56 protein-coding genes and 1 pseudogene (2 of these 57 only partly in view) are annotated in these 56,065 nt (G+C 56.0%); 32 read left to right on the top strand and 25 right to left on the bottom strand.

The window, feature by feature from the left end; translation table 11 throughout:
* From V1572_RS05475 to V1572_RS05485, 3 genes are all read left to right on the top strand, one after another.
* Window positions 1-47: the end of an AAA family ATPase gene (locus V1572_RS05475; protein WP_213845423.1), read on the top strand. 1,996 nt of this gene lie to the left of the window's left edge; the window shows 47 of its 2,043 coding nt (coding positions 1,997-2,043); the start codon falls outside the window, past its left edge; it ends in the stop codon at window positions 45-47.
* Window positions 47-499: a hypothetical protein gene (locus V1572_RS05480; RefSeq protein WP_063152430.1), complete on the top strand. Its 453-nt coding sequence runs from the start codon at window positions 47-49 to the stop codon at window positions 497-499. The genes V1572_RS05475 and V1572_RS05480 overlap by 1 nt, the downstream gene beginning before the upstream one ends.
* Window positions 500-726: 227 nt before the next feature.
* A complete protein-coding gene (locus tag V1572_RS05485) occupies window positions 727-2,448 on the top strand; it encodes a DUF262 domain-containing protein (protein WP_126545560.1) in 1,722 nt (573 codons plus the stop codon).
* Between the two features lie 34 nt (window positions 2,449-2,482).
* Here the strand turns inward: V1572_RS05485 and dndE are convergent, their stop codons facing one another.
* From dndE to dndB, 4 genes are read right to left on the bottom strand one after another with little or no spacing between them, the layout of a single operon-like run.
* Window positions 2,483-2,836 carry a DNA sulfur modification protein DndE gene (gene dndE, locus V1572_RS05490; protein ID WP_126545558.1) on the bottom strand — a complete coding sequence of 118 codons (354 nt, stop codon included), beginning with the start codon at window positions 2,834-2,836 and terminating at the stop codon, window positions 2,483-2,485.
* Window positions 2,836-4,836, bottom strand: coding sequence for a DNA sulfur modification protein DndD (gene dndD, locus V1572_RS05495; protein WP_395299763.1), 2,001 nt, complete (start codon window positions 4,834-4,836; stop codon window positions 2,836-2,838). The genes dndE and dndD overlap by 1 nt, the downstream gene beginning before the upstream one ends.
* Complete coding sequence (dndC, locus tag V1572_RS05500; RefSeq protein WP_126545556.1) at window positions 4,826-6,460, bottom strand: DNA phosphorothioation system sulfurtransferase DndC; 1,635 nt, start codon at window positions 6,458-6,460, stop codon at window positions 4,826-4,828. Before dndC ends, dndD begins: the two co-directional genes overlap by 11 nt.
* Window positions 6,457-7,542: a DNA sulfur modification protein DndB gene (gene dndB, locus V1572_RS05505; protein WP_126545555.1), complete on the bottom strand. Its 1,086-nt coding sequence runs from the start codon at window positions 7,540-7,542 to the stop codon at window positions 6,457-6,459. The genes dndC and dndB overlap by 4 nt, the downstream gene beginning before the upstream one ends.
* Window positions 7,543-8,093: 551 nt before the next feature.
* Here dndB and V1572_RS05510 point away from each other — a divergent pair.
* A complete protein-coding gene (locus tag V1572_RS05510) occupies window positions 8,094-8,402 on the top strand; it encodes a helix-turn-helix domain-containing protein (RefSeq protein ID WP_095441787.1) in 309 nt (102 codons plus the stop codon).
* A 132-nt stretch (window positions 8,403-8,534) separates the two neighbouring features.
* Here the strand turns inward: V1572_RS05510 and V1572_RS05515 are convergent.
* Window positions 8,535-9,088 (bottom strand): annotated as a pseudogene (locus tag V1572_RS05515) (transposase); the annotation flags it as partial.
* Window positions 9,089-9,390: 302 nt separating this feature from the next.
* Here V1572_RS05515 and V1572_RS05520 point away from each other — a divergent pair.
* From V1572_RS05520 to V1572_RS05535, 4 genes are all read left to right on the top strand, one after another.
* On the top strand, window positions 9,391-9,906 hold the full coding sequence (locus tag V1572_RS05520) for a DUF2778 domain-containing protein (protein WP_071788967.1): 516 nt from the start codon (window positions 9,391-9,393) through the stop codon (window positions 9,904-9,906).
* The gene (locus V1572_RS05525; RefSeq protein WP_179366891.1) at window positions 9,887-10,405 is read left to right on the top strand and encodes a hypothetical protein; all 519 of its coding nucleotides are present in this window, start codon (window positions 9,887-9,889) and stop codon (window positions 10,403-10,405) included. Before V1572_RS05520 ends, V1572_RS05525 begins: the two co-directional genes overlap by 20 nt.
* Window position 10,406: 1 nt before the next feature.
* The gene (locus V1572_RS05530; protein WP_395299764.1) at window positions 10,407-10,892 is read left to right on the top strand and encodes an Hcp family type VI secretion system effector; all 486 of its coding nucleotides are present in this window, start codon (window positions 10,407-10,409) and stop codon (window positions 10,890-10,892) included.
* A 442-nt stretch (window positions 10,893-11,334) separates the two neighbouring features.
* Complete coding sequence (locus V1572_RS05535; protein WP_395299765.1) at window positions 11,335-11,790, top strand: SymE family type I addiction module toxin; 456 nt, start codon at window positions 11,335-11,337, stop codon at window positions 11,788-11,790.
* A 43-nt stretch (window positions 11,791-11,833) separates the two neighbouring features.
* Here the strand turns inward: V1572_RS05535 and trpS are convergent, their stop codons facing one another.
* Complete coding sequence (gene trpS / locus V1572_RS05540; protein WP_196347068.1) at window positions 11,834-12,835, bottom strand: tryptophan--tRNA ligase; 1,002 nt, start codon at window positions 12,833-12,835, stop codon at window positions 11,834-11,836.
* A gap of 199 nt (window positions 12,836-13,034) precedes the next feature.
* Between trpS and fosA the strand changes: the two genes are divergently transcribed.
* The gene (fosA, locus tag V1572_RS05545) at window positions 13,035-13,460 is read left to right on the top strand and encodes a FosA/FosA2 family fosfomycin resistance glutathione transferase (protein ID WP_196347066.1); all 426 of its coding nucleotides are present in this window, start codon (window positions 13,035-13,037) and stop codon (window positions 13,458-13,460) included.
* On the opposite strand, the gene V1572_RS05550 is transcribed toward fosA, so the two are convergent.
* A complete protein-coding gene (locus V1572_RS05550; protein ID WP_196347064.1) occupies window positions 13,446-14,453 on the bottom strand; it encodes a LacI family DNA-binding transcriptional regulator in 1,008 nt (335 codons plus the stop codon). The two genes, fosA and V1572_RS05550, sit on opposite strands and share 15 nt — an antisense overlap.
* A gap of 185 nt (window positions 14,454-14,638) precedes the next feature.
* Between V1572_RS05550 and V1572_RS05555 the strand changes: the two genes are divergently transcribed.
* Entirely contained in the window at window positions 14,639-15,727 is a 1,089-nt protein-coding gene (locus V1572_RS05555; protein ID WP_196347062.1) for a cellulase family glycosylhydrolase, read from the top strand.
* A 50-nt stretch (window positions 15,728-15,777) separates the two neighbouring features.
* Window positions 15,778-17,199 (top strand): MFS transporter, encoded by a 1,422-nt coding sequence (locus V1572_RS05560; RefSeq protein WP_395299766.1) that lies wholly within the window; start codon window positions 15,778-15,780, stop codon window positions 17,197-17,199.
* Here V1572_RS05560 and V1572_RS05565 read toward each other — a convergent pair.
* The 4 genes from V1572_RS05565 to V1572_RS05580 are packed head-to-tail and all read right to left on the bottom strand — an operon-like array spanning window position 17,162 to window position 21,908.
* Window positions 17,162-17,983: an alpha/beta fold hydrolase gene (locus tag V1572_RS05565; protein ID WP_032675870.1), complete on the bottom strand. Its 822-nt coding sequence runs from the start codon at window positions 17,981-17,983 to the stop codon at window positions 17,162-17,164. The genes V1572_RS05560 and V1572_RS05565 overlap by 38 nt on opposite strands.
* Before the next feature lie 30 nt (window positions 17,984-18,013).
* A complete protein-coding gene (locus V1572_RS05570) occupies window positions 18,014-19,633 on the bottom strand; it encodes an MFS transporter (protein ID WP_248272797.1) in 1,620 nt (539 codons plus the stop codon).
* On the bottom strand, window positions 19,630-20,037 hold the full coding sequence (locus V1572_RS05575) for a DoxX family protein (RefSeq protein ID WP_229226427.1): 408 nt from the start codon (window positions 20,035-20,037) through the stop codon (window positions 19,630-19,632). Before V1572_RS05575 ends, V1572_RS05570 begins: the two co-directional genes overlap by 4 nt.
* The gene (locus tag V1572_RS05580; RefSeq protein WP_395299767.1) at window positions 20,037-21,908 is read right to left on the bottom strand and encodes an amidohydrolase; all 1,872 of its coding nucleotides are present in this window, start codon (window positions 21,906-21,908) and stop codon (window positions 20,037-20,039) included. The genes V1572_RS05575 and V1572_RS05580 overlap by 1 nt, the downstream gene beginning before the upstream one ends.
* Window positions 21,909-22,126: 218 nt before the next feature.
* On the opposite strand from V1572_RS05580, the gene V1572_RS05585 reads away from it, so the two are divergent.
* From V1572_RS05585 to V1572_RS05605, 5 genes are all read left to right on the top strand, one after another.
* Window positions 22,127-22,813 carry a hydrolase gene (locus V1572_RS05585; RefSeq protein WP_008501349.1) on the top strand — a complete coding sequence of 229 codons (687 nt, stop codon included), beginning with the start codon at window positions 22,127-22,129 and terminating at the stop codon, window positions 22,811-22,813.
* Window positions 22,814-22,874: 61 nt separating this feature from the next.
* Window positions 22,875-23,096, top strand: coding sequence for a DUF1427 family protein (locus V1572_RS05590; protein ID WP_024909508.1), 222 nt, complete (start codon window positions 22,875-22,877; stop codon window positions 23,094-23,096).
* On the top strand, window positions 23,093-23,356 hold the full coding sequence (locus V1572_RS05595) for a XapX domain-containing protein (RefSeq protein ID WP_395299768.1): 264 nt from the start codon (window positions 23,093-23,095) through the stop codon (window positions 23,354-23,356). Before V1572_RS05590 ends, V1572_RS05595 begins: the two co-directional genes overlap by 4 nt.
* Window positions 23,357-23,376: 20 nt before the next feature.
* A complete protein-coding gene (locus V1572_RS05600) occupies window positions 23,377-23,757 on the top strand; it encodes a response regulator transcription factor (RefSeq protein ID WP_008501346.1) in 381 nt (126 codons plus the stop codon).
* A gap of 9 nt (window positions 23,758-23,766) precedes the next feature.
* Complete coding sequence (locus V1572_RS05605) at window positions 23,767-29,349, top strand: ATP-binding protein (protein ID WP_395299769.1); 5,583 nt, start codon at window positions 23,767-23,769, stop codon at window positions 29,347-29,349.
* Between the two features lie 3 nt (window positions 29,350-29,352).
* Here the strand turns inward: V1572_RS05605 and V1572_RS05610 are convergent, their stop codons facing one another.
* On the bottom strand, window positions 29,353-29,970 hold the full coding sequence (locus V1572_RS05610; RefSeq protein ID WP_048028672.1) for a response regulator transcription factor: 618 nt from the start codon (window positions 29,968-29,970) through the stop codon (window positions 29,353-29,355).
* A 283-nt stretch (window positions 29,971-30,253) separates the two neighbouring features.
* Here V1572_RS05610 and V1572_RS05615 point away from each other — a divergent pair, with 283 nt between their 5' ends.
* Both V1572_RS05615 and V1572_RS05620 read left to right on the top strand, forming a co-directional pair.
* Window positions 30,254-30,856, top strand: coding sequence for an ATP-dependent Clp protease proteolytic subunit (locus V1572_RS05615; RefSeq protein ID WP_024909504.1), 603 nt, complete (start codon window positions 30,254-30,256; stop codon window positions 30,854-30,856).
* Between the two features lie 135 nt (window positions 30,857-30,991).
* Complete coding sequence (locus V1572_RS05620; RefSeq protein WP_395299770.1) at window positions 30,992-32,113, top strand: JmjC domain-containing protein; 1,122 nt, start codon at window positions 30,992-30,994, stop codon at window positions 32,111-32,113.
* Between the two features lie 91 nt (window positions 32,114-32,204).
* Here the strand turns inward: V1572_RS05620 and V1572_RS05625 are convergent, their stop codons facing one another.
* Complete coding sequence (locus V1572_RS05625) at window positions 32,205-33,620, bottom strand: PLP-dependent aminotransferase family protein (protein ID WP_111967172.1); 1,416 nt, start codon at window positions 33,618-33,620, stop codon at window positions 32,205-32,207.
* Between the two features lie 176 nt (window positions 33,621-33,796).
* On the opposite strand from V1572_RS05625, the gene V1572_RS05630 reads away from it, so the two are divergent.
* Window positions 33,797-33,958, top strand: a complete 162-nt coding sequence (locus V1572_RS05630; protein WP_022650337.1) for a DUF1127 domain-containing protein — start codon at window positions 33,797-33,799, stop codon at window positions 33,956-33,958.
* Between the two features lie 86 nt (window positions 33,959-34,044).
* Here the strand turns inward: V1572_RS05630 and V1572_RS05635 are convergent, their stop codons facing one another.
* Window positions 34,045-35,433, bottom strand: a complete 1,389-nt coding sequence (locus V1572_RS05635; RefSeq protein ID WP_252077618.1) for a PLP-dependent aminotransferase family protein — start codon at window positions 35,431-35,433, stop codon at window positions 34,045-34,047.
* Window positions 35,434-35,534: 101 nt separating this feature from the next.
* On the opposite strand from V1572_RS05635, the gene V1572_RS05640 reads away from it, so the two are divergent.
* Window positions 35,535-36,014: a carboxymuconolactone decarboxylase family protein gene (locus V1572_RS05640; protein WP_014882392.1), complete on the top strand. Its 480-nt coding sequence runs from the start codon at window positions 35,535-35,537 to the stop codon at window positions 36,012-36,014.
* Here the strand turns inward: V1572_RS05640 and V1572_RS05645 are convergent.
* The gene (locus V1572_RS05645; protein ID WP_223539968.1) at window positions 36,001-36,903 is read right to left on the bottom strand and encodes a LysR family transcriptional regulator; all 903 of its coding nucleotides are present in this window, start codon (window positions 36,901-36,903) and stop codon (window positions 36,001-36,003) included. The two genes, V1572_RS05640 and V1572_RS05645, sit on opposite strands and share 14 nt — an antisense overlap.
* A gap of 100 nt (window positions 36,904-37,003) precedes the next feature.
* On the opposite strand from V1572_RS05645, the gene V1572_RS05650 reads away from it, so the two are divergent.
* The 7 genes from V1572_RS05650 to V1572_RS05680 all read left to right on the top strand — a co-directional run bounded on the left by V1572_RS05650 (window position 37,004) and on the right by V1572_RS05680 (window position 42,700).
* Window positions 37,004-38,419, top strand: coding sequence for an aldehyde dehydrogenase family protein (locus tag V1572_RS05650; RefSeq protein ID WP_395299771.1), 1,416 nt, complete (start codon window positions 37,004-37,006; stop codon window positions 38,417-38,419).
* Between the two features lie 152 nt (window positions 38,420-38,571).
* Window positions 38,572-38,895: an antibiotic biosynthesis monooxygenase family protein gene (locus V1572_RS05655; RefSeq protein ID WP_126534234.1), complete on the top strand. Its 324-nt coding sequence runs from the start codon at window positions 38,572-38,574 to the stop codon at window positions 38,893-38,895.
* Window positions 38,888-39,265 carry an amino acid-binding protein gene (locus tag V1572_RS05660; protein ID WP_196347042.1) on the top strand — a complete coding sequence of 126 codons (378 nt, stop codon included), beginning with the start codon at window positions 38,888-38,890 and terminating at the stop codon, window positions 39,263-39,265. The genes V1572_RS05655 and V1572_RS05660 overlap by 8 nt, the downstream gene beginning before the upstream one ends.
* Window positions 39,258-39,953: a helix-turn-helix transcriptional regulator gene (locus V1572_RS05665; protein WP_126534236.1), complete on the top strand. Its 696-nt coding sequence runs from the start codon at window positions 39,258-39,260 to the stop codon at window positions 39,951-39,953. The genes V1572_RS05660 and V1572_RS05665 overlap by 8 nt, the downstream gene beginning before the upstream one ends.
* Window positions 39,954-40,099: 146 nt before the next feature.
* Entirely contained in the window at window positions 40,100-40,570 is a 471-nt protein-coding gene (locus tag V1572_RS05670) for a MarR family winged helix-turn-helix transcriptional regulator (protein WP_024908312.1), read from the top strand.
* The gene (locus V1572_RS05675) at window positions 40,567-41,634 is read left to right on the top strand and encodes an HlyD family secretion protein (RefSeq protein ID WP_090393039.1); all 1,068 of its coding nucleotides are present in this window, start codon (window positions 40,567-40,569) and stop codon (window positions 41,632-41,634) included. Before V1572_RS05670 ends, V1572_RS05675 begins: the two co-directional genes overlap by 4 nt.
* Window positions 41,624-42,700, top strand: a complete 1,077-nt coding sequence (locus tag V1572_RS05680; protein ID WP_395299772.1) for a DUF2955 domain-containing protein — start codon at window positions 41,624-41,626, stop codon at window positions 42,698-42,700. Before V1572_RS05675 ends, V1572_RS05680 begins: the two co-directional genes overlap by 11 nt.
* Here V1572_RS05680 and V1572_RS05685 read toward each other — a convergent pair.
* Window positions 42,697-43,968 carry a DUF445 domain-containing protein gene (locus V1572_RS05685; protein WP_063622629.1) on the bottom strand — a complete coding sequence of 424 codons (1,272 nt, stop codon included), beginning with the start codon at window positions 43,966-43,968 and terminating at the stop codon, window positions 42,697-42,699. The genes V1572_RS05680 and V1572_RS05685 overlap by 4 nt on opposite strands.
* Window positions 43,969-44,210: 242 nt before the next feature.
* On the opposite strand from V1572_RS05685, the gene V1572_RS05690 reads away from it, so the two are divergent.
* Genes V1572_RS05690 through tssD form a run of 3 tightly spaced genes read left to right on the top strand, consistent with a single transcriptional unit; the run spans window position 44,211 to window position 45,577 of the window.
* Window positions 44,211-44,573 carry a tlde1 domain-containing protein gene (locus V1572_RS05690; RefSeq protein ID WP_395299773.1) on the top strand — a complete coding sequence of 121 codons (363 nt, stop codon included), beginning with the start codon at window positions 44,211-44,213 and terminating at the stop codon, window positions 44,571-44,573.
* Window positions 44,573-45,085: a hypothetical protein gene (locus V1572_RS05695; protein WP_196352446.1), complete on the top strand. Its 513-nt coding sequence runs from the start codon at window positions 44,573-44,575 to the stop codon at window positions 45,083-45,085. The genes V1572_RS05690 and V1572_RS05695 overlap by 1 nt, the downstream gene beginning before the upstream one ends.
* Window positions 45,086-45,577, top strand: a complete 492-nt coding sequence (gene tssD, locus V1572_RS05700; protein WP_047072552.1) for a type VI secretion system tube protein TssD — start codon at window positions 45,086-45,088, stop codon at window positions 45,575-45,577. It abuts the gene before it with no gap.
* Window positions 45,578-45,598: 21 nt separating this feature from the next.
* On the opposite strand, the gene V1572_RS05705 is transcribed toward tssD, so the two are convergent.
* Together V1572_RS05705 and V1572_RS05710 are read right to left on the bottom strand one after the other, a co-directional pair.
* Complete coding sequence (locus V1572_RS05705; RefSeq protein WP_395299774.1) at window positions 45,599-46,225, bottom strand: LysE family translocator; 627 nt, start codon at window positions 46,223-46,225, stop codon at window positions 45,599-45,601.
* Window positions 46,226-46,272: 47 nt separating this feature from the next.
* Window positions 46,273-47,016: an AraC family transcriptional regulator gene (locus V1572_RS05710; RefSeq protein WP_395299775.1), complete on the bottom strand. Its 744-nt coding sequence runs from the start codon at window positions 47,014-47,016 to the stop codon at window positions 46,273-46,275.
* A 151-nt stretch (window positions 47,017-47,167) separates the two neighbouring features.
* On the opposite strand from V1572_RS05710, the gene V1572_RS05715 reads away from it, so the two are divergent.
* Complete coding sequence (locus V1572_RS05715; RefSeq protein WP_126287586.1) at window positions 47,168-48,538, top strand: NAD-dependent succinate-semialdehyde dehydrogenase; 1,371 nt, start codon at window positions 47,168-47,170, stop codon at window positions 48,536-48,538.
* A gap of 45 nt (window positions 48,539-48,583) precedes the next feature.
* Here the strand turns inward: V1572_RS05715 and V1572_RS05720 are convergent, their stop codons facing one another.
* Window positions 48,584-48,904 carry a hypothetical protein gene (locus V1572_RS05720; protein ID WP_008501314.1) on the bottom strand — a complete coding sequence of 107 codons (321 nt, stop codon included), beginning with the start codon at window positions 48,902-48,904 and terminating at the stop codon, window positions 48,584-48,586.
* Entirely contained in the window at window positions 48,904-49,449 is a 546-nt protein-coding gene (locus V1572_RS05725) for a YfaZ family outer membrane protein (protein ID WP_047746519.1), read from the bottom strand. Before V1572_RS05725 ends, V1572_RS05720 begins: the two co-directional genes overlap by 1 nt.
* Before the next feature lie 411 nt (window positions 49,450-49,860).
* Between V1572_RS05725 and V1572_RS05730 the strand changes: the two genes are divergently transcribed.
* Window positions 49,861-51,219: an esterase-like activity of phytase family protein gene (locus tag V1572_RS05730; protein WP_325819197.1), complete on the top strand. Its 1,359-nt coding sequence runs from the start codon at window positions 49,861-49,863 to the stop codon at window positions 51,217-51,219.
* 68 nt (window positions 51,220-51,287) lie between these two features.
* On the opposite strand, the gene yjiA is transcribed toward V1572_RS05730, so the two are convergent.
* From yjiA to V1572_RS05755, 5 genes are all read right to left on the bottom strand, one after another.
* A complete protein-coding gene (yjiA, locus tag V1572_RS05735; RefSeq protein WP_063622614.1) occupies window positions 51,288-52,241 on the bottom strand; it encodes a GTPase in 954 nt (317 codons plus the stop codon).
* 10 nt (window positions 52,242-52,251) lie between these two features.
* The gene (locus V1572_RS05740) at window positions 52,252-52,455 is read right to left on the bottom strand and encodes a YbdD/YjiX family protein (RefSeq protein ID WP_003856610.1); all 204 of its coding nucleotides are present in this window, start codon (window positions 52,453-52,455) and stop codon (window positions 52,252-52,254) included.
* Window positions 52,456-52,551: 96 nt separating this feature from the next.
* Entirely contained in the window at window positions 52,552-54,705 is a 2,154-nt protein-coding gene (locus tag V1572_RS05745; protein WP_223539976.1) for a carbon starvation CstA family protein, read from the bottom strand.
* A gap of 191 nt (window positions 54,706-54,896) precedes the next feature.
* Complete coding sequence (locus V1572_RS05750) at window positions 54,897-55,814, bottom strand: helix-turn-helix transcriptional regulator (RefSeq protein WP_395299776.1); 918 nt, start codon at window positions 55,812-55,814, stop codon at window positions 54,897-54,899.
* 177 nt (window positions 55,815-55,991) lie between these two features.
* A protein-coding gene (locus tag V1572_RS05755; protein ID WP_045907710.1) for a 4-hydroxyphenylacetate 3-monooxygenase reductase subunit crosses the window boundary here: on the bottom strand, window positions 55,992-56,065 show its end. Its footprint extends 436 nt past the window's final position; 74 of the gene's 510 nt are visible here — the last part of the coding sequence; the start codon falls outside the window, past its right edge; it ends in the stop codon at window positions 55,992-55,994.

Here is a 56,065-nt window from a genome sequence, read left to right on the forward strand (position 1 = left end):
CAATTTATGAGTCGGATTTTGAAGGTTCATTGATTAAGGAAATTTAATGGAAATTTATTTCGATGCCCAATTTGATGATCTTCTTACCGAAGTAGTGGATGAAGACAAGATCTTTCCAACATATATGCATTTCGCATGTTTTGCAGCATCAATTGGCTGGCGTTTAGATAATGTACAAATCAAAACAAGAGGAAAATCAGCCAGAGATACTGTATTTACTAATAATCAAATGGAAGGTTTAATATATTTGATTGGTATAAACAAAACTAATGGTATGGAGTGCCTTAGAGAAGAGAACATAAATCAGTGCTGGGACCATTTTCAAAGTGCTGTCAATGCTGGTATGAATGTTATCAATGATTGGTTACATGAATTCCCATTGAAAGATAAGTCTGAAGTAATTCTTCTTCATATGCTTAGTGCTGCGACTGAGATATCAAATGAGCAGAGTAGTAACAATGCTGTTGATATCAATAATATTGAAGATCTTTTGTCTTAATATTGATATTTGTGTATGGTTTCGAATGTAACTCTTAAGCACCTTGATATTATTAAGGTGCTTTTGATACAAGTAATATATTTTAACTCACGAAGTATTCACCGTTATGATGACTACCTGAGGTTTCTACTAGTATGATATATATATCAATTATTATTCATATGCATATTTAATAGTGTGGTATAATTCATTCGTGTATTTATTGTTAGAGTAATCTTGGAGTAACCGTGAACATTAAAGCAGATGGCAAAAACTTAGAGCAGATATTTTATGGTTTAGATACTCGATATTTTATTCCCCGATATCAACGTGATTACTCATGGACTGCCAGCAATGAGCTTAGCGAACTATGGACTGATATTATTACCTCTTATAATGAAGGTAAAGAATATTTTATGGGGACGTTACTATTAGCAAGTCGAGGTAAGAACGGAACTCAGTATGATATTGTTGATGGACAACAAAGAACGATTAGCTTCATGTTATTGCTGTCTGTAATCCAGGATTATTCTAAGCTTGTTGTTGATGGCGTAATTAGTTCTGATGATCTTGATTCAACGACTGAGAAAAGAGAAGATGCTGCTGACTCTTTATTTTCAAGCGTCAACAGACACATTAAACAAGATGACTATTATTTGCGAGCAAATAACAAAGATTCAAAATATTTTGAAGATGCTTTAGATATATCAAAACGAGAAGTTCTTACTAATGTAGTAAATAAATCAAACAGAATAACAAAAGCAAAGCGTTTTTTCCAAGAGAAAGTAAGAAAAGAATTTTTTGGCCGTAGTAATTCTTTAACTGAACTCAAAAAATTTTTCCGCTTCGTTATTACGAAACTGAAGTTCGTAACTATCACAGTTGAAGATGATTTCGACGCTTACATAATATTTGAATCTCTTAACTCAAAGGGGATGGACCTCTCTGTTGCTGACCTGCTAAAAAATAAGATCTTAAGCAATATTTCGAGTAATTATCAAGATGCAGCGCTTTGCGAATGGGATGACTTGGTAAAAAAAATTCAGGCTGTTCCTGCAAGTTTCGTAGATTATATTAAGGTTTACTGGAACTCTTACGAATCAACGGATGTTACAAAAGCAACGCTTTATCAAACAATCAGAAAAAAAATTGGTAATGACGAAATCAATACTAGGAATTTTCTAAGTGAGCTTATTCAAAATTCTGAACCATTTAGTAAGCTAAAAAACAAGTCAAATCTTAATTGGCCTAAGATAAATACCAACGATAAATGGGCAGAAAAAGTAGCCGAAATGAATTTATTGGGCTATACAATCCATTTGCCTTGTTTCCTTTACGCACTAAAAAATAAAGAAAGTATTCTTGAAAAGTTGGCTGAATTATCATTGAATTTATTGTTTAGGTGGGTAACAGTTTGTGATTATGGTATTGGTGAAATAGATTCTCTCTTTAAGAAAATTCTTGCTGATCTTAAAGCTGGTAAATCTGATGCTGATGTTTTGAAAAACTTCATTCCGCTGATAGAAAAAGTTCAAGGCTCTTTCATTGAAAGTTTTAGCCTATTTGAAACTGAAAGTTCGACAATATTGAAATATATTTCATGTAAAGTAGATTTACATCTGGGTGCGACTAAAGCCTTAATTCCTGACTTCTTAGAGGTAGACCTAGAGCATATATTCCCTAAAAACCATGAAGTATGGGGCAGTAATTTGGATTATTTCAGTAAACCTTACAGTCGTTGGGTTAATTCTGTTGGGAATGTGATCTTGCTTGAGAAAGGAAAAAATAGAAAAATCAAGAACTCTGTCTTTGATGAAAAGAAAAGCGTATTTTCTTCTTCCGAATTCAATAGCGCAAAACAAATATCTACACTACCAAATTGGTCTGAGGAATCAATTTTTAATCGTTGTAGCTATCTTGCTGATCTGGCAATTAAAATTTGGCCACTGAACTCAGATATGTGTAATTAAAAAATTAACCAGCCCTATAATAGGGCTGGTTTCATTACAAAGCTTGAGTAAAATCTCTTAAATTTTTATAATTTCTTAGAGGTGCAATCCCATCTTGTACATGAGAAGCCCATATTTTATGCATTTCCTTTTCATTATAGGTCGGGTATAACATTTTCAGCGTTAGTTCTGTTAGCAATAGCGTCTCACCAAGCCAAGTTATTTTGTCTAAAACTAAACTTCCATCAAGTTTGTCTCTGTTATTTTTTTCATCGTATCTAAACCCGCTTTCAACAGAAAAAAAGAAAGCAAGTCTTGCAGAAATATTGGGGGTCAACCCTGTGTAAGTTTTCAAACGCTTCAGTTGCTCTTCCGTTTGATGATTTAATTGCATTCTATTAGGAAGCATTAAATTTCCTCCTTCGTTAAATTCCAGAAGTATCCAGGCTTGAGAACTGACGATTTAGTTCGAGAATTAAAAATAATCTCGTATGCATGAGAGATATCATCACGCAATTGATCAACAAAATACCGTTCATCAACTTCAGTATCTGTAGATAACAACACGACCTGGTGACTTGCATAAGGGAAGTAATGATTGATTAACTTATCTCGATGCTGAGAATCTAAGCGCCCTAGCGGAGTATCAATGATTACCGGCAGGTCTCTACCCGATGTTTTAGCCAATGCTTCAAGAATCGCTATCGCATAAATTTGCTTCTCTCCAGCGGAAAGTAATTTACGGTTGATAACTTTGTCGTTCTCATCCACCAGTTCAACATCAAACGTTTCTGGATTGATATGCGCATTAAGCTGCAAATCTTCTTTTCTGGCTAACTTACGGTAAGCAACTTCGAAGTTAGCAGAAAGGGTTTTTACTCGTGCCTGAGTTAACAGTTCACTGTACCGATCAAGCAAGCTGATTGTCTCTTGCGCATTGTTGAATGCACTATTAAAGCTATGCTGGTTGCGCGCTGCGTCATGAGCTTTTTGAATCTGGCGAGCGCAATCAAGTTGCTGTTGTTTGGTATTTTTTGCTTCTTCCAGCAATGAGCGATACTCCTGCCGCTTAGCTTCACGTTGGCGATCCAGCTCACGGAGTCTTTCAAAAATATCCATCAGCTGATCATCTTCCGGCGCCCGGGCGATGTTTGCTGCGGCTTGCTCTAATTGTTCTTCTACCTCTGCCAGCTGGTTACGATAAAGGTCAAAACGTTGCCAGGCTTTTTTACTATCTTGTTCGATAGACTGCTGGATCATTCCAGCTTCACGTTCAGATATGTCAAACAGCAACTCACCTTTTGGCTTATCAGCAAGATATGTTTTAAGGTTATCTTCTATAGCCTCAGCAGCAATTTTGCCTGTGCTTCCTGAACGGAAGGAAATGTCGCTTTTGAGTTGCGTAAGGAATTGATTCAATTCCTTCTCGAAGCTATTTGCCTGTTTTATTTGCGTCTCCGCACTAATCTGTTCTAGCAAACGACCCAGAGTTTTTGGAGCTAAAGCATACGGTAGTGAGCTATCACACTCATGCCGAAGCGCTTTTTCCAGACGTTCTTTTTCTTTTAAAAGCGTCTCGACCTTCTGTTTCTCCTGGGTTTTTGTTTGAGCAAAAGCACCCCCTTGTGCATTTAGTAGAGTCTCGTTCTGCACAATTTCCTTGGAGATAAGGTCAATACGTAATTTAGCGAAATCAGCCTTTTCAAGAATTTGCTCGGTCTTAAAGGCCAATTCTTTAATCTGTTTCTCAAGTTCTAGAAGTTTCTGTTGTTGAGATTCAGCCAGTTGACCTGATTGCTGGCGTTTAATGAAAATCGTTAAATCGTTCCGAAGCTTCTCGATTAGATCCAGACCCAGCAGACGACGCACGGCCGTGCGGAGAATGTTTCCCGATTCATCCTCAGCTAGCTCCGCAATTTTTTCACCATCGAAGAAAAACAGATCGGCTATGCCGTGGGGGATTAATTCATTTAAAAAGCCCTGGCACTGATCATAGCCAAGTCCTTCAATGAGTTTACCATCCTGCTGTAATGACAGTTTGTCTCGCTTACCTTTTTGCCAGGTGCGGGTAACGGTAAATTCAGCCTCCTGACCACCTTTGTTGTAGGTAAAAATAAGCTCGACAGAAGCCTCATCGGGTTGTTCACCCAAAGTTGAGCCGTTGTGCACCAGAGCACTAAGCTCTTCCACATACTCTTGCTGCTGAGTTGTTGAACCAAATGCAAGCCTACCGTAAAGGGCCAGGCGGATAGCGGATAGTATTGATGTCTTACCTGCGCCGTTTAACCCACCGAACAAAACGATAGGACGCGGGTTATCATCGTTCTGTCGTTTTTTAGGAGCCAGATCGATAACATGGGTTCCATTGAAAACCCGATAATTACGCAGTACCAGCTGTTTAATTAACACGTTCTTTTTCCTCACTGGTAAGCAGGCTTGGTTCGCTGACTTCGGCAATTCTCCGCTGCAACATCTGCAGTTCAGCTTCTATGCTTGCTACTTCTTCCTGATGAACATCACGCTCATTTCGTTTCTGCAAAGCTTCCTGCTGTTGTTTTATCTCTTCAAGACTTCCCCAGTCTTGCTTGAGGATCGTCCCTAACTTGTCGAAGATCCCCTGTCGGCGGCTAAGGCCTTCCATTGAAACTTCAAGCTCGATTAATTTCATAACCATTTCAGGGACAACATCAAATCCTTGGGCAATTTGTTCGAGAAGTTCTGCATCGCTGGCGTCAAAACGTGATTGATCGTCTATAACCCAGTCCAGATCCTTGCCATAAACCTCGCGATAAATGCCTGGTAATGTGTCGTACCAATCAGGCTCGTTGGGATCCTTTAGCCATTGCTGGCGTATGGCATGAAGCTCTGGTTCAGTGATTAATGTAATTGTATGTCCCTGAGCGTTCATATCACGCTCAATCGTCAGCAATTCCTTCAACCATTCCTGGCGATACTTAAGCCAGTAAGGACCTGGCACATGTTTACGCTCAGCCGTAAGTTCCTCGCCATCCTTCGCATACTGATAACTCACTTTACCTGTGCGTCGTTTATAGTTGCGGTAGGTATCTTTGTTTACTGGATCGGTTGTGAAAGCCAGCAGGTCGCGGTATTTCAAAAGTGGTGACATCCACTCTTCACCGTTCTGGATTAAGCTTTCCATCGCTTTATCTTTTGTGACGACAGTACATGTCCAGCAACCAAAGCGGGAGTTACCACAGGAAGGCGTACTGTCATCGATGACTAGCGGGCATTCACCCTGAGCTGAGGAATCCATGTAAAGAGTCCACAGAGGGCGGTTATTACCCCCCCAAGGGCTTTCCCATTCATCAATGTCATCAGGCGCATATCTGAATGCACCACGAAGTAATTTCCATACATCTTCTACATCCCAAGTATCAATTGGGGTGTAAATAAATGCATTAGACAGGGTGGTATGGCGCGCAAGACGCGAGCCGTCAATCTTGTGTTTTGCAATGACCTGAGCGCGAGATGCACTTTCGCTGCTGCGCGATCCAAGAACGACGATAACTTCATCAAACTGGCTGACTTTATCTTTGATAAAGTCACTTACCGGGTTGATTTTCATGCGTTCTGTACACCAGCGGAAACTACGGGTAGGCGCTGGATAGCCTTTACCAAGCAGATTTACCCAGAATGTCTCGTTGGTTTTTGGGGTTACAGCATGTTGTGTGATCGGTAAGCCGTCGCGCTTAGCGCCAGCTTCAATCTGGAGCATCGTTTTTTTAATGAGGTCAACTACAACCGGCGTCTCTACGAGAGTGTCAGAGGAAACGACAAACACATCCTTCGTACGCATTTCCGGCGGAAGACCCATCAACGCCAGATAAACAAGAGTAATGACTGCTGACGAGTCTTTACCGCCACTATAGCCAATCACCCAAGGGCGTTTATCTGCGCAGTAGACACGCTGAACTTCAGAGACAAAATCAGCGAGAGTACGTCCAGCAAATTGCTCTTCGTTTATGAAATCTTCATAGTCGGCCAGATCATAGGCCTGAGTTAATGTACTCATGATACAACCATCTGAGCTTCAAGCTCTTTTTCTTCAGGAGAAAGGGGGAGAGACAGCGCAATTTTTAAAGCGTTGCAAGTTAGCTGAATGGCGGTGCCGGTTTTGCTCAATTTGCCATGCTGCATTGCGCGCTTAATCATCTCAGGATTGCTTTTACGCCAGTCAAAGGATTTTAACTTCGTAAGTTTTTCCTGCCAGTGCTCAGGTTCTTCAGCCAGTAGTGAACGGCCCAGAAGGCCCAAAGCCTGCAAACCGATACCATGAGCATGTACATAATCCTGGCGAAGCTGCGCCGGAGACACTTCTTTACGTGCAGCAAGCTGCCAATCTGGCATAACTTTGAAAATAGCCTGCCAGTATAGCGTAGCTATATGCGTATTGTCCTCAATGCTGCCTACTTTGGGGTCTTTACCAAGCAGGGCACGTGTTGCCTGTTTAATGCTGCTTAGCGTGAACAGTTTATTCGAAAGCAAACTGATACTGGATTTCTCAAGTTCAGTAAGACCAATAAAGGGCTCGATAGACATCGCAAGATAGCGAGCAAGGTTCGAGCTTACGTCGCGATGATCGTAAAGCGCGGAGAGTGATGGGCTTGGACGGATGGCGTATTTATTCAGATCAGCAAACATCTGCTGACTACGCCGTAAACCTTCATCAACAAAGAACAATACGGGGATGTTGTCCTGTCCTAATTCAGGACGCTCCGAAAGGGCATCTTCAATAGCCTTACGGCGATGTTGACCATCATTGATAAGAATTTGCGCATCCATTGGTACGCGAAGCGTTCCAAGATTGTTGGAGTTTTCGAACTCGTCAAACTGTACATCGACCGCAATGGATGCAGTTAACGCAGAGAACACGTAATCTTTAGGATTTTCAAGTAAATAACGCACCATTTCTGGGATGCGTGATTTATTTAAGATGCGCTGAGCGCGCAGCTCAGGGGGCACGTCTGTTTCATCGAAGCTGAAGATCTTCGGAATGATGCGCATGGGGCAAGTGGCGATATAGAATGGCCGTCCAGCCTGGACGCCCCTAACTGCGGGGAAAGAGTAGCAATAATCTGCATCAAAGTTAGCCATGATCTAGTCCCTGTTTGTAGACTGAATTACGTTACATTTTACGTAAAAATTTCTTAGAACGAAATTTTTATGATGATAAAACACAAAATGTTAAAGATTTACGTGTGATTTGACGTAACTGTTTGCTGTGTTTGATTCTTCTTGAATGTAAACCTCGAGCCAAAGATTTGAAGTCACAATTAGGCCTTATGAGCTCTGGATTGATATGATTGGTCTGGCATAGAAGAAGTTTACTTTATGCCACGGTCTCCCAAGAGCGTTAATCGTTGTGTAGGTGCTTACACCGAAAGTGGCGAGGAAAACCTCCTTACTTTTGATAGCCGCTAATACATATGCTTTGTACCAAACCATTTTTCATATGCCCTTGGGAAAAATTACTGAACCAGACACTACGTTATTCGTAGCTTCTTTGGAATCTATAAAGCTACGTTTTACGTAGTTTTGCGAGTGTGCTCGAGAATTTTTGAAAATCTTACGTAAAAATCACTCTAGCGGTTGCACTACGTAAAACGTAGTATCTTCTTTGGGCATTAACTACGATTATCGTAGTTATGAAAACTTCCAATTCCCACAATCAGCTCTTCAGTCGACGCCTCAAAGAGGTGCGCTTAGACATGGCGTTATCGCAAAAAAGTCTGGGTATTTTGGCTGGCATAGATGAGTTTGCAGCGAGCGCTCGTATCAATCGCTACGAGAAAGGGGTTCACCAGGCAAGCATCGAAGTCGTCCGGCATCTCGCTAAAGTTCTTGAAGTGCCTGTAGCATACTTCTACACAGAAGATGATGAACTTGCCTCTTTAGTCCGTCTTTGGCCAAAGTTGGACTCGGAGAAGAAAAAAAACATTCTTCAGCAGCTCTAAACAAAATAGAGTACTTCGATGTACTTTCTCCTCTCGAAAGGCTTTCCAGTGATTTAGAACCAAAACCCAGTATTTGTGTCTTGCTTTAATTCGTCTGATTTTATTTTCTGAATCCCCCTCGCAAATTCCAAATTTACCCCACACCAAACTGCTGTATTTATATTCAGTGTAAAGCAGATGAACGCGTTTATGGTTTTAGGTATTGCCTCGCCTGCGCAGCAGTTGAAACAACTTCTAAAACCGTAGCGCGGATAGCGCTCTACCAGCTCAATCAGTGCCTGGATCACCGCTCCATCATCTGGGCATCGAGCTGGTAAAAATAAATCTTCCTGCTCAGCGATAATGTCCTGCAGGCCTAGCGTAAACTCATGGCAAATTGCGCCGTCAGATAGCTGGCGAGTTCACGGATTATCGCTGTTTTTAAAGCTTTTATTTGGTAACGTCTTTCAGAGCCCGGCATTCAAGGCTGAAATAGGCAAACATCTGTTTGGGCGACGATTTTCATCCTCCGGATCTTTGGTTTTTTAAATATCATCTACTTCCATCCCGCCATATTTTGCTTTCCAATTTTAATAGCTGGCCTCAGAGATACAGGCTTCGCGGCAGACATCCTTAACGGCACGTCCGGCTTCGAAGGACTTCAGAACGGCAATGAACTGGTGGTCAGTGAATCGGGCTTTACGCAAGGCGAGCTCCTCAGGCGGACATAATCAGTATGCCGGAAGATCTCTAAAAGTGAATGGTTCGTTTTTGCCGGGATACTTACTCTGCCAGCGGTTCGGTCTCGCCCCTGAGGGTAAATGGTCAACTTGATAAACTTCGCTTCCTGACACACCTCTGATGTTATCGCCTAACAGCCTTACACGTTGTCTTACCACCAGCGGGCTATTGTCTGAAAATCAGAGGTCTCTCGGAAGAAAACCTTCTTATGTCCGATTGCGTAGGAGTACGATAAGCCAACAAATCATTATAGATAAAAGGGTTATCTATGGCTCTACATGGAAAGTTCGTAATTAATGATGCGTACTACTCCCCGTTATCGTTTCCTGGTATAGGCACGTTTTTAGCTTTCTCTGGTAATGGTGCTTACCGTAATCGTGGGGCATGTGGAATGATCCCCAAAGAGGGGCCAGTACCAGCGGGTAAGTACTGGATTGTTGACCGCCCTCAAGGTGGACTCAAGTCACAGCTAAACACAGTGGGAAGAGACATTTATAATCACTTCGCCAATGGCGCAACATTCAAACATTCTGAATGGTTCGCATTATGGCGTGATGATTGGGGGATCGACGATTACACATGGATTGAGAGCGTTAAGCGTGGCAATTTCCGTTTGCATCCAGGCGTACTATCAGAAGGTTGTATCACTCTCCCACATGATTCTGACTTTGCCATGTTGCGTAATGCTCTGTTGAGAAGCCAGAGAATAGATGTTCCTTGCATGAGGAAGCTACAGGCATACGGCACGATTGAGGTGATCTCCAATGGCAAAACATGCCCTTAGTTTATTCATCAAGATAGTGCTTTTCGCTGTTGTTATGCTGATCGTTGCTGAAATGGTTCCGTATGATGGATTAGTTAATTCTATTACGGAGCTTTTCGATTTCCAAAGCGCCGACAAGTTTACCCGCTTCATTTTAGGTGAACCTGATTCAGAAGTTTGGGAATCGTTAGACGGCTACTTTAGCATCTTAATCAATACATTAATCAGCGTACCTGTCATGAGCGCTATTACCACGGCGTACCGTGGCGCGACTCACAAAGTTAGTCCAGCTGGTATCCCCAGAGAGTGGTTCAGTTCCACATTGCGACGGTTAGCTAAAATCTTCGGGTTTACCTTCCTTTTTTGGGCGTTATTTCGCTTGCTGCCTTATCAGTCTTTATTCCCGGATCAAACGTATTCAAATTTCACAATGGCGGCGATTGTGGGCTTTCAGTTGCTCTTAACGATTGTTTGCTACTGGTTCATCACGAAGAAAATCACAACTAAAAGGAGTTTGTAAAATGCCTATTCCGGCTTACATGTGGCTTAAGGACGATGGCGGCGCAGACATTAAAGGAGCTGTAGACGTTCAGGATCGTGAGGGGAGTATAGAGATTGTTGGCTTTAGTCATGGTCTGAACATTCCAGTAGACAGTGCCAACGGGAAGATTACTGGCAAGCGTTCACATTCTCCGATGATGATTGAAAAGGAGTTTGATAGCTCCAGCCCGTACCTATACAAAGCCGTTGCCACCGGTCAAACGTTGAAAAGTGCGGAGATTCGCTGGTATCGCATTAACCATGCAGGACAAGAAGAGTGCTACTTCGTCATGACCATTGAGGGTGTGAAAGTGACGGGCATTAACCCAGGGATGCCAAACGCTAAGATGGCAGGAAACTCGCAGATCAACCACATGGAATCTGTTTCCCTGATGTATGACAAAATCACCTGGCGTTATATTGATGGTAATGTCCAGTATACGGACGATTGGAACGTAAGAGCGTAATAAATAGAAAGGAGGCATTGAGTGCCTCCTCTTTATTAACGCTTATCCTCTCAAAGGAGCCTGTCCGTAATGCTGTGTAACTGCCATCGTATTAAAGGTGATCGCTCAGTCGGTCACCGAACTTGATAATAAAACGACGCATTGCCAGCCCGCAGATCGGCGAATGGTTGCTCTGAGGTCCATGCGGGCGCTCACCTTATATTCTGATAGTCATCACTGCGTAATTTCCCTGACCCAACCCTTTTCCTGAATCCCCCTCGCAAAATTCAAATTTACCCCACTCAAAACCGCTGTATTTATATTCAGACCTGTATAATGAGCACCAGAAATTACGCCGAACGGCAAAGGAAGTATCAAAGAAAATTTAAAGAAGAATTCGCGATATGAAGGTGCTGCAACACCCCCATACCGCTAACCACCACCAACTATCGAGGAGTTGAAAATGGCTGCGACGAATTTTAAGCCAGAGTTTACTGTTTGCAAAACAGAATCAGACGCTTTCACCAGCATGATTGAAAATCGCGAGCTGGTACGCAAAAACAGCGCCTGCCGTCTGCACGGCAACCAGCCCAACGCGGCGCCCGTCCATCCACGCGCGGAAACACCGCAAGACAGTGCAGCCTGCTGCGAACTCTATGCGCGCATAGACATGAAATATCTTCTGCTGGGCGGCGAGTGGTTAACCCGCGCGGGCTTTATCAACGGTATGCCGGTGAAAATCCGCGCCATGAAAGACTGCATTGTGATTACGCCACAGCATACAAGAGAATTATGGGGATGCCTGGAAGGCATGAGTGTGGTGAATATAAATAAGCAGAAAGTCGCCCAGTGGTTAAAAACGTTTCCGGGCGCGTTAAACGACACCGGCGATATTCCGGTAATTAAGCGCAACGCCTGATAAATATCCCGGCCCTGCGCCGGGATATTTATTTAAACCACTTTCAAAACACTGGCACCCCCAGCCCAACCTTCACCTCCCTCAACGTCCCTTGCGTCACCCCCTGCGCCCGTTCCGTCCCGCGCTTCAGCATCGCCATCAACTCACCCTTATCCTGCATATACACCGCCCTCCGCTCCCGCATCGGCGCAATCAGCTCCTGCAGGCACGCCTCCAGCTCGTTCTTACACGCCCGGTCGCCCAGCCCGCCTGCCTGATAGTGCGCCTTCATCGCCGCCACCTTGTCCTTGTCCGGATGAAACGCGTCGAGATACGTAAACACCACGTTCCCCTCAATCTGTCCCGGGTCGCTCACCTTCAGGTGGTTCGGGTCGGTGTACATGGCGCTGACCGCACGGTGAATGGTCTCTTCACTGGCAGAAAGATGCAGCGTGTTGCCCAGCGATTTCGACATCTTGGCGCTGCCGTCGATGCCGGGCAGGCGGCTGGTGTCGCTCAGCATCGCCTTGCAGTGGCGCAGCACCGGGGCGGGCAGCAGGCTGTTCATCTTGTGCACAATCTCGTTGGTCTGCTCAATCATCGGCAGCTGGTCGTCGCCGACGGGCACGCACTCGGCCTTAAACGCGGTGATGTCCGCCGCCTGGCTGATGGGGTAGGCCATAAACCCGACCGGCAGCGAGCGGGCGAAGCCCTTCTGCGCAATCTCGTTTTTCACCGTCGGGTTACGCTCCACGCGGGCGACGGTGACGATGTTCATATACAGCATCGTCAGCTCGGCGAGGGCGGGCAGGGCGGACTGCAGGCAGATGGTGGTCAGGTTCGGGTCGATGCCCGCGGCGAGGTAGTCGGCCAGCACTTCGGGGATGTTGTCGCGGATTTTTTGCGGGTTGCTGCCGTTGTCGGTCAGCCCCTGCAGGTCGGCAATCAGCACAAACTGGCTGTGCGTCTGCTGGAGCGCCACGCGCTGGCGCAGCGATCCGACGAAGTGGCCAAGGTGCAGCGGGCCGGTTGGGCGGTCGCCGGTGAGGATGGTGGGTGCGTTCATAAAGACTCCTTAACGTTGTAATGCCGAAAGGGGTCTTAGATGTGAGAAAGCCGCCTTTCGGCGGCTATCTGAAAATGGGGAAAACTACTCCGTGCCGCCTTTAAGAAGGCAGCCACCAGCGGTTTACGGTGAGCACGGCGTGGTTTATGTTCATCTCTTTACCGTATCACGTCCGGCGCGAAAAACAAAAGGGCACGTCATGCTGCAATCACTCAACCACCTGACCCTCGCGGTCAGCGACCTGCAAAAAAGCGTCACCTTCTGGCACGAACTGCTGGGGCTTGCGCTGCACGCCCGCTGGAATACCGGGGCCTATCTTACCTGCGGCGATCTGTGGGTCTGCCTGTCGTACGATGAGGCGCGCAGGAACGTGCCGCCGCAGGAGAGCGACTACACCCACTACGCGTTTACCGTCGTGGAGGCGGATTTTGAACCGTTCTCGCAAAGGCTTGAGCAGGCGGGCGTCACCGTCTGGAAGCAGAACAAAAGCGAGGGTGCGTCGTTCTATTTTCTCGACCCGGACGGGCACAAGCTGGAGCTGCACGTGGGCAGCCTCGCCGCGCGGCTGGCGGCGTGCCGCGAGAAGCCCTACGCGGGGATGGTGTTTACCTCAGACGAGGCTTGAGGCGCGCACCTTCAGCCTGCCCGCCAGCGTCACGTGTGTGGCGGCATCTTCCTGATTGCACAGGTACTCCACCGCCAGCCGTCCCAGCTCGCTGTAGGGCAGCTGGATACTGGTCAGCGGCGGGGTGAGCTGCTCGGAGATCTTCTGATCGTCGTAGCCCGCCAGCAGCATATCCTGCGGGATGCGCACGCCGTTCACCGCCAGCGCCTGGTAGCAGCCTATCGCCAGCCAGTCGCTGGCGCAGAAGATGGCGTCCGGACGCTCGGCCAGTTCCAGCAGGGAGGTGGTGGCGGTAAAGGACTCGCTGAACTGCCAGTTGGTCTGGCGCACCAGGCCGTCGTCGCACGCGAGTCCGGCCTGCTGCAGCGCCGCCTGGTAGCCCGCCAGACGCTGGCGCGAGGCCTCCATCCAGCTCTCGCCGGTGATGTGGGCGATGCGCGTCGCCCCGCAGGCGATGAGGTGTTTAGTCACCTGGAAGGCGTTGGCGTAGTCGTCCGGGATAAACGACGGCAGCAGCGGCGAGCCGGGGTCGCGCTGGTTGAGCAGCACCAGCGGGATGCGGGTGCAGTCCTGGAACGCCGTCATGTCCACCAGCGTGGTGACCGGAGAGGCGAGAATAATCCCGATGCAGTTGCGCTTCTCCAGCTGGCGGATGATGTTCAGCGCCAGCTCGATGTCGTCGCCGTAGTCGTAGACGGTGAGCTGGGTCTCGTTACGCCACGCCGCTTCCCGCGCCTGGCTGATGGCGTCGATAAACGGGTCGAAGCTCTGCATGGAGCTCACCAGCAGGGCGATCTCTTCCTGGTTGCGCGGGGCGTGAACGGCGGGGAGGCGGTCGTAGCCGAGCTCGGTGGCGACGCCAATCACCCGCTGGCGGGTGTCGTCGCTGAGCTTGATGTTGCGGGACTGGTTGAGCACCAGCGATACCGTCGCCTGCGACACCCCTGCCGCCCGCGCAATATCGTTCATCGTCACTTTCGTTTTTCGCTTCATCCGTCCTCTCCCTTTCGCGACTTCGCATCATACCCTAACCGCGCGCTTTAGCGCCGTCGATCACGTTTCTCATTCATCGAAGCGTGAACTTTGTGAGGGGCATCGCTTTTCTTCGTGCGGGAAATTGCGCATTTATCCCGCAGCTAATATTTATTAGCTAAATATTATCAGTAAGAGGACGCGTAATGAAAGAGCAGTGGAGCAGGGAGCAGGCACAGGCGTGGTATCAGCAGAAGGGCTGGCTGTGCGGGTTTAACTATCTGCCGTCGACGGCGGTGAACTGGACCGATATCTGGCAGGCAGAGACCTTCGACGCCGGGACGATTGACCGCGAGCTGGGCTGGGCGGCGGAGGCTGGCTACAACACCCTGCGCATCAACCTGCCGTTTATCGTCTGGGAGCACGATCGCGACGGGCTGATGGCGCGCATCGACCGCTTTTTGACGATTGCCGACGGCCACGGGTTCAGCACCATGCTGACCCTGATGGACGACTGCGGCTTCTCGGGCGACGAGCCGTACCTCGGCCCGCAAAAGCCGCCGGTGCCGGGCAAGCACAACAGCCAGGCGGCGGCGAGCCCGGGGCGCGACAAGGTGTGCGATCCGGACTGCTGGGCAGACATTGAGCGCTATATCCGCGACGTTGTGCGCCAGTTCCGCGAGGATAAGCGCGTGCTGCTGTGGGATCTCTACAACGAGCCGGGTAACCGCGGCATTTTCGCGACGGGCACGCAGGAGGTGCAGTACGACGCGAAGCTGGAGACCTGCGCCCACGCGCTGATGAAGCTCGCATTCCAGTGGGTGCGTGAAGAAGATCCAACCCAGCCGCTCACCGTCTGCGCGTGGCGCCTGCCGCCGGAAGAGGAGGGCGAGACGTTCTTCCAGCATCCGCTGGACCAGACCGCGCTGGCGCTCTCGGACGTGGTGAGCTTCCACGCCTACACCCACACCGGGCGCATGACGGCGATTATCCAGCAGCTGCAACAGCCTGGTCGCCCGCTGTTCTGCACCGAATGGCTGGCGCGCCACGTGGGCAGCACCATCGAAGAGCAGCTTCCGCTGATGTACGCGGCGAAGGTCGCGCCGTACCAGTGGGGGCTGGTGCGCGGCAAAACCCAGACGTGGCTGCCGTGGCCGGTGGTGATGAAGGAGTCCACGGACTACTGCCGCCTCTGGTTCCACGACGTGTTTGAGGAGAACGGCATTCCGTTCTCGCGCCGTGAAATCGCATTAATGCAGCAGCTGCGCAAGATCGCCCCGAAAGTTCAGGGCTAATAATATCGACCCGGCGGACCACCGCCGGGCAACCAGGCAGGCATATAACAATGGCAACGACAATGAAAATACCGTCTCGCGAGCTGTGGTCTTATTTTGGTTATGGTTTAGGTCAGTGTTTTAGCTTTGGTTTAGTGGGTTCGTTTATTAACTATTTTTACACCGACGTGCTGGGGATCTCGGCGCTGGCGGCGAGCACCATCTTCCTGATTGCCCGCGCGTGGGACGCGGTTCACGATCCGCTGTTTGCCAGCATCATGGACACCATTAACAGCCGGTTCGGCAAGTTTCGCCACTTTTTGCTGATTGCCCCGCTGCTGATCACCGGCGTCACGCTGCTGTCGTTCTATAAAATCGAAGCGGACATGACCACCAAAATCCTCTACGCCGGGGTGACGTATATCCTGTGGGGGACGCTGTACGCCATCTCCGATATCCCGTTCTGGTCTATGTCGTCGGTGATGACCAACGACTCCGGGCAGCGCACCCGCGCGGTGACAGCGGCGATGCTCGGGGTGAACGCCGGGATTGCCTGCGCCAACATCTTCTTCCCGAAGCTGGCGGCCTACTTCGCCCAGTACAGCAATGACAAAGGCTACTTTATGGCGGCGCTGGTGATGATGCTGGTGGGCCTGCCGTTGATGCTCAACGGCTTTATGCAGATCAAAGAGCGCGTGCCGCCGAGCCCGGAAAAGGTGACCATCCGCGACACCTTCCACAACCTGCGCCAGAACAAGCCGCTGTTTATCGTCCTGCTGTCGTTCTTCTTCTGCGTGTTTCACAACGTGGCGGGCGGGCTGTATATCTACTTCTTTATCAACAACCTGGGCGACGGCAGCCTGCAGATGGCGATTGGCGTGATGGGGATTGTCGCGGCGGTGCTGTGCCTGGTTGCCCCGATGCTGACGCGCCGGATGCAGAAGCGGAAGCTGTTTATGATCCTCTGCGGGCTGGACGTGGCGGTGCGCGTGGTGATGTGGTTTGTCGGCTATCAGCAGGTGACGATGCTGTTTATTCTGCTCGGCCTGAGCACGCTGTTCGTGATGATGACCAACATCCTCACCTCGTCGATGATTGCCGACACCATCGAGTACGCGGAGTACCACACCCACAAGCGCTGCGCGGCGATCACTTTCTCCGGGCAGACCTTCACCGGCAAGATGTCGGTGGCGGTAGGCGGCGGGCTCATCGGCGTGTTACTGACGATGATTGGCTACGTGCCGCAGGCGCAAATTCAGAGCGAGAGCGTGCTGTCGGGGCTGTTCTTCGGGATTTGCCTGCTGCCGGCAATAGGCTCGCTGATCCGCATGGGCTTTATGTCGCGCTTTACCTTTACCGAGGAGAAGCACGCGGAGATTTGTCGGCTGCTGGCGGAGCGCAACGCGTCTGCGAAAGCGCCGGGTGGCGGCTGCGCCTTACCCGGCCTACAGAAAATTACAGCGACTTCACAAACGCCAGCAGGTCTTCGTTGAGCTGGTCCTGGTGGGTCAGCGCGAAGCCGTGCGGCGCGTTGTCGTACACCTTCAGCGTGGCGTTTTTGATCATCTCTGCCGCCAGCTTGCCGGTGCTTTCAAACGGCACGATCTGGTCGTTGCTGCCGTGGATCACCAGCGTCGGCACATCGATTTTCGCCATATCCGGGCGGAAGTCGGTTTCGCCGAAGGCGGTCACGCAGTCGATGGTACCCTTCAGGGAGGCCAGCAGGGCGATGTTCAGCGTCTGCGTCAGGGCACCGGCGGAAACGGTCTGTCCGGCGTTGGTGCCGTAGAACGGGGTGGCGAAGTCGCTGATGAACTGGGCGCGATCTTTACGCAGTCCGTCGCGAATGCCGTCGAACACGCTCTGATCCACACCCTGCGGGAAGGAGTCGGATTTGCCAAAGATTGGCGTGACCGCGCCCAGCAGCGCCAGACCGGCCACGCGCGCGCTGCCGTAGTTGTTGATGTAGCGGGTCACGTCGCCGCCGCCCATGGAGAAGCCCACCAGCGTCACGTCCTGCAGGTCCAGGGTGGTGATCAGGTCGTTAATGTCGGACGCAAAGGTGTCGTAGTCGTAACCGTTCCACGGCTGATCCGAGCGGCCAAAGCCGCGACGGTCAAAGGCGATGGCGCGGAAGCCGCGCTCGGCCAGGTAGTTCAGCTGGCTGTCCCACATGTCGCCGTCCAGCGGCCAGCCGTGGCTGAAGAGAACCGGTTTGCCCGCGCCGCCTTCTTTGTAGTAAATCTGCGTGCCGTCTTTTGCCTTAAACGTTGCCATAGTGTGTTCCTGTGCAGGTGATGGTTATGGTTATACCGGCGCGACCAGATAACGAATTGCCGGTGATGTTGTGCCCTGATGAAAAGCCAGAACGCGGCTCTGCAGCAGGAGGTCATTCATGGTGTGGCGCTCCTGCTGGCGCAGATGCTCAATCCAGGAGCCCATCAGGAAGGTCTCGATAAACAGGCCGGGGCGCTCAATATCTTCGTATACCGCCCAGCTCATCGCCCCGGCGCGGCGTCGCACCCGGCGCAGCTCGTGTACCGCCTCCAGGAAGGCTTTTGTGTTGTGCGGGTCGATGATGTACTCGTGCGAGACCAGCACCGGGCCGCGCTCGTTCGGCAGGTCGATCTCCACGCCGTCCAGCGGCTGGCCGCTCAGGTCGAGGTTCAATTCCGGGTCTTTCTCCAGCTTCCAGCGGAACACGGTGGCGCTTGCCAGCACCATCCCCAGCGTGGCGACAACCAGCGCGGTCGGGGTGCCGAACCGGGAGGCTATCTGCCCCCAGATCGCGCTGCCCGTGGTCATCGAGCCGAAGAACACCGTCAGGTAGACCGCCAGCGCCCGGGCCTTCACCCAGCGGGCGGCGCTGCGCTGGGCGCCGAGGTTCAGCGTTGAAAGCACCGCAATCCACGCGAAGCCGGTGAAGAACTCAAACAGGTTGAGCAGCCAGACGTGGCGCACAAACGCCAGCGCCAGCATGGTGAGGGCAAAGACCAGGCTCGCGGCCACCATCAGGCGGTCGGCGTTCAGCCGCTGGCGCAGGCGCGGCAGCAGGATCGCCCCGGCAATCGCCCCCAGGCCAATGCACGCCAGCATCACGCCGTAGCCCGCCGGGCCCAGGCCCAGCTCGCGGCGCGCCACCAGCGGCAGCAGCGCCCAGCCCGCGCTGCCGAAAACGAAGAAGGCCACCGTGCGCACCAGCACGTTGCGCAGCACCGGGGCGGCGTGCACGTAGCGGATGCCGGTGCGCACCGCAGAGAAGAAGTGCTCCGGCGGCAGACGCTGAATGGACGGGGCCGGACGCCAGCGCCACAGTACCCATGCCACGCCCACCACGGACAGCGCGTTCAGGGCAAACACCATCCACGGCCCGGCGAGCGACAGCAGGAAACCGCCCAGCGCGGGGCCAATCGCCCGGCTGATGTTCACCCCGAGCGAGTTCAGCGCCACGGCGGCGCCCAGCTCCGGCTTGCTCACCAGATCGGGCACCACGGCCTGGAACGGCGGCGAGCTCATCGCCGCCCCTACGCTCAGCAGAAACGTCGCCACCAGCAGCACGGTGGGGGTGACGTGTCCGGTGAAGGAGAGCACCGTCAGCCCGGCGGCGGCGATGAACACCCACAGCTGGGAGAAGAGCAGGTATTTACGCCGGTCAACGATGTCCGCCATCACCCCGGACGGCAGGGCGAAGAGGAACATCGGCAGGCTGCTGGCCGCCTGCACCAGCGCGATATCCAGCGGGTCGGCGCTCAGGGTCAGCATGCTCCAGTTGATGCCGACGTCGCTCATCCATGAGCCGACGTTAGAGACCACCGTGGCGATCCACAGCATGCGGAACACCGGCTGGCTCAGCGGCTGCCAGGGTGAAACCGTCGGTGCGGGCGTCGTCTCGACGTGTGCGTCGCGAACGTCGTTAACCTGGGTCATGCGAACCTCTCCGTTGCCTTACGCTGCAGCCGCCACTGACCCGGCCCGGTGAGGGCGAGAGTGGTGAAGATAATCAGCAGCAGCCAGCCAAACTGCCCTTCGGCAATCGACCAGTTCGGGTGGACCGCCAGCATCGCCACCAGCAGCACGGCGATAATCGGCAGGCACGCCAGGCGGGTGTAGACGCCCGCAATGATCAACAGCGGGCAGATCACCTCGGCGACAATCGCCGGGATCAGGCTCGCGTAAGGCCCGAAGCCGAACGGATCTTCAATGCGCATCAGCTCTTCGCTGAAGTGCAGCACCTTCGGCAGGCCGTGCACGTAGAGCAGCAGCAGGCTGCCGGTCAGGCGCAGGAAGAACAGCCCCAGGTCGATCCGGGGCGGCATGGTAGTGTTTTTCATCAGAATGCAAAGCAGCTGCAGCCCAGCGCCCCCCAGAAAGCGTTATCGTCGGACACCGGCATCGCTGACGTGCGGGCGAAATCGTGCTGGTGGCTGTGAACTCCGCACGGGCCGCTGCAGTGGTGAGCCACACTCATACCCACGCGTGCGGCCTGCGGCGGCGCGCTGCGGTAGTGGCCAGGCACCTTGACCACCGGGGACCACTCGGGCAGGACCGGGATGGCCGGCGGCGCGAGCGGGCCAAAGCTGCCCGCGGCGTAGACGATGTCGCCGTTGACCACCGTGAGAACGGACTCGATGCCCTTGATCTCCTCTTCCGGCACGCGGAAGTAGTCTTTGCTCAGCACCGCCAGGTCGGCGAGCTGGCCGACTTTAATCTGCCCCTTCTGGTTCTGCTCGCTGGAGAACCACGCGCTGCCCTGGGTCCAGAGCATCAGGGCGGTATCGCGATCCAGACGGGCACTGTGGTCGTACATCTGCATTCCGCCGACGGTACGGCCGGAGACCAGCCAGTAGAGCGCGGTCCACGGGTTGTAGCTCGCCACGCGGGTGGCGTCCGTCCCTAAGCCCACCGGCACGCCGGTCTCGAGCATTTTCGCCACCGGCGGCGTGTGGCGGGTGGCTTCGATGCCGTAACGCTCGGCAAAGTACTCGCCCTGGAAGGCCATGCGGTGCTGGACGGCAATGCCGCCGCCGAGCGCTTTGATGCGGTCGATGTTGGCCTGTGACACGGTTTCCGCGTGGTCGAAGAACCAGTGCAGGCCGTTGAACGGAATGTCGCGGTTCACCTTCTCGAACACGTCCAGCATGCGGCTGATGGATTCGTTATAGGTGGCGTGCAGGCGGAACGGCCAGCGGTGCTCCACCAGATGGCGTACCACGCGCTCCAGCTCGTCCTCCATGCCCGGCGCGAGATCCGGGCGCGGTTCGAGGAAATCTTCAAAATCGGCGGCAGAGAAGACCAGCATCTCGCCCGCGCCGTTGTGGCGGAAGAAGTCGCTGCCCTGGCCCGGCGTGAGCATGTCGGTCCATTTTTCAAAGTCTTCCAGCTCGTGGCCCGGGCGCTGGGTAAAGAGGTTGTAGGCGATGCGGATGGTCATCTGCTTTTTCGCGTGCAACTCGGCGATCACCTCATAATCTTCCGGGTAGTTCTGGAAGCCGCCGCCCGCGTCGATGGCGCTGGTCAGCCCCAGACGGTTGAGCTCGCGCATGAACTGGCGGGTGGAGTTGACCTGCTGCTCCAGCGGCAGCTTCGGCCCTTTGGCCAGTGTGGCGTAGAGGATCATGGCGTTCGGACGGGCAATCAGCATCCCGGTCGGGTTGCCGTTGGCGTCGCGCTGGATCTCCCCGCCCGGCGGGTTTGGCGTGTCTTTGGTGTAGCCGACCACCTTCAGCGCGGCGCGGTTGAGCAGGGCGCGGTCGTACAGGTGCAGGATGAAGACCGGGGTATCCGGCGCGGCGTCGTTAATTTCGTCGAGGGTTGGCATGCGGCGCTCGGCAAACTGGAACTCGGTCCAGCCGCCCACCACGCGCACCCACTGCGGCGACGGGGTGCGCAGCGCCTGCTCTTTCAGCATCCGCAGGGCGTCGGCCAGGGAGGGCACGCCTTCCCAGCGCAGCTCGAGGTTGTAGTTCAGCCCGCCGCGGATCAGGTGCAGGTGCGAGTCGTTGAGGCCAGGGATGGCGGTGTGGCCTTTCAAATCCACTACTTTGGTGGCGTCGCCGTGGTGTTGCATCACCTCGGCGACGGTACCCACTTCCAGAAATTTTCCGTCGCGCACGGCAACGGCTTCCGCGACAGGATTCTCGCGATCGACGGTATGAAACTGGCCGTTAACCAGAATGAGATCGGCTTTACCGAGGGTAACCATAACTGCTCCTGACTGAGAGGGGAATGGTCAGGATTATGGGAACCGGTTTCGGCAAAGATCCAGTTATACAATAGGATAGGTATACCAAAGTATAACTATACCTAAGGTTAACTATACGAAGAGATAATTACGCGCGGAGAAGGAAAACCGCAGGATGAGGGTGACTTTATCGCCGCGGTGCTCGCGGCGATTTCTACCCTTAACCACTGGAAAATGCTATGACCTCTTCAAAGCTCGAAGTGTTAACCCCTGCGAACTGTCAGATCATCTTTATCGATCATCAGCCACAGATGGCGTTTGGCGTGCAGTCGATTGACCGCCAGGTGCTGAAAAACAACACCGTGGCGCTGGCGAAAGCGGCTAAGGTGTTCAACATCCCGACCATCATCACCACCGTAGAGACCGAAAGCTTCTCCGGCAATACCTATCCTGAGCTGCTGGACGTGTTCCCGGGTCAGGACATTCTGGAGCGTACCTCCATGAACTCCTGGGACGACCAGAAGGTGCGCGATGCGCTGAAGGCCAACGGCAAGAAGAAGGTCGTGGTGGCCGGTCTGTGGACCGAAGTGTGCAACAACAGCTTTGCCCTGTGCGCGATGCTGGAAGGCGACTACGAAATTTATATGGTGGCGGATGCGTCCGGCGGTACCTCCAAAGAAGCCCACGACTACGCGATGCAGCGCATGATCCAGGCGGGCGTGATCCCGGTGACCTGGCAGCAGGTAATGCTGGAGTGGCAGCGCGACTGGGCGCGTAAAGAGACCTACACCGCGGTGATGGACATCGTGCGCGAGCACTCCGGCGCGTACGGCATGGGCGTGGATTACGCCTACACCATGGTGCATAAAGCGCCGTCTCGCCAGAAGAGCGAGCACCGCACCTTAGCGCCGGTCCCGGCTCGCTAAGTCCCGTCGGCGGGCTGGTCCCTCATCCGGCTCGCCGCTGCCTCTTTCTCTGGAGTTCACGATGAGTACTGGGCTGATATCCCTTGCGGCAGGCGTGTTGATTGGCCTGATGTATGCCGTGCTGAAGGTGCGCTCCCCCGCGCCGCCCGCGCTGGCGCTGATTGGTCTGCTGGGGATGCTGGCGGGTGAACAGGCGACGCGCCATCTCTTATCCCGCGACGGCGCCCCACCTCCTCAGGTGACCGTTCCGCAGGCGGCATCGCAGACGGGAGCGTCATCATGAAAGCATGGATAATTTCGCTGGTGTGCGGCGTAGTTGCTGGGGTAATTTACGCTCTGCTCGACGTCCATTCCCCGGCACCGCCGGTTGTCGCCCTGCTAGGCCTGTTTGGCATGCTGGTGGGCGAACAGCTTATCCCGGTGGGACGACGTTTACTGAGTCGCGAACCGCTCACCCTCGCCTGGTTTCGTCACGAATGCGTACCGAAAATCAGCGGCACGGCGCCCCCTGCGCCCGCGAAGGACCCTCGCAACGTTAAATGACTGGTTAGAGGAATAACAGCATGACGCTGCCGTGGCGCATTGCCATCATTGATGACGAACGTTCCGTCCGCAGCGGGTTGAGTAATCTCCTGGAGTCGGAAGGCTATTCAACCGACACGTTTGATTCGGCAGAGGTATTTCTGAGCCATCCGCTTGCCCTGTCCGGCGCGGCGCTGGTGATCACCGATATCAAGCTCCGGGGCATGAGCGGCCTTGAGCTGTTTGACAAGCTGCGGCTGCTGGCCGTACCGCCTCCGCCCGTGCTTTTTATCTCCGGTCATGCTGATGAAAATATGCAGCGGTACGCTCTCGGTCTGGGCGCCGCTGCTTTTTTGCGTAAGCCGATTAACATCGATATTCTGCTGGATCATATTCAGCGGGAGCTGGCCCGCCGACAATAAGGATCGCGGATGAACGAACACGAGCAGCCTGCATTCTGGCCCGCCCAGGGAAATCTTCACCAGGGGCGGGTTTTTGTCCTTAAAGAGGATGTGATTTTTACCGTGCTGGCGCAGGAGGGCGGAATTGCCTGGATGCATGCGCGACATCCTCATTCCGGCGGCTCGTTCATTATCGCCACCGCGGTCAGCGATGAAGAGGAAGAGCGTGCCACCCGGCTGCTGAAAAACGAGTTTGCGCTGCGTGACGCGCTGCAGGACAGCTGGGCCATACGCGCCGTCGCGTCCACCCAGTACCGGGGACGCTTCGCGCTGGTGTACGCCCCGTTTTCGTTTGAGTTGCTGGCGCGGCGCGCGGGCAGAGCGATCTCGGGGATCGCGCGCTTTATCGAGCTGGCGATCCAGATCTGCGTTCCTCTGCGCCAGATGCATCTGCAAAACCTGATCCACGGCGATATCAAGCCCGGCAATATTTTTGTTCATCACGATGCCACCTGCCGTCTGGGCAGCTTTGGCCTTTCATGCAGCCTCTCCGGCGCCTTCGCGCAGACCCGGCTTGCCATTTCAGGCGGCACGCCAGCGTATATGTCCCCGGAGCACACCTCCCGCACCCAGCGCCCCGTCGATGGTCGCAGCGATCTCTACAGCCTCGGCGTGGTGCTGTATGAACTCCTGACCGGACGCCTGCCGTTTGAACTGGGGGAGGACGATCGGACCAACTGGGCGCATTACCATATTGCCTCGGCACCGCTGGCCCCGGATGCGATACGCCCGGACGTGCCGGGAATGCTGTCGACCATCATCCTGAAGCTGCTGGAGAAGCACCCCGATAACCGCTACCAGACGGTTGACGGGCTGATTGCCGACCTCCGCCGCTGCCAGGCGACGTTGACCGGTGAGGGCGAGATCGTTGCCTTTACCCCCGGCCAGCAGGACCGCACCCCGGCGATTCTTCTGGCGGACTCGCTGTTCGCGACGCATCCGCAGGCGAATGACGTCATTGCCGCGTTTGAGCGGGTGGGGCAGAACCGCGTGCCGGAGCTGGTGACCATCGGCGGGCCGTCGGGGATCGGCAAATCCTCCATCATTGCGACGGCGTTAAAAACGCTCCAGCAGCGTACGGTGCTGCTGGCGGTGGGCAAAGTGGATCAGTTTTCACCGTCATTACCCTACGGCGTATTAAGCTCCGCATTCCGCCCCCTGACCCTGCACCTGCTGGGCCTGCCAGCAGACGAGGTGGCGAAATGGAAAATCCGTCTTTCTCGCGCCCTGGAAGGACACGAGGCGCTGGCCGTGAGCCTCGTGCCCGAGCTGGGCCTGCTGCTTGAGCGCAAGCCGCGCTTCCCGGCGGATACGTTTTCCATTGATGCCCGGGCGCGCTTCAGCCATATGGTGCTGGCGCTGGTGAAAACCTTTGCCTCGCAGGGCTGCCCGCTGGTGCTGGTACTCGACGATCTCCAGTGGAGCGACGCCGCCAGCCTGCATACGCTCAACTACCTGCTGGTGAACTGCGGTGCGATCCCGCTGCTGGTGGTTGTGGCGCACCGCGACATCGGTTCGTTGTCCGAACCCGCACTGCAACAGCAGCTGGCGAGCCTGCCGGAGGCGGCACAGCACGCGAGCGAAATTGTCCCGCAGGCGCTCTCTGTCAAAGCCGTGTCCCGCTGGCTGGGGACGGTATTTCGTACCCGCAGCACGGCGACGACCGACCTCGCCACGCTGATCCATGAAAAGACCGGGGGCAACCCGCTCTTTGTACACGAATTTTTCCGCCGCATCGTCGATGACGGGCTGGTGGTGCACAACAAATATCAGGACAAGTGGCACTACGATCTGCAGGCGATCCGCGCCCGGCATTACACCGAAAACGTCGTCACCCTGGTGCTGGAGAAGCTGGAAGAGTTGCCCGACGAGACGCGTCGCCTGCTGGGCAGCCTTGCCTGCCTCGGCGGCACGGGCGAAATGGAGATGATCTGCCGCGTGGTTGGTATATCGATGGCGGAAATGCGCTACGCGCTGCATCCGGCGGTCATGGCGCAGCTGATCGTGCTGACGGAGAAAGCGTACTCCTTCACCCACGACCGGGTGCAGGAGGCCGCCTTTGCGCTGCTGGATCGGCATGAGAAAAGCCATCTTCATCTGACCACCGCCAGCCTGCTGGCCGACGCCGCGCGGCAGGCGGCGGGGAACGAGCTGCTGTTCCGCGCCGTACATCACGTCACGGCCGCGCTGGACAGCATCCAGCCTGCCCCGCAGCGCCAGATGTTCCGCGAGCTGAGCCTGCTGGCCGCGCGACGCGCGAAACGCTCGGGGGATTATCTCTCGGCGCTAAGCTATATCCAGACAGCCCGAGCGCTGGGCAACGCCGGGACGGTGTCAGACTTTATGCTCGATATCGAAGAGGCGGGCTGCGAGTTTGCGCTGGGGCACCTGGCGCGCACCCGCGAGCTGTGTGACGCCATTCTCGGGTGCCCCGGCGGGCTGACCGAAAAGGCGCTGGCGGCCAATCTGCTGGTGGAAGTGTACATTCGCCAGTCGGACAGCCGTCTGGCGCTGGAGGCGGCGCTCTGCTGGCTGGGGGTCTTTGGTATTCAGATCGGCCGCTATCCGGAAGATGCCGACTGCGACGAGGCCTGGGAACACTTCTGTAACCGCGCGGGCGACGCGCCGCAAACCCTGTTTGCCCCGCTCTCGCGGATGGATAACCCGGAAACCGAAGCGGTGATGAACCTGCTCTACAGCGCCAGCATTTGCGCCAGCTTCATCTGTCCGCGCCTGCACTTTTTACTGCTTTGCCGCATGATGCACCTGACGCTCGACCACGGTATTACCGGCGCCTCCACCACGGCGATGGCCTGGTTTGGCGTGCTGATGGGCCACCGCTACGCCGAGTATCGCCTCGGCTTCCAGTACGGCACGCTGGCCCGCGAACTGGTGAATCGCCACGGCTACGACGCATTCGAAGCTAAAACCCTGCTGCCGCTCGACCAGCTCAGCGTCTGGACCCAGCCTTTATCGTTTACCATCGAGTGCGCGAAGGCCTGCTTTACCTCGGCGGTGACCCACGGGGATATGACGATGGCCTGCTTTGCGGCCTGCCACCAGGTCATTAATTTCCTCTCCCGGGGCGATCACCTGGACGGGGTGCTGACCAGCATCGATCGCGGCCTGGCGTTCGTGCGTAAAACCCACTTCCAGGACGTGGAGACCATTTTGATGGTCCAGCGCGGCTACGTAGAGTTCCTGCGCACGCCGGTTATCGGCACCTGGACCGCATCGCAGGTGCTGCCGGAGGCGCTGCTGCCCGCGTCGCCGGAGCAGGCACCGGAGCAGACCTCCACCATGCTGTTCTGGTACTGGCTCTACCGCGGCATGGCGCATTTTACCTGTGGGGAGTATGCCGACGCGCAGGCGGATCTGGAGATGGCGGGGTGGTACGCGTGGTCTGCGCCAGGGCACATCCATCTGCTGGATTACCATCTTTACAGCGCGCTGGCGCTTTCGCGTCAGTTAACGCCGGAGACCTTCTCGGCGAACCACCGCCGCAGCATTCACGCCCACTATGACAAAATCGCCCTCTGGGCGCGCATTAATCCCGGCACGTTCGCGGATAAAGAGGCGCTGATCTACGCCGAAATCGTGCGTCTGGACGGGATGAACAGCATCGCGCTTGAGCAGTACGAGAAGGCGGTCCGGCTCTCCCGCGAGGGCGGGTTTAATCCGATTAATGCCCTGGCTCACGAGCTGGCGGGCCGCTTTGCGCTGGCCTGCGGCTATCCAACCGCCTCGGACGCACACTTCCGTGGCGCAATTGCCGCCTGGGGCCGGGCGGGCGCGCAGGCCAAGGTGCGCCAGCTGGAGCAGGATTTCCCGCATCTGCTGGCCTCCGGGCAGGCGAGCGCCTATGACACGGTGGCGTTCGCCCAGAACGAGACGATCCGCGATCTGCAGAGCGTCATCAAAGCCTCCCGCGCGCTGTCTGAAGAGATCAACCTCGAGCGCTTAATTGAAAACCTGATGACGATCCTCCTCGAACGCGCCGGGGCGCAGCGCGGCCTGCTGCTTCGCGTGAGCGATAACCTGATCCCGGAGATCGAGGCCAGCGCCTGGACCAGCACCGAAGGCGTGCGGGTGCGGATTCTGAAAGACGTGCCGACGGCGACCGACATGCCCCTGTCGGTGCTGGCGGCGGTGATCCGCACCGGGCAGGAGATCCGCACCGGTAAGCCGGAGGAGTTTCACCCCTTCAGCCAGGATCCCTATCTGGTGACCTCGGGAGCGGCCGTCATGTGCGTCCCGATGTTCAAACAGGCGCGGCTGGTGGGCGTGCTCTACCTGGAAAACCGCCTGATGCCGGAGGTTTTCACCGCCGAGCATTCTCGCGTGGTGAGCCTGCTGGGGGCGCAGGCCGCGGTCTCCCTGGAGACGGCGCGGCTGTACGCCGAGCTGCTGGGGGAGAACATCCAGCGCCGTCGGGTGGAAAAAGAGCTGCGCGCCAGCCAGACCTCGCTGATGCTGGGCGAGCAGATCAGCCACACCGGCAGCTGGCGCTGGGAGCTGGAGCAGGATCTGATGTTTGTCTCGGAGGAGTACGCCCGCATCCTCGGCCTGCCCGAGCAGCAAAAGATGATCTCCATGGCGGAGTTTTTGACCTTCGTCCATGAAGACGACTATGCCCGCATCAGCACCATCGTCACGCAGAGCGTGCGCGAAGGGCTCTCCATGCGCGCGGAGTTTCGGGTGAAGCGTACCGACGGTTCAACGCGCTATATCCTCGGGATTGGCGATCCGGTTGGCGTGGGCAGCGAGGTGAACGAGTATTACGGCATCATCACCGATATCACCAGCCAGCGCGCCGCGGAGGATGCCATGCGGGTGGCGCAGGCGGATCTGGCGAGGGTGTCCCGCGCCACCACCGTCGGGCAACTGACCTCCTCCATCGCCCATGAGATCAACCAGCCGCTGATGTCGATCGTCTCTAACGCCGGAGCGAGCCTGCGCTGGCTCAGCCGGGAGCCGGCCCGGCTGGATAAAGTGCGGGAAGGGCTGGAAGAGATCGCCGCGGAAGGCGCGCGGGCGGGGGAGATCATTCGCAGCATCCAGTCCCTGACGCGCAAGCAGGATCCCACCTTCTCGCGCATCGATCTGCACTATCTGATCCACCATATCATCGCGCTCTCCCGCAGCGAGCTGGAGCAGCGACACATTAGCGTTGATTACCTGTTGAAGGCGCAGGACAGCTTTATCACTGGCGATAACGTGCAGATCCAGCAGGTGCTGCTTAACCTGGTGATGAACGCCGTTGAGGCGATGGCCGAGGTGAAGGATCGCGCCTGCACCATCACCCTCAGCACCAGCAACGCGGACGGGAAAGCGATCGTTGAGATCGCCGATACCGGGAGCGGCATTGAGCCCGAGCGGCTGGAGCAGATTTTTGACTCGTTCTACTCCACAAAGCCACAGGGGATGGGGATGGGGCTGACCATCAGCGCCAGCATCATTGAGCGCCACTGCGGGAAGCTGAGCGCGCGCCGCCGGGAGCCTTACGGCACGGTGTTTGCCTTTGCGCTGCCGCTGGCGGTACAGGAAGGGTAAACGTTACTCCGCAGGCTGGCTTTTGGTCAGGCGCTCAACGGCCCTGACCAGCTCAGCCACGGAGCGCACCTGCATTTTCTCCATTACGCGGCGGCGATGCACTTTCACCGTGATCTCGCTGACGCCCAGCTCGGCGGCAATTTGCTTATTCAGCATGCCGCTTATCGCCAGCGTGAGCACCTCGTGTTCGCGCGGCGTGAGGGAGAGATGGCGCTGCTTCAGGGCGTAGTGCTCTTTATTGCGCTCGGCGTTGTTTTCCGCCAGCTGCAGCGCGGACTCAATGGCGTCGATAAGCGCGGTGGATTCGACGGGCTTGGTGAGAAATTCGTAAGCGCCGCCTTTTATGGCGCGCACCGACATCGGGATGGTGCCGTGGCCGGTGAGAAAGATAATCGGGATTTCACGCCCGCTGTCCTTGAGGGCATCTGCCACCTCAAAACCCGAGATGGTGGGCATCTGCATATCGAGGACCACGCACGAGGGGAGCTCTTCAAAGCGGTGCTGAAGAAACGCTTCTGCCGATGAAAAGCCGATGGCGTTTAAGTCTGCGGATTCCAGCAGCCCGATTACGGACTGTCTGACTGCGTCATCGTCATCAACCACATACACAATGTGTTCCATTCACCGCCCCGGTGCTGTTTTACATGTCGAGGATGCAAACAGCCCCCAGGAGTGACGTAAGGGACTGTTTATGCTGACTTTCATCTTAACACATTAAATATAATTATCATTTAACAATATGATAATCATATGAAGTATAGCGATCCGGGCGCGGCGGTGAAGGAACGAAACGCGTGCAACATAGGCAATGCGCATAAGCTCCCTCGTGATTTGTCGGTGAGGACTTTGATCGGTAAAACAGGCTACACTCTGGTTTTGAGCGCGACAAGCTGAGGAAATAACAATGCACTACACACTGAAAGAAAGCGACAAGGAAAAAGCGGAAGGGTCAAACGGCGCGGGCGCTCTGCAGCAAAAACTGCTGGAGTCTCGTTCGATTGTGATCTCCGGTGAGATCAACCAGGAGCTGGCGCAGAAAGTGATCACCCAGATGATCCTGCTGCAAAGCGTCAGCAACGATCCGATTAAGCTGTACATCAACAGCCAGGGCGGCCACGTGGAAGCGGGCGACACCATCCACGACTTCATCAAATTCATTCGCCCGGAAGTGCACGTGATCGGCACCGGCTGGGTCGCGAGCGCCGGGATCACCATCTTCCTGGCGGCGAAAAAAGAGCACCGCTACTCGCTGCCAAATACCCGCTTCATGATCCACCAGCCGCTGGGCGGCGTGCGCGGTCAGGCGACCGATATTGAGATCGAAGCGCGCGAGATCATCCGTATGCTGGATCGCGTGAACAAGCTGATCGCCGACGCTACCGGCCAGCCGCTGGAAAAAGTAAAAAAAGACACCGACCGCAACTTCTGGATGTCCCCGGCGGAAGCGCTGGACTACGGTATCGTGGGTAAACTGATTACCCACTATGACGAGCTGAAGCTGGATTAAGTTTTCGCGGCGTGTTTGTGTCGGGTGGCGGCTTCGCCTTACCCGACCTACACGTGCTGGTTTGACCCATGACAAGTTCCCCCTCTGCCTTCTTGCCTATAATCGCGCCTGTTTCCCTTCTCACTGGTGCTACCCATGGCGTATCAACTGAACCTGAACTGGCCGGAATTTCTTGAGAAATACTGGCAAAAGCAACCCGTTGTGCTGAAAAATGCCTTCCCGAATTTTGTCGACCCGATTACACCGGACGAGCTGGCGGGTCTGGCGATGGAGCCGGAGGTCGATAGCCGTCTGGTGAGCCATTTCAACGGTAAATGGCAGGCCAGCAATGGTCCGTTCGAGCACTTTGACGATCTGGGCGAAACCGGCTGGTCGCTGCTGGCGCAGGCGGTGAACCACTGGCATATGCCCGCGGCGGAGCTGGTGCGTCCGTTCCGCGTTCTGCCGGACTGGCGTCTGGACGATCTGATGATCTCCTTCTCCGTGCCGGGCGGCGGCGTGGGTCCGCATATCGATCAGTACGACGTGTTTATCATTCAGGGGATGGACAGCCGCCGCTGGCGCGTGGGTGACAAGCTGCCGATGCGTCAGTTCTGCCCGCATCCGGCGCTGCTGCATGTGGATCCGTTCGAGCCGATCATCGACGAAGATCTGGCGCCGGGCGATATTCTCTATATTCCGCCTGGATTCCCTCACGACGGTTTTACCCATGAAACGGCGCTTAACTACTCCGTCGGCTTCCGTGGGCCAAACGGCCGCGATCTGATCAGCAGCTTCGCCGATTATGCGCTGGAAAACGATCTGGGCGGCGAGCACTACAGCGATCCGGATCTGACCTGCCGCGAACACCCGGGCCGCGTGGAGCAGTACGAGCTCGATCGCATTCGTCAGATGATGATCGACATGATCGGCAAGCCCGATGATTTCACAAAATGGTTCGGCAGTTTTGTCTCCACGCCGCGCCACGAGCTGGATATCGCCGCCGCCGAGCCGCCGTACGCGCCGGAGGAGGTGCTGGACGCGCTGCAGGGTGGTGAAACGCTGTCTCGCCTGAGCGGCCTGCGCGTGCTGAACATCAACGGCAGCTTCTTCATCAACAGCGAACAGCTGGAGACGGTAGACGCGAAGGCGGCGGATGCGCTGTGCCGCTACACCGAACTCGGTCAGGCCGAGCTGGGCGATGCGCTGAAAAACCCGGCGTTTGTCGAGGAGCTCACCGGGCTGATTAACCAGGGGTATTGGTACTTCGACGAGTAGTGCAGCCTGTTGCCCGGTGGCGCTGCGCTTACCGGGCCTACAACGGCAAGAACGTAGGCCGGGTAAGGCGAAGCCGCCACCCGGCAAAACACTACTCCTCCATCGCAATCACAATCGCTTCACCCAGCTTTTTCAGCGCCTCGCGATGTTTCTCCGTCGGCGGCAGCGCCACGTTGATCCGCAGACAGTTGCGGTACTTCCCGGAGGCGGAAAACAGCGACCCGGCCGCGGCCTGGATCTTCAGCCGGCACAGCTGTTTGCTGACGCACACCATATCGACCTTCTCCGGCAGCTCAATCCACAGCAGGAAGCTGCCCTGCGGGCGCGTGACGCAAATCTCTGCCGGAAAATACTGCCGCACCCAGCAGGTGTAGGTTTCCATATTCTGCTGATAAATCTGGCGCATACGGCGCACGTGGCGATGGTAATGACCGTCGCGAATAAACGCCGCCACCGCCATCTGCGTGCCCGGCACGTTAAATCCGCCGGCGGCGTATTTCATGTGCATTACCCGGTCATAGTAGCGTCCCGGCACAATCCAGCCGACGCGCAGGCCCGGCGCCACGGTTTTGGTAAACGAGCTGCAGAGGATCACGCGGCCGTCGATATCCATCGAATGAATGGTGCGCGGGCGCGGGTACTCCGCCGCCAGCTCGCCGTAAATATCATCCTCGACAATCACGATATCGTGCCGCTGGGCGAGGGCCAGCACCTGCTTTTTCCGCGCCTCCGGCATGATAAACCCGAGCGGGTTATTGCAGTTGGGCACCAGGATCACCGCCTTGATTGGCCACTGCTCCATTGCCAGCTCTAGCGCTTCGATGCTGATCCCGGTTTCAGAGTCGGTGGGAATTTCAATCGCCTTGATGTCAAACCCGCGCAGCATCTGCATGGTGCCGTGAAACGACGGCGATTCCACCGCCACGATATCCCCCGGTTTGCATACCGACAGCAGGGCGATCGACAGCGCGCCGTGGCAGCCGTTGGTGATCACAATGTCGCTTGCCGAAACGGTGGAGCCGCCGTCCAGCATCAGGCGGGCGATCTGCTCGCGCAGCTCCAGACGCCCGTCAAGCACGTCATAGCTCAGCATCTCGCCAGGGTTATGCTGCGCGATGCGGCTCATCTCGCGCCACAGGGGCTTCAGGCTCGGCTGGTTAATGTCCGGCGAACCGCCGCCGAAGGAGATCATCTCTTTGTCGGCGCGGGCGTCCAGCAGCATCATCACCTCATCCCACTGGGTAACGTCCACGGGGCGCTGCACCGGGCGCGTCATCGCCGGGACGGGCGGCTGGGCTTTGCGCGGTGAGACAAAATAGCCGGAGCGCGGTTGAGGCGTGATCAGCTGGAGGTTTTCGAGGATCTGGTAGGCCTGCTGTATGGTGCTGATGCTCACGCCGTGCTCCTGACTCAGCGTGCGCACCGACGGCAGACGTTCGCCGCTGCGATACAGCCCTTGCTCAATGCGTTCAGCCAGAAGATTGGCCAGATGTTGGTAGCGTGTCATGCTGTATCCTTTGTTTTCACCATACAGATTATAAAACCAGTACAGATTGCTGCGAAAATTGCCATGCAGATACTGTTTTAGCGGATCTGTATGTTAAACAAAAGTTGTTTTTGCATCTGTATTGCACGGGTGGATTTCCGGGATGATAACCCCACTGACACAGTGAGGAGAGCATCATGGAATTCTACGAGAATCGTTCAAAACGTCCGTTTATTGTGTTTGTCTGGATCGCAAAAACGCTGCGTAACTGGTATCGCATTAACCGCACCCGCCGCATCCTGAGCCAGATGAGCGACGAGCAACTCAAGGACGTTGGGTTATCGCGATATGATGTGTGATCCACGTCGTCGCCGGGTGGCGGCTGCGCCTTACCCGGCCTACTCGATCCCGTAGGCCCGGTAAGCGTAGCGCCACCGGGCGATTTTCAGCGCAACAGCGCAAACGTCTGCCGCTTCGGCCTTTCCAGTAAATCCAGCGCCTCCTGATACGACCGCACGTTGTTATAGCCCATCACCAGCCCGTAACGTTTGCCCGACCCGCGATACCACTCCGAGAGCGCATTGACCTGCAGCTGCTGTTCCTGCCAGCAGCGCGCCACTTCCCGGTCACGGCTTCCTTTGGTCAGGAACGCCACGATATGCATCCCACCGTCGTTTTGCTCGGTGAAAAACAGATCGCCATACACCTCCTGCAGGGCGGCAATCATCCAGTCGCGGCGGGTCTGATACAGCGCGCGCATCTTTTTCAGATGACGGAAAAAATGCCCTTCGTTGAGAAACGCGGTGAGGATCTTTTGCGTCAGCACCGGTTGGCCGCTGGTGGTGATGTCCGCGCAGTCGGTAAAGGCTCCGACGGTGCTGGCGGGCATCACCACGTAGCCCATGCGCAGCGACGGCATGATGGTTTTACTGAAGGTGCCCATAAAAATCACCCGGTCGTGATGGTCGAGGCTTTTCAGCGACGGCAGCACCTTGCGGGTGTAGTGAAACTCCCCGTCGTAATCGTCTTCGATAATCCACGCCTCGTTCTGGCTGGCCCAGTCGAGAAGCTGCTGCTTACGCGGCAGGGAGAGCGTCACCGCCAGCGGGCTCTGGTGTGACGGGGTGACGATGGCAAAACGGGCGTCGCGATGGTGACGCAGCAGGTAGTCCGTGTCGATGCCGCAGCGATCGACCGGCACGGTGTGCAGGCGCGGCACGATCCGCTTGAGCAGCTGCTGGCCCATGAAATAGCCCGGATCTTCAAACACCACCTTGTCGCTGCGGCTGGCGAGGGTGTCGAGGATCAGCCGCAGGCTGCCGCTGTAGCCGCTGGTGATCAGCACCTGTTCGGCGCTGCAGGAGAGCCCGCGCGAGATGTTGAGGTAGCTGGCGATGGCCTGGCGCAGCGGATACCAGCCCAGAACGGGCGGGTTGAGCATCTCCTCCTGTCGCATGGCGCGCGTCGCCTGGCCTGCCAGCAGCAGCCATTTTTTATACGGAAAACTGTCGAGGGCGGGGATGCCGGGGCGCAGAAACCCCGCCCGCTCGCGCTGGCTGATGAGCGAGGCCGGAAGCGCTCCGGTGGGCTGCTCCGCAGGGGCACCCTTATCCGGCAGCAGTAAGTCCGGGTTAACCCGCGTGCCGCGCGCGCCCTGGCTCACCAGATACCCTTCACCCGTCAGAATGGCGTACGCCGTTTCGACGGTTTTACGCGCCACCTTCAGCTCTTCCGCCAGCACGCGAATGGCAGGCACCCTGTCGCCCGGCTTCAGCACGCCGCGCATGATGTTGTCGCGGTAGCGGGAATAAATCTCGTGATAGCCCGGCTTCATGTCCTACCTCATTTCACGCTTTTTGTATCTTTTTACTATGTCATGAACGGCGTAGATTTGCCTCATCGCACGGCATATGCCGCACAAAAAGAGGAAAGACCATGAGCACTCGCGTTAACCACCATAAAGTTACACCTGCCCTCGCCAACGCGCTGTCTGCCCTGAGCATGGAGGTAGCAAAAACCTCCATCGATCCGGCGCTGAAGCACCTGATCGACATTCGCGTGTCGCAGCTGAACGGCTGTACGTTCTGTCTGGATATGCACTCAAAAGAAGCGAAAATCGCCGGCGAGCGCGAACTGCGCCTGTACCATCTGGCGGCCTGGCGCGAGTCCCCGCTGTTCAGCGCCCGTGAAAAAGCCGCGCTGGCCTTCACCGAAGCGCTGACCCAGATTGGCGTTCACGGGGTGAGTGACGCGCTGTACCGCAGCGTGGCGGAGCACTTCTCGGACGTGGAGATTTCAGAGCTGAACTTCGCCATCGTGGCGATCAACGCCTGGAACCGTCTGGGGATCACCTCCCGCATGGCGCCCGGTTCGCTGGATGCGGCGTACGGGCTGAATAAAGCTAACCTGGAATAATTCCGCGCTCGCGGATCATCGCCACCAGCGCCCGCAGCCCTGGCGGGATGTGGCGATGGCCGGGGTAGTACAGGCGCAGCCCGGCAAACGGCTGCGTCCAGTCGTTTAAGACGCTCACCAGCTCCCCGCTTTTCAGCTCGTCCCGAATATAGAGTTCCGGTAAAAATCCCACCCCTAATCCCGCTTTCACGGCGCGGATCGAGGCAAAAAGATCGGACGTCGCAAAGCGCGGCGGCACGGCAAGCGCGTACGTTTCCCCCCGACGGGCCAGCTCCCAGCGGTAGATCCCACCGTGCGCCATACGCATGCCGATCCCCTGATGTGAAAGCAGATCGTCCGGCGTCTCGGGTATGCCGTGACGGGCGAAATAGTCCGGGGTGGCGGTGACGAGCTGGCGGATCTCACCGGTCAGCGGCACGGCGATCATGTCCTGCGGAACGGACTCTTCGAGACGGATCCCCGCGTCATAACCTTCGGCGACGATGTCGATCATCCTCGCTTCACTCACCGTTTCCACGCGCATTTTCGGGTAGCGGATCATGTAGTCGATCAGCAGCTGGTCCAGAAACAGCGTGCCGATATGGTTCGGCACGTTCAGCCGTAGCGTGCCGGCAGGTTCCCCGGTGTCACTGTGGATCTCTTCCCCAGCGAGACGGATCTCCTGCAACGCCGGGCCAATGCGCGCAACGTAGCGCTGCCCGGCGTCGGTGAGCGCCACGCTGCGGGTGGTGCGGTTGAAAAGCCGCGTCTCAAGGCGGCTCTCCAGCCCGGCGATGGCGTTACTGACCGCCGTGGCGGACATCCCCAGCTCCTGCGCTGCGCCGCGAAAGCTGCCGCGCCGCACCACCGCCATCACCACTTCCAGCTCTGTCAGACCTGAACGATGCATAGATTATCCTGAAAATCGAAACAACCTTTGCAGCATAGCGTGGATTATCGCAACGGAGAAGACGTGACAGACTGGTCTCACACAGCCTGAGGAGGGTTATATGCACACTATCGAACAGATCTTTATTAACGGCGAGTTTGTTACCCCGCACGGTACCGAACGGTTTGATTTGTACAATCCCGCGACGGCGCAGGTCATAGGCCAGGTTCGCCTGGCGGATGAGGTTGACGCTGAACGCGCTATCGCGGCGGCAAAAGCGGCGTTTCCGGCGTGGTCGCAGACCACAAAGCAGGAACGCATCGCCGCGCTGAAGCGCATGCACGCCGCCGTGGCCGCCCGTCACGATGCGCTGCTGGACGCCATTGTCGAGGAGTACGGCGCGCCCGCCTCGCGCTCGGCATGGATGGCAAGCTATCCGGCAGAGGTGATTGCTCAGGCCATCGAGGCGCTTGAGGCGTTTGAGTTTGTCACCCCAGCAGGTGCCGCAATGGTGCAGATGACGCCGCTCGGTGTGGCCGGGCTGATTACGCCGTGGAACAGCGATGCGGGGTTTATCTGCGGCAAACTGGCGGCCGCGCTGGCGGCGGGCTGCACGGCGGTCATCAAGCCGAGTGAAATGAGCGCCCTGCAAACGCAGATTGTCACCGAAGCGCTGCGCGACGCCGCACTGCCGCCGGGCGTGTTTAACATCGTCACCGGACGCGGCGAGACGGTGGGCGAAACGATTAGCCGTCATCCGGACGTCGCGAAAATCTCGTTCACCGGTTCCACGAATACCGGCAAGGCGATCCTGCGCAACGCGGCGGAAAGCTTTAAGCGCGTGACGCTGGAGTTGGGCGGTAAATCACCGACGATCCTGCTGGATGATGTGGATCTGGCGCAGGCGATCCCGCTGGTGATCCAGGCCGGGTTTATGAACAGCGGGCAGGCGTGCGTGGCTGGGACGCGCATTCTTGTGCCTTACTCGCGTAAGGAGGAGATCGAAACCGCGCTGGCGCAAGCCGTGGCGGCGGTGAAATCCGGCGATCCGCGCAACAGTGCGACAGACGTCGGCCCGATGGTCAGCGAGAAGCAGTGGCTGCGGGTGCAGGGCTATATCCGTAAAGGCCTCGAAGAGGAGGCACGCCTGCTGGCGGGCGGTGAAGGACGACCGGACGGCGCGCAGGACGGCTGGTTTGTGCGTCCGACGCTGTTTACCGACGTGAACAACCGGATGACCATTGCCCGCGACGAGATTTTCGGTCCGGTGCTGTGCGTGATCCCCTATCGTGACGAGGCGGAGGCGATCGCCATTGCCAACGACACCGACTACGGCCTGAGCGCGATGGTGCTGGGCGGCGATGTGGACCGCGCACGACGCGTGGCGCAGCAGATTGTTTCCGGCCGCGTGCTGGTGAATACCCTGGCTCATGAACCGAAAGCGCCGTTCGGTGGCTTCAGGCACTCCGGTTTGGGGCGCGAGATGGGCGAGTGGGGAATTCGGGCGTTTATGGAGCCGAGGTCGATGGTGGGTTAAAACCCGCCCGGTGGCGCTACGCTAACCGGGCCTACATGAGCCCGTAGGCCGGATAAGCGCAGCGCCATCCGGCACAACACTTCGCTCCTTGCCGAAGCATTGTGCTTTTCCCTCCTGCATTCTCTCCCCAACATCACAACGGAGAGAAAACCATGATCGCAGTCCTTTTCGAAGCCAAAGCCGCGCCTGCCCATCAGGCGCGCTATCTTCAGCTTGCTGCAGAGCTTAAGCCGCTGCTGGCGGACATCGACGGCTTTATTGATATCGAACGGTTCCAGAGCCTGACGACCGACGGCAAAATCCTCTCCCTTTCCTGGTGGCGGGATGAAGACGCCGTCCGCCGCTGGAAGCAGAACGTCTTTCATCAGGCGGCGCAGGCCGAAGGGCGTGAGTCAATTTTTGCGTACTACCGCATTCGGGTGGCGCAGGTCGTGCGGGAATATACCTCTGAAACCGGAGGGCATGCCGATGTATGACGTTCATGTCATTTTTCGCGATATCCCGGGTGAGCTGGCGCGCTTTGGACAGCTGCTGGGCCGCAACGGCGTGGGGCTGGAGGGCGGTGGCGTATTTGGTACACATGCCCATTTCCTGGTGGAAGACGGGGAAAAAGCGCGACGCGTGCTGCTCGACGCCGGGTTTATCGTGCAGGCGGTGCGAAAGCCGGTGATCAGAAAGCTTAAGCAGGAACGCCCTGGCGAGCTGGGCGAGATCGCGGCGGCACTGGCGGCACGCGGTGTGTCTATCCTGACTCAGTACAGCGACCATGCGAATCACCTTATTCTGCTGACGGATGATGATAAGCTGGCCGCAGAGATCACCGAACCCTGGGCGGCCCATGCTTAAGACGAGTTTACCCCCTGACAACAGCGCGATGCTGGAAAAGGCGATTGCCGCGGTGGCGGCTGCAATGGCCGATCCGTCGCGCGTGAAGATGCTCTGTGCGCTAATGGACGGGCGGGCGTGGACGGCCACTGAGCTGAGCGCGGCGGCAGATGTCGCACCGTCGACCGCCAGCGGGCATCTCGCCCGGCTGCTTGAAGGGCAACTGATAACCTGCCTGTCGCAAGGGCGGCATCGCTATTATCGTCTTGCCGGGCACGACGTGGCGGCGCTGGTGGAGCAGATGATGGGGCTTTCGTGGAGCCGCATTACCCCGCCGGAAACCACCGCGCCGAAAGCCATGCGTGAAGCCAGGACCTGCTATGACCATCTCGCAGGCGCGGTGGCGGTGCAGATCTATGATTTCATGCACGCGGAAGGCTGGCTGGAGGCTGACGGTTCAGCGTTGACACTCTATGGCCGGGAGCAGTTCCTGACGCTCGGCATTTCGTTAAGCGCGCATCCGCGCCGGAAGGCCTGCTGCGCCTGCCTGGACTGGAGCGAGCGGCGGTTTCACCTGGGCGGAGAAGCCGGCGCGTTGCTGCTCGACCATCTGGAAAGTAAAGGCTGGATCCAGCGGGTGGCGGGGTATCGGGAGGTGGTGGTGACGGCGTCGGGGAAGGCCGCTGTAAAGAGGCTTTTTAGCCGCTAAAAACGCCCGGTGGCGCTGCGCTTACCGGGCCTACGCGTACATCGCCTCCAGTAACACCTTTCGCAATTCCTGCGCTTTCGCCTCTCGTTTCTTGATAGTTACCCTGATAACTATTATCTTGACCGTGTGTGACGAGAGGTTTCCCCATGAGTGAAGAAGAACTGTTCTGCCGCAGGCCAATGGGCATGCGGATGGCGATGATCGTGCGCCAGTGGCGTGCCGTCATCGACGAGGCCATTCTCGATACCGGGTTAACCCAGTCGAGCTGGACGGTGATGATGCAGCTTCATCAGCTCGGGGATAACGTCTCAATGAGTGAGCTGGCGGAGGTGCAGGGCATTGAACTGCCGCCGCTGATGCGCACCCTGACACAGCTGGAAAAGCAGGGGTACCTGCTGCGCGCTGTATCGCCTTATGACAAGCGCATCCGGCTTCTGACGCTGACGCCTGAGGGAAAAGCCCTGTTACAAAGGCTCACTCAGGTCATTGAGACGTATCAGGCGCGCGTATCGCAAAACATCGCGCCGGAACATCTCGACATTTTCAGCGCCACGTTGAATCAAATCGCCTGCAATTTGCGGACAATCCGCGAAGAAGATAACAAGACCGAAAAATAATGACCCCTGAACAAAAGTTTGCCCGCTGGGTAAGGGTGAGTATTGCCTCTTTCCTGCTGATGTTTGTCTACTTTATCGTCGCGGATATCTGGATCCCGCTGACGCCGGACTCCACCGTGATGCGCGTGGTGACGCCGGTGTCTCCGCGCGTCTCCGGTTACGTGGCGGCGGTACATGTCCACAACAACAGCCAGGTGAAGAGAGGCGATCTGCTGTTTGAGCTCGATGACACGCCGTTTCGCAATAAGGTGGAAGCGGCGCAAATTGCGCTTGAGCAGGCACGCCTGTCCAACGAACAGCTGGATGCGCAGATCGCCGCCGCGCAGGCCAGCCTGAAAACCGCCGTGCTGACCGCGCGTAACGACAAAGTGACTTTTGATCGCTATCAGAAGCTGAGCACGCTGCAGAACGTCTCGCAGGCGGATCTGGATAAAGTCCGCACGACCTGGCAGAGCAGCGAACAGTCCGTCAGCTCAATTCAGGCCAACATTCAGAACCTGCGTATCCAGCGCGGCGAGCGGGACGAGCACCGCAACGTGACGCTGCAAAAATACCGTAACGCGCTGGATGAAGCAGAGCTGAACCTCGGCTGGACGAAGGTCTACGCCCAGGCGGACGGCACGGTCAGTAACCTGCAGTTGAGCCCCGGCTTCTACGCTTCATCCGGTTCCGCCGCGCTGGCGCTGGTGAACAACCAGACCGATATCGTGGCCGATTTCCGTGAGAAGAGCCTGCGCCATACCCATCAGGGCACCGATGCGGCCGTGGTGTTTGATGCCTTCCCGGGACACGTTTTCCGCGCCCACGTCACCAGCAGCGACGCGGGGATCCTGGCAGGTCAGGAGGCCGTTAACGGCCAACTCTCCGAGCCGGAAACCTCCAACCGCTGGGTGCGCGACGCCCAGCGCATGCGCATTCACGTGACGCTGGACGAGGCGCTGCCGAAGCATCTGCCGACCGGCGCCCGCGCGACCGTGCAGCTCTACAACAGCGAAGGGCCGTTTGCGCGCTTCTTCTCCGGGATGCAGATCCACCTGGTAAGCCTGCTTCACTATGTCTATTAGTACCCTGGCGCGGGTCTTTACCCCGCACGGCAACATCGTCTATACGGCAAACGACTTTCGCCAGACCCTGCGCATCGTCTTTGCCGGGATGATTGCGCTCAGCATCTCCAGTTTCTATAACACCAGCTACGGCGTCTTTTTCGTGGTCTATCCGATCATGCTGCTTTCGCTGGTGCCGGTGTTTAACCGCCACGTGGCGAAGCAGTTTATCTTCAGCGCATCGCTCAACTGCGTCGAAATGGTGATTATCATCGGCTATTTGTCGCAATGGCCGATCATCATGACGCTGGTGGTCTTTGCCCTGTACGTGATGCGCTTTCGCTTTATGAGTAAAGGCCCGCTGTTTCTGTTCGGTTCGATGGGCGTGGTGTGCCAGAGCGTGATGCTCAACTTTATGAGCTACCCCACCACCAACTGGCACACGCTGCTGTTTTCCAACATCGAAGCGAGCGTAATGGCGGTGTGCCTGAGCGCGCTGATGAACTATCTTCTGCCGGATGTGGAACCCCGCAAGCCGCCGCCGCTGATTGAGAAAGACGACGCCCGCGTGCGCCACGAGTCGCTGCTCTCCGGTACCGTCGCGACGCTGATATTCGTCGTTTTTCAGATCAGCGACTTAAGCGATTCGCTTTCGGCGCTGATGGCAGGGATTTTGATCCTGTTCCCGATGCACTATCGCGGCGCGGTGATGAGCTCCATCTGGCGCGTGGTCGGCGTGGTGCTGGGCTGTCTCTATATTCTGGTGGTGCAGCTGATCCTCTACGATCACAGCAGCCATATGCTGCTGATGATGCCGCTGATCGGCCTTGGGCTGGCGTTTGGTGCGCGACTCCACGTGATGGAGAAGGTGGGGGCGGGCGTGGGCTTCTCCAGCATCACCACCATCGGGATAATGTTCGGGCAGAACATGCACCCGGACACTGACCTGGTGTTCAGCGATCTGTACCGCATCACCTCCGTTACCTTTTCGCTGGTGGCGACGCTGACGATGGTCTTTCTGGTGCACCTGATCCTGAACCGCTTCGAGGCGACGCGCTACGTCATCGCGCAGCCCAAAGCGGATTAATGTCCCAGCACGGCAGGCAGCTGCGAGAGTAAAAACAGGATCAGGCCAATCGTCCCGCCCACCAGGGTGCCGTTGACGCGGATAAACTGCAGATCCTTGCCAATGTTCAGCTCAATCTGGCGGGACATGTCTTTGGCATCCCAGCTTTTCACCGTGTCGCTGATATGGCGTGTCAGGAACGCAGCAAAATCCGGCGCGAGGCGGTGCGCGGCCTGCTCCAGATGCTCGTTCAGCGAGGCCTGCAGGTTCGCATCGTTCGTCAGCGTTTCACCGAACCACAGCCCGGCGTTGGCGATGCGCTGCTTCACGCGCGAGTCCTCACTCTGCATATCCGCCTTCAGCCACTGGCGCAGATCGGCCCACATCTCGCCCAGATAGCGGTTAAACGCCTCATCGTTTTTCAGGTAATGCTTGATGTTGTCGGCTTTGGCCGCCATGTCCGGATCGTTTTTCAGGTTGTCGATAAGCTTCAGCGTGGCGCGGTCAAACGCCTGGCGGATCTGGTGCGTGCGGTCGTGGCTGATATCGTCCAGCAGCGTGTTGACCGCGTTCGATACCATCTCCGCACTCTGATCCCCCAGCCACTCCGTGGGTAGCACCATCGCTTTGCGGGGATGCTCGGTTTTGAGCCAGTGGACGATCTGGTCGGCGATAAAGTCCCGCGTGCTTTCCCGCTGAATCAGGGTAATCAGTCGGTTGATGATGGTGTCCAGCAGCACCTGATGGCGGTTGTTTTTGGTCATGCTCTCCAGCATTACGGCGCTGGTTTCGGTGAAATCGACCTTGTCGATGGCCTTATGCACCGCGCGTTTGAGCAGGCGCTGAATGCGTCCGTCGTCGGTCAGCTCGAGAAAACCGCTCATCACCTGCATCAGATGCAGCCCGACGCGCTGGGCGTTGTCAGCCTTGCTGAACCAGGCACCAATCATCTGGGCAGGTTCATAGCGGCGGATCAACGCCACCAGCGACTGGGTATCCAGAAACTTCTCCTGCACGAACTGGCCGAGATTGTCGCCGATCCGGTCTTTATTGCGCGGGATGATCGCCGTATGGCGGGAGATAAAGGGAATCGGCACCCGGCGGAACAGCGCGACGACCGCAAACCAGTCCGCCAGCGCGCCGACCATTGCCGCCTCGGCAATGGCCTTGACGCCGCGCACCCAAAAGGTCTGCGGCAGGAACAGGGTGGTGATAAAGGCCGCGGCGGCAACCAGCAGCAGCGACAGCGCCAGCAGCTTGGCGCGTTTGAGTTCAGCTATTTTTTCCATGGGTTAAGGATAGAGGCAAGTGAACCAAAAGTGCAAAAACTGGTTAAGGGGGAGACGCATTCTCAGTGTGAACAAATGGCGTCTATATATAAAATATATACATCTAAATTTTCCATTATTAATTTTTCTATATTTTTTGTGCTTATTTATTTTCGGACGTAATGTTTTGTGACCGTCGTAGTCATTTTAACGCTCCTGTTAGCCATAAGATAAAGGACTATTTATGAAAGGAGACGGTATTGATGACATGGGAATATAAAGTTTCGACAGGGGTATTGAATCATAATGGTGTCTTTGTCGCTAACTGCTACAGCGGTGCGGGTGAATCGAAAGATAAGCCAGAGTGTGAAAGTCAACGAAACAGAGGCCCCATTCCAAGAGGTATTTATTTTATTGCCGGGTGGAATAATCATAAAAGTGCTGAAGCCATTATTCTTGAACCTATAGCGGGGACTAATACCTTTGGTAGAGATCATTTTCAAATTCACGGTGATAAAAAAGGCCAGTCGCCAGGTTCTGCATCAGCAGGTTGCATCATTATGAACGGTCAGGACAAACGTCATATGATTTATGATTCGGGTGATACAATACTGGTGGTGCGATAATGAAGTATATTATTGCGCTATTCTTCTTGTGTTTACCGATGGGTTTATTTGCCAAAAACCACACTCCTGAACAGATCTTGCAGATGATAAACGGCAAAGGCGCCATGTCTGTTGTAGCGGAACTGGATTCAAATGATACGGGTGAGTCGGAATGGTGGAATCATGTCATACCAGAGATAAGTAAAGGAACTCAGGCATGGTTAGCCGTGGCGAGTGCCCTTGAACCCGGAGTGGACGCCAGTACGGCTGAAGATTTAAAGGCGGCGCTTTCTGAAGCCATCCCACATAACCCTGTAGGTGTCTTAGCAATCTTAAAAGACGATAAACCGTTACTCACTGTTGAACAAATTTGCGCGTTTGCGAATTTCCCCGAAACGGAGGCAGAGAGTAATAAACTTGTTGTGGATTCAATCAGGGAGATGTTCAAAATAAAAAGTCCGGAGGGTAAAAGATGTCTCGCTATTATGATCACGACTGTTGAACACTCTGTTCCATTCGATAAGGATATGTAAATGGCCATTCCGGGATATATGTCATTAACTGACGATGCGGGTAATAGCATAAAAGGCAGCGTGAAAGTTAAAGACCGTGAAAACCAGATTGAGGTTTTAGGGCTCTATCATAACGTAAGCTATAATTCTGACCTGCATAATGGCAGAGCATTGAGCAAACGCCAGCATCGTCCCTTTCTGATTGAGAAGGAAATTGATGCCTCCAGCGTTTTTCTCTATAAAGCACTCAGCACGGGCGGTACGTTCAGGAAAGCGACTATCGACCTGTACAGAATCAATGATGCCGGTCAGGAAGAAATCTATTTCACGATAACGCTGGAAGCGGTGAAGGTCGTCACGGTGTTTTCATTAATGCATGACGTGAAAGAGACTTACCATGAAAAACAGGGGCATCTTGAGCTTGTTTTGCTTCGTTATGAAAAAATTACCTGGCATTACCGTGACGGTAACGTTATTCATTCGGATGACTGGGATTATCGGTTAGGGGCATAGAAAACGGCTGATAAGATTCTTTCATATCACCCGCCACAGCACCCACCCGCCAAACCCCATCAGCACCACCCCCGTCGTGCGCTCTATCAACCACAGCGCACGGCTGAGCTTCTGTTGCACCGGCGATAGCCCCATCATCGACACCAGAGCCAGATCCCACGCCAGCACCACCATCACCATCCAGACGCCGCACGTTGCCTGCTGAAGCAGCGTCACGTCCGGCCCCAGCAATGCCGTCATCAGCGCCAGATAGAACAGCGCGTTCTTCGGGTTTAACAGCGCCGAACCGAGCCCCAGCAGGATCTGCTTGCGCAGCGAGGGGCAGTGTTGACGGGTTTCATTCAGCCTCATCGCCTGCGGTTGGCTGCGCACCAGATGCGAGCCGATCCACAGCAGATACAGCGCCCCGCAAAGCTCTATCAGCGTAAACAGCCATGCAAACTGGCGCAGCGCGCTCCAGCCGATAATCACCAGAACAATATAAAGCGCGTTACCCGCGGCGATGCCGACGCACAATCCGGCGCTGCCGCGCAGTCGGTAGCGCGCCGCGTAGCCCACCAGCAGGAAGAAGTCCGGCCCCGGGCTCAACAGCGCAACAAAATGCGCCAGCGCCAGGGCGAGAAAAGCAGAAGGGAAGAACAGTTCCATAGCAACCTCGGTTAACAATCTGAGGTCAGGCTACGGTGATGCCAACGTTATTTATTGTCTGTTATTGATCGGCCCGTGGCGTACTGGCGCGGCGTGGCGGCGGTATAGCTGACGAAGGTCTTATGAAAATGGCTCTGGTCGGCAAAGCCGCTCTGGTAGCCGACGTCGGCGATGTCGTCCCCGGCACGTAGCCGCGCTTTGGCGAACTCCACGCGGGAGATGTTGAGGAAGCTGCCCGGCGTCAGGCCGGTATCCTGCCGGAAGGTGCGGATCAGCGTCTCCTTGCGCAGCGAGAATCGTTGGGCAAGTTCGTCAAGCGAAGGCGGTGCGGCCAGGTCGGCAAGAAACGCCTGCCGCACGTGCTGACTGGTTGAGCGAAGCGCATCTGCGTTTTCCACGCAGCGGGGCAGGGCTGAAAGCAGCGTATCCACGGATACAGGCGACATCATCTCAACAATATCAAGGTAGCGCTTAAACAGCGTAGGGTCGCGAATCACCTGGAGCGCCAGAGGAATATCGGTGTCGATATAGAGCATATGGTAGCTGCGCGGTTGCCCGGCGACGGGGTTGCAGCTGTGCGGCGCAGAGGCCGGGATCACAATGAGGTCCCCGGGGTTAAGGATGTATTCTTTGTCATGACAAATGCAGCAGGTCTGGCCTTCCATAATCGCGCCGATAGAGAGCTGAGGGTGACTGTGGCGTTTGTACGCCTGCGTGCTCTGCCACGTGCTGCGCAGCTCAAGGCCTGAGGCGCGGTGAAAAGTCTGCCGGATGTGTCGGGTAACGGTCATATGCCCTCCTTCTGGACGTTTTTTATACCACGTCAGCGAACCGTCTGGCAGCGCTTCATTAAGAACCTTCCGGATATACCCAACTTTACGTCCACGGCCAGTCATGTTGACTACCCTTAATACCCTAAGCGGTAAAACAAGGAGATTCGACATGGCTTATCAGACAGTAAATCCTGCCACTAACCAGCTCATCAAAGAATACCCCTCACATACCGACGCGGATATCGAAGCGGCACTGAAGGCGGCCGATGCGCTTTACCATTCGGACTGGGCGAAAGGCGACATCAGCCAGCGCCTGCCGGTGCTGCATAAGCTTGCCGATCTGATCGACGAGCGCACCGAGGATCTGGCGAAAATCGCCAGCCAGGAGATGGGTAAGCTCATCGAACAGAGCCGCGGCGAAGTGAAGCTGTGCGCGCAGATTGCCCGCTATTACGCTGACAACGCGAAGCAGTTCCTGGCCCCGGTGAAGTATCAATCCGAACTCGGGGAAGCGTGGGTGGAGCACCACCCCATCGGCGTGCTGATGGCCGTTGAGCCGTGGAACTTCCCGTATTACCAACTGATGCGCGTCCTGGCACCAAACCTGGCGGCGGGCAACCCGGTGATCGCCAAGCATGCCAGCATCGTGCCGCACTGCGCCGAGACCTTTGCCCACCTGGTGCGCGAGGCGGGGGCGCCGGAAGGGGCATGGACTAACCTGTTTATTTCGTCCGAGCAGGTGGCAAACATCATTGCCGACGATCGCGTGCAGGGTGCCGCATTAACCGGCTCCGAAAAAGCCGGTAGCGTGGTGGCCGCACAGGCGGCGAAGCACATCAAGAAATCTACCCTTGAACTGGGCGGTAACGACGTGTTCGTGGTGCTGGACGATGCGGACCTGGACAAAGCCGTCAAGACTGGCGTGAATGCGCGTCTCAACAACGCCGGGCAGGTCTGTACCGCGGCGAAGCGCTTTATCCTGCATGAAAAGATCGCGGATGCCTTCCTGAGCAAATTCACCGAGGCGTTTAAGCAGGTGAAGATTGGCGATCCGCTAGACGAAAGCACCACGCTGGGGCCGCTGTCGTCGAAAGATGCGCTTGAAACGTTGACCAAACAGGTTAACGAGGCGGTGAAAAACGGCGCGACGCTGCACTATGGCGGCAAGCCGGTGCAGCGCGACGGGAGCTTTTTTGAACCGACGATCCTGACGAACATCTCGCGCGACAACCCGGCGTACTTTGAAGAGTTCTTCGGCCCGGTAGCACAGATGTACGTGGTGAAAAACGACGACGAGGCAGTCGCGCTGGCGAACGACTCCCACTACGGCCTGGGCGGGGCGGTATTCAGTCAGGATATCGAGCGTGCGAAGAAAATGGCGTCGCGGATCGAGACCGGGATGGTGTACATCAACTGGCTTACCGATACCGCGCCAGAACTGCCGTTCGGCGGCGTGAAGCGCTCCGGTTACGGACGCGAGCTGTCGGATCTGGGGATCAAAGAGTTTGTGAACCAGAAGCTGGTGGTGGTGCGTCAGTAAGAGATCATAAAAAAACCTGCCAGCCGGCAGGTTTTTTTAAGGTGATTATTGCACTTCGATCTTGTCCCAGCCGCTTTTAAACATGCAGCTGTCAACCAGCGTATCCCGGCGATATTCATTCGCATCTTCAACCGTGTAGCTCGTGGAAATATCCTTTTTCTTTTTCGATTTGTCCGTTTTTTCCGAGCTCGAACCGGTAACCACGTTATCCGGGGGAAGATCGATCAGTGCCTGCGCTTCGCATTCCGTGAGCTTTTTATTCATTTCCGCGTCGCTGACGCCCGGTTTCACCCATTTGTACTGGACGCAGCCGGTGAGCATCAGCGTGAGGCTCAGAACGCAAAGCGCGGTCATGCGGTGTTTCATCAGAAGGTGACTCCACCGCCTACATATGCGCCGTCAATCAGCGTGTGGTTCGGACGACCGTCTTTACCATCAACGCTCACGTGGCGGTAGCCCACTTTCAGGGTCACCGGCGCGATCGGCGTCCAGCTTACGCCACCGTTGGCTTCCACGTAGTTTTTCACGCTGTTGTTCAGCCCTTCTGGCGCCACGTAGCCTTCACCGTACACGTGGATGCTGTCGGTCAGGGCAACGTTTACGCCGCCGCCGATCGGGAACGCCACGCCGTTATCGCCTTTTTTCGGGCCGATGTAGATGGCTTTGGCACCCGCATTCAGCATTACCGGGCCCACTTCCAGGTTGTAGCCTGCGCCCACGCCGCCGGTCTGGGTACCGTCATCGGTGTTTTTAAGCCAGTTGCTTTCGGCATACAGGCCGGATGAGGATTTCCCCATTTCCAGGTTGAGGTTGGTAAAGTTTTTACCCTGCTCAATGCTGCCACCCATTGCCAGAGCTGAACCCGAGAGGGCGGTCAGAGCAGAAAGAAGAAGGATATTCAGTTTTTTCATGTTTTATGCCTCGTCATTAAATTCATCTGGGGGCACCTTAACAAGCGATGTTTATGACTGCAAATGTGATGAAGGTCGCTGTTTTATACTGATATTGTTAACTTTTTTATTTGAAATGTTGCATCGATGTTTGATTGTCGAGGTGTCAATGCGTGATGTTTGGACGTTTAGGCATCGTTTAATTTTTTGACTAAACATAAACTGAACGAGGAAGGGATAGTGATTAGAGGCGAATTAATTGAGTTTCTAATAATTTCCAAAAGTATTTCAGATGACACACAATACAACATAAACTTACATTTCCGGGCAATGAATATACGTTCACTCACCCATGCCGATTGCCTTTCCATGTCATTTTTCTGACACGTTTATTCTTTACGTTGTTGGCTTCACTTACTGGATGCTAACAATATGAAAAGAAAAATTATTCCTGTGCTTATCGGTTGTGCGCTCTCTTTCTCTGGCCTGGCGGCACAGCCTACCGCTGAGCGCTATGTCGTCAGCTTCCCTGAGGGCTCCCATGTGAAATACAGCGGCGCGTTTGCCGATGCGTTTCCGAATGGGCTCCCGGTGGGGATTGGTTCTGGCCTGCTGTTTACGGGCAAGCAGGGCGATGCCCTGACGTTTGCGACCGTGACCGATCGCGGTCCCAACGCCGATGCGCCAAAAATGGGTAAAAACGAAGCCAAAATATTTGTCACGCCAGATTTCGCGCCGCTGCTGATGACCATCCGCGTCCAGAACGGCAAAGCGGAGGCGGTTGATGCCCGCCCGCTGCATGACGATAAAGGTGAGATTAATGGTCTGCCGCTGCAAAGCGGCGTGATTGGTTCCACCAATGAAGTGGCGTTCAGCGATACCTTAAAGACGCTCAAGGGTGACAACCGCGGACTGGATACGGAAGGCATCACGCCGGACGGCAAAGGCGGCTACTGGCTGTGCGACGAGTACGGCCCGTTCCTGATTAACGTCGACAGCAAAGGCAAAATCCTTGCGATCCACGGGCCGCAGGCCGCGGAAGGGGAAAAATCTATCGCGGGCGGTCTGCCAAACATCATCAAATGGCGCCAGCCCAACCGGGGCTTTGAAGGCCTGACCCGGATGCCGGACGGACGGATTATCGCCGCGGTGCAAAGCACGCTGGACATCGACGGTAAGAGCAAAAAGCAGGCGCTGTTCACCCGTCTGGTGAGCTTTGACCCGGCGACCGGCAAAACCGCAATGTACGGTTACCCTATCGACAGCGCGGCCTACGACAAAAATAGCGACGCCAAAATCGGCGACATCGTGGCGCTCGATAATCAGCACATCCTGCTGATTGAGCAGGGAAGCGATAAAAACGACGTAATGCGTAACCTGATTTACAAGGTGGATCTCAGCAAGGCGAGCGATCTTTCCGCCTTTGACAAGCCGGGCGAGTACCCAGAGTTTGATGATGAGAAAACCCTGGCGCAGCGCGGCATTACCCTTGCGTCAAAAACGCAGGTGGTCGATCTCCGCGCGCTGGGCTGGCAGCAGGAGAAGGCTGAAGGGCTGGCGCTGATCGACAGCAAAACGCTTGCGGTGGCGAACGATAACGATTTTGGCGTGAAGGTCGCGATGCAAAACCCGGTCGAGGGCAAGAAGCTCAAGGATTACCGGGTAAACGCGGAAGGCAAGCTGACGCTGGATGATAAACCGGTGGAAACCACGCTCAGCGTGAAGCCGCTGAAGAAGCCGGAGTCCGACAGCGAGCTGTGGATTGTGACGCTGCCGGAGGCGGTGAAATAAGTTTACCGCTCACCCCTCTCCCCACAGGGGAGAGGGGATTGTTCGGATCGCATAGTTAAGCGGGGAGGCTATTTCTTCAGACCCGCAAACGCCGCCCGAATCTCCTCTTCCGGCAGCTGTATACCAATAAACACCATCACGCTGTGCGGCGGTTCATCGCCCCACGGTCGGTCCCAGTCGGCGCTGTACAGGCGCTGCACGCCCTGGAACAGCAGGCGGTTGGGCTCGCCGTCAATCCACAGCATCCCCTTGTAGCGCAGCAGCTTGTCGGCAAACGACAGCAGCAGGTTCTCCATTACGCGGGAGACTTCGCTGATATCCACCGGATAATCCAGCTCCACCACAATTGACGCCACGTCGTTTTGCTTGTCTCCCATAAAGTGGAAGCGCGGTTTCGCGGTGACATTCTCCTCCAGCATAAAGCCGTTGGTGTTGAACAGCTGAGACAGGTCGATATCGCCGTGCGTCACCGTGTAAATTGGCGCGCGGGAGTTGATGCGCGTCAGGCGCTCGCGAAGCTTAACGCTTTCGCCCGCCACGTCGGTTTTGGTCAGCAGGATGCGGTCGGCGTAGCCCACCTGAGACTGGGCGATGGTGAACTGGTTCATCTGCTCGTCCGCGTGGACCGCATCGACCAGGGCAATGACGCCGTCCAGCAGGTAGCGCTGGCAGAGGATTTCGTGAGAGAAAAAGGTCTGAATAATCGGGCCGGGGTCAGCCATGCCGGTGCACTCGATCACCAGACGGTCAAAGTCGATTTCACCGCGATCGCGGCTGTCGAGCAGGTCCAGCAGGGCGTCTTCCAGCTCGTTAGAGCGGGTGCAGCAGATGCAGCCGTTGGTCAGGGTTTTGATCTGCGTGGCGCGATCGCCAATCAGCTGGTCGTCTACGGAGACTTCGCCAAATTCGTTTTCGATGACGGCGATTTTGAAGCCGTGCTGCTCGTTCAGAATGTGGCGCAGCAGGGTGGTTTTACCGGCGCCGAGGAAACCGGTCAGCAGGGTAACGGCAATCGGGGTCATGGTCTCTCCTTTAGCAGCAGCGGACGCCGCCTTCTCCACTTCCGCCGTAGCGCGCTTCCTGACGCTCGCGGAAGAATTCGGTGTAGGTCATGTACGGCTTATCCGGATGGTTGGTCTTCATATGCTCAACGTAGTTGTCATAGTCCGGAATGCCAATCAGCATTTTCGCCGCCTGACCGAGGTATTTTTTTGCTTCGCCTAAGTTACCAAACATAACGTGTCCTGATAAGAGAAAGCCCGGTGGCGCGCAGCGATCCGGGCCTACAGTACCGTTGTAGGGCGGGTCAGCGCAGCGCCACCCGCCATTGTTTTAGTGGTGTGAAGAGGTCTTCACGCCGCCTTCCGGCACCGGCACGTACGGGGTTTCTTTATCCGTGCGGCCTTCAGCGTTACGCACTTTCAACCAGGTGTTGATGCCGTAGAAGATAATGCTGTACACCACCACCAGGAACAGAATGCTCAGACCCGCGTTGGTGTAGTTGTTCACCACGATATGGTTCATGTTGGCAATCTGCTGTGCAGTCAGGTCTGCGCCGCCTGCGGCAATCTTCTCTTTATACTGGTTAGCCATGAAGAAGAAGCCTTCCAGCTGCGGGTTGGCGCTGAACAGCTTCAGGCCAAGCGCCCAGGTGGTGCAGAGCAGCAGCCACAGCGCAGGCACCACGGTGACCCAGATGTATTTGGTGCGCTTCATCTTCACCAGTACCACGGTGCCGAGCACCAGCGCCACGGCAGCCAGCATCTGGTTAGAGATACCGAACAGCGGCCACAGGCTCTTCACGCCGCCGAGCGGGTCGACAACGCCCTGATACAGCAGGTAGCCCCACAGGCCGACGCAGCCCGCCGTACCCAGAATGCCCGCCACCAGAGAGTCGGTTTTCTTCAGGAACGGCACGAAGTTACCGAGCAGGTCCTGCAGCATGAAGCGGCCCGCACGGGTACCGGCGTCCAGCGCGGTCAGGATGAACAGCGCTTCGAACAGAATACCGAAGTGGTACCAGAAGCCCATGTCCGCCCACGGCAGCACTTTGTGGAACACGTGTGCGATACCGACGGCCAGCGTCGGTGCGCCACCGGCGCGGTTCAGCACGGACGGTTCGCCGATGTCTTTCGCGGTCTGCATGATCTGCTCAGGCGAAATCACGAAGCCCCAGGAGCTGACGGTCGCCGCCGCGTGTGCGCTGGCGTCTTTCAACTGCGCCATAATCAGCGCCGCGTTGTCGCCGCCCATCTCATGCAGGTTAGGCATAGTGATGCCGAGACCCGCCGGTGGGGTGTTCATCGCAAAGTACAGACCCGGTTCGATGATGGACGCGGCAACCAGCGCCATGATCGCTACGAAGGACTCCATCAGCATCGCGCCGTAGCCGATCAGACGTGCGTCTTTCTCGTTCGCCAGCAGCTTAGGCGTGGTACCGGAGGAGATCAGGGCGTGGAAGCCGGAGACCGCACCGCAGGCAATGGTGATGAACAGGAACGGGAACAGAGCGCCTTTCCACAGCGGACCGGTACCGTCGATGTACTGCGTTACCGCAGGCATTTTCAGATCCGGGTTGATCAGCAGGATGCCGATCGCCAGACCGACGATAACGCCGATTTTAAGGAAGGTGGCCAGGTAGTCACGCGGGGCCAGAATCAGCCAGACCGGCAGCAGCGCGGAGATAAACGCATAGCCAATCAGCGCGAAGGTAATGGTGGTGTCCTTGAAGGTCAGCGCCGGGCCCCAGTACGGGTCGTGCGCAATCACGCCGCCGAAGTAGATGGAGGCGACCAGCAGCACGATACCAATCACCGACACTTCGCCCACGCGTCCCGGACGCAGGAATCGCATGTAGATCCCCATGAACAGCGCAATCGGTACGGTAGAGCAGACGGTGAAGACACCCCACGGGCTTTCGGCCAGCGCTTTCACCACGATCAGGGCCAGCACCGCAAGGATGATGATCATGATCAGGAAGCAGCCGAACAGGGCGATAGTCCCCGGCACGCGGCCCATCTCCTCTTTGACCATCTCACCCAGAGAGGCGCCGTTACGGCGAGAAGAGATAAACAGCACCATAAAGTCCTGCACCGCACCCGCCAGCACCACGCCCGCCAGCAGCCAGAGCGTACCCGGCAGGTAGCCCATCTGCGCGGCCAGTACCGGGCCGACCAGCGGGCCCGCACCGGCGATCGCGGCAAAGTGGTGACCAAACAGCACGTAGCGGTTGGTTGGCACGTAGTTCAGGCCGTCATTGTTAATGACCGCCGGGGTGGCACGCGTCGGGTCGAGCTTCATGACCTTCTGCGCGATGTATAAGCTGTAGTAGCGATAAGCCACAAGATAGACGGAAACCGACGCGACCACGATCCACAGGGCGCTTACGTGTTCGCCCCGGCGTAATGCGACAACCGCCAGACAAAAAGCGCCGAGGATCCCGAGTAAGGCCCAGGGCACGTGCTTCAGTAGTTTTTTAGTATCCATAGTAAGACCTGGTTTTTTATGTAAAGAAAAAAGGGTCAGGGTTCGTTGTGAGGAGGTATTGATTAATGCTGGAGCGATCGTGCCAGATCAACGCGCGCGTAAAGGACGGTAAATGAATGAGTGGTTGAAAGTGCCGGGTGAGCGGTCAAAGGCGGCGACGAGCGGTTTCGGCTCGCCGCCAGTGGGCGAAATTATGTGATTGAGATCACTTGATTATTCGGGGTACGCTCCACGGCCAGATAGCTTTCCAGCGTCCTGATGAGCTTCTCCTTCAGCCAGCTTGGTTCCAGTATCTGAATATGGGGGAGCCAGTAGAACAGCAGCGGCAGGATCTGGTTCTCGTGGGCCGCCTGGCAGCGCAGCGTGACGCCGCCCTGTTGCTCCTCCAGCAGCTCCTGTTCCGGCAGAAGATCGCGGCGCAGGAAGTAATGTGAAATATTATCTTTAATGAATATTTTCACTGAGAAAGTATCTTCGGACACCCAGGGATCAAGGCTTTTTTCCAGCAGCTCAAGGACATTTTCTTCAGGAGTGAAGGTCGTTTTCTGAATATCAAACCAGCTAATCTGGCTCAATGAGAAGGATTTCAGCCGGCTATTTTCGGTGGCTTGTAAATACCATATATTTTTTTTGTTAATGAGTTTATAGGGATTAATCAGGCGGGTTTTGCCCTTATAAACGATCTGGCAAACATTATGGTTTTTAATCGATTTCTCGACTTTCGTTAAATGACGGCGAATATCGCGTTCTAACGTGTGTTCCGCTTCATTACCAAGAATAAGAATATGGTTTTCGTCTACGCGCGTTTCAAGCTTTTGCCAGAATTCCGTATTTCTTTCAGGGAAAAAGCTGTCGGCATTCAGAAAGTTAGCCAGAGTGTGGTGCAATCCTTGTCCGCCGGGCGATTGTGCAGAATGAATCAGACGATATAGCCCGTTACCGGTATGTTCAACAATGGGAGAGAGTGCATTTAAATCCCGATAGACGGTGCGCTCGGTAATTTTAAATTTCTCCATTAGCGCACTGCGGTTTACCACACCGTTTAAATGTAGCTCAAGGAGAATATCGACCAGACGTTCAGCCGAGCGGCTCCGCGTCGTTTTAGCCATAAGGTCATCCTGTATATATAGGCATGCGCTGAATGATGCGGGTGCACTGACACAACCTGTCAGTATTCAGGCACAGAAAATTTCTCTTATGGGTATATAACGGCGTGATTTAGCGGAAACCTTAGGAGTTTTTGTAGAAAGCGGCGCTGGCCGGAAAAAAGGCCAGCGCGAGGGAGATCACACGGCGGCTTCCGTCTCCAGCATGACCGGGTGGAAACGGCGCCTGAAGTAGATCAGGCCGTGGCCCGCAT

Source organism: Enterobacter quasiroggenkampii, from assembly GCF_043972695.1.
Lineage (GTDB): Bacteria > Pseudomonadota > Gammaproteobacteria > Enterobacterales > Enterobacteriaceae > Enterobacter > Enterobacter quasiroggenkampii.

Coding starts and splice junctions, on each gene's coding strand:
- V1572_RS05585 (WP_008501349.1), top strand. CDS start 22,127: ATGACCTCTTCAAAGCTCGAAGTGTTAACCCCTGCGAACTGTCAGATC.
- V1572_RS05575 (WP_229226427.1), bottom strand. CDS start 20,037: ATGAAAAACACTACCATGCCGCCCCGGATCGACCTGGGGCTGTTCTTC.
- V1572_RS05635 (WP_252077618.1), bottom strand. CDS start 35,433: ATGAAGCCGGGCTATCACGAGATTTATTCCCGCTACCGCGACAACATC.
- V1572_RS05665 (WP_126534236.1), top strand. CDS start 39,258: ATGCTTAAGACGAGTTTACCCCCTGACAACAGCGCGATGCTGGAAAAG.
- V1572_RS05570 (WP_248272797.1), bottom strand. CDS start 19,633: ATGACCCAGGTTAACGACGTTCGCGACGCACACGTCGAGACGACGCCC.
- V1572_RS05530 (WP_395299764.1), top strand. CDS start 10,407: ATGCCTATTCCGGCTTACATGTGGCTTAAGGACGATGGCGGCGCAGAC.
- yjiA (WP_063622614.1), bottom strand. CDS start 52,241: ATGACCCCGATTGCCGTTACCCTGCTGACCGGTTTCCTCGGCGCCGGT.
- V1572_RS05660 (WP_196347042.1), top strand. CDS start 38,888: ATGTATGACGTTCATGTCATTTTTCGCGATATCCCGGGTGAGCTGGCG.
- V1572_RS05740 (WP_003856610.1), bottom strand. CDS start 52,455: ATGTTTGGTAACTTAGGCGAAGCAAAAAAATACCTCGGTCAGGCGGCG.
- V1572_RS05645 (WP_223539968.1), bottom strand. CDS start 36,903: ATGCATCGTTCAGGTCTGACAGAGCTGGAAGTGGTGATGGCGGTGGTG.
- V1572_RS05590 (WP_024909508.1), top strand. CDS start 22,875: ATGAGTACTGGGCTGATATCCCTTGCGGCAGGCGTGTTGATTGGCCTG.
- V1572_RS05680 (WP_395299772.1), top strand. CDS start 41,624: ATGTCTATTAGTACCCTGGCGCGGGTCTTTACCCCGCACGGCAACATC.
- V1572_RS05605 (WP_395299769.1), top strand. CDS start 23,767: ATGAACGAACACGAGCAGCCTGCATTCTGGCCCGCCCAGGGAAATCTT.
- V1572_RS05560 (WP_395299766.1), top strand. CDS start 15,778: ATGGCAACGACAATGAAAATACCGTCTCGCGAGCTGTGGTCTTATTTT.
- V1572_RS05565 (WP_032675870.1), bottom strand. CDS start 17,983: ATGGCAACGTTTAAGGCAAAAGACGGCACGCAGATTTACTACAAAGAA.
- V1572_RS05600 (WP_008501346.1), top strand. CDS start 23,377: ATGACGCTGCCGTGGCGCATTGCCATCATTGATGACGAACGTTCCGTC.
- V1572_RS05685 (WP_063622629.1), bottom strand. CDS start 43,968: ATGGAAAAAATAGCTGAACTCAAACGCGCCAAGCTGCTGGCGCTGTCG.
- V1572_RS05705 (WP_395299774.1), bottom strand. CDS start 46,225: ATGGAACTGTTCTTCCCTTCTGCTTTTCTCGCCCTGGCGCTGGCGCAT.
- V1572_RS05480 (WP_063152430.1), top strand. CDS start 47: ATGGAAATTTATTTCGATGCCCAATTTGATGATCTTCTTACCGAAGTA.
- V1572_RS05730 (WP_325819197.1), top strand. CDS start 49,861: ATGAAAAGAAAAATTATTCCTGTGCTTATCGGTTGTGCGCTCTCTTTC.
- V1572_RS05525 (WP_179366891.1), top strand. CDS start 9,887: ATGGCAAAACATGCCCTTAGTTTATTCATCAAGATAGTGCTTTTCGCT.
- V1572_RS05620 (WP_395299770.1), top strand. CDS start 30,992: ATGGCGTATCAACTGAACCTGAACTGGCCGGAATTTCTTGAGAAATAC.
- dndC (WP_126545556.1), bottom strand. CDS start 6,460: ATGAGTACATTAACTCAGGCCTATGATCTGGCCGACTATGAAGATTTC.
- V1572_RS05625 (WP_111967172.1), bottom strand. CDS start 33,620: ATGACACGCTACCAACATCTGGCCAATCTTCTGGCTGAACGCATTGAG.
- V1572_RS05550 (WP_196347064.1), bottom strand. CDS start 14,453: ATGAAGCGAAAAACGAAAGTGACGATGAACGATATTGCGCGGGCGGCA.
- V1572_RS05710 (WP_395299775.1), bottom strand. CDS start 47,016: ATGACCGTTACCCGACACATCCGGCAGACTTTTCACCGCGCCTCAGGC.
- V1572_RS05555 (WP_196347062.1), top strand. CDS start 14,639: ATGAAAGAGCAGTGGAGCAGGGAGCAGGCACAGGCGTGGTATCAGCAG.
- V1572_RS05630 (WP_022650337.1), top strand. CDS start 33,797: ATGGAATTCTACGAGAATCGTTCAAAACGTCCGTTTATTGTGTTTGTC.
- tssD (WP_047072552.1), top strand. CDS start 45,086: ATGGCCATTCCGGGATATATGTCATTAACTGACGATGCGGGTAATAGC.
- V1572_RS05750 (WP_395299776.1), bottom strand. CDS start 55,814: ATGGCTAAAACGACGCGGAGCCGCTCGGCTGAACGTCTGGTCGATATT.
- V1572_RS05650 (WP_395299771.1), top strand. CDS start 37,004: ATGCACACTATCGAACAGATCTTTATTAACGGCGAGTTTGTTACCCCG.
- V1572_RS05655 (WP_126534234.1), top strand. CDS start 38,572: ATGATCGCAGTCCTTTTCGAAGCCAAAGCCGCGCCTGCCCATCAGGCG.
- dndE (WP_126545558.1), bottom strand. CDS start 2,836: ATGCTTCCTAATAGAATGCAATTAAATCATCAAACGGAAGAGCAACTG.
- V1572_RS05670 (WP_024908312.1), top strand. CDS start 40,100: ATGAGTGAAGAAGAACTGTTCTGCCGCAGGCCAATGGGCATGCGGATG.
- V1572_RS05520 (WP_071788967.1), top strand. CDS start 9,391: ATGGCTCTACATGGAAAGTTCGTAATTAATGATGCGTACTACTCCCCG.
- V1572_RS05720 (WP_008501314.1), bottom strand. CDS start 48,904: ATGAAACACCGCATGACCGCGCTTTGCGTTCTGAGCCTCACGCTGATG.
- fosA (WP_196347066.1), top strand. CDS start 13,035: ATGCTGCAATCACTCAACCACCTGACCCTCGCGGTCAGCGACCTGCAA.
- V1572_RS05610 (WP_048028672.1), bottom strand. CDS start 29,970: ATGGAACACATTGTGTATGTGGTTGATGACGATGACGCAGTCAGACAG.
- V1572_RS05695 (WP_196352446.1), top strand. CDS start 44,573: ATGAAGTATATTATTGCGCTATTCTTCTTGTGTTTACCGATGGGTTTA.
- dndB (WP_126545555.1), bottom strand. CDS start 7,542: ATGGCTAACTTTGATGCAGATTATTGCTACTCTTTCCCCGCAGTTAGG.
- V1572_RS05510 (WP_095441787.1), top strand. CDS start 8,094: ATGAAAACTTCCAATTCCCACAATCAGCTCTTCAGTCGACGCCTCAAA.
- trpS (WP_196347068.1), bottom strand. CDS start 12,835: ATGAACGCACCCACCATCCTCACCGGCGACCGCCCAACCGGCCCGCTG.
- V1572_RS05595 (WP_395299768.1), top strand. CDS start 23,093: ATGAAAGCATGGATAATTTCGCTGGTGTGCGGCGTAGTTGCTGGGGTA.
- V1572_RS05690 (WP_395299773.1), top strand. CDS start 44,211: ATGACATGGGAATATAAAGTTTCGACAGGGGTATTGAATCATAATGGT.
- V1572_RS05580 (WP_395299767.1), bottom strand. CDS start 21,908: ATGGTTACCCTCGGTAAAGCCGATCTCATTCTGGTTAACGGCCAGTTT.
- V1572_RS05615 (WP_024909504.1), top strand. CDS start 30,254: ATGCACTACACACTGAAAGAAAGCGACAAGGAAAAAGCGGAAGGGTCA.
- V1572_RS05640 (WP_014882392.1), top strand. CDS start 35,535: ATGAGCACTCGCGTTAACCACCATAAAGTTACACCTGCCCTCGCCAAC.
- V1572_RS05715 (WP_126287586.1), top strand. CDS start 47,168: ATGGCTTATCAGACAGTAAATCCTGCCACTAACCAGCTCATCAAAGAA.
- V1572_RS05745 (WP_223539976.1), bottom strand. CDS start 54,705: ATGGATACTAAAAAACTACTGAAGCACGTGCCCTGGGCCTTACTCGGG.
- V1572_RS05535 (WP_395299765.1), top strand. CDS start 11,335: ATGGCTGCGACGAATTTTAAGCCAGAGTTTACTGTTTGCAAAACAGAA.
- V1572_RS05725 (WP_047746519.1), bottom strand. CDS start 49,449: ATGAAAAAACTGAATATCCTTCTTCTTTCTGCTCTGACCGCCCTCTCG.